Source organism: Photobacterium profundum, from assembly GCF_003026285.1.
Taxonomy (GTDB): Bacteria; Pseudomonadota; Gammaproteobacteria; order Enterobacterales; family Vibrionaceae; genus Photobacterium; species Photobacterium profundum.
On the sequence record NZ_PYOD01000026.1, the window covers coordinates 1 to 44,513 of the forward strand.

Sequence of the window (44,513 nt, forward strand, 5' to 3'; positions counted from 1 at the left end):
TTTCGCTGCTTCTGCTATAATGCCACCAGCCATCGAATGTCCAACCAAGATGACAGAGTCAAGTTGTTCTTTCTCGATTACCGCTTTAATGTCATTAGCGAAAGCGACCATGGTGTATTCTTTTCGGTTGAAGGACGAGTTCCCATGTCCTGCTAAGTCCATGGTGATCACTTGGTACTGCTGTGAAAAGTAACCAAGCTGGTTCTGCCAAAGCCTACTGTCTAAGCTCCAGCCGTGAATGAAGATAAGCGCAGTCTCTCCGCCCCCACTGATACCATAAGCGATTAGTTCACCATCGCCGGATATCGCAACACCGTATTTAGAAGATGTGTTATTCGCCAAAGCACCCACGCTGTTTAATGACATGAATACTAAGAATGTCATCGTCAAAATTAAACGTTTCATAGTTTCTCTCTATTTACTTTTGAGGGAGCACAGGAAATACCCCTCTCAATCAATATAGGCACTATAAACTATGAAGCTTTAGACAGGTCAAGGTTAGCTTTGAGAAAAATAGGATAAAGGTAGAAGCTCAAATGAAGTGGCACTTTTGGTTCTGCTAAATTGTTTCTGTTCATTTCCTTCCAACTACAATCGTGATGACTAATTAAAGAGGAAGGCCATCATGGTGGTTTTCAACAAAACGAAACGGGGTGGCGTCAAAAAGCCTTTTCGGCTTGAGGAAATTTGGCGGATCAGAACCAGATTAGAAATCGAAAATAGTTTGATGTAGCTTGCGCTGCTCAACTTAGCTATTGATAGCAAACTTAGAGCGAGTGATTTGCTCCTGCTCAGGGTTTGCGATGTATCTTCGCAAGATAGGATATTTAATCGTGTTAAGCATATCCAGCGAAAACAGATATTGAAGTTCAATTTGAGATAACGACAAGAACTTAACAAATTCTAATAAAATGGATTTTGATTGCTTCGCTAAGTAGCAGCGATTTTCTTTTTCCAAGCCAAGGGCGCAAGCATAAGCCGATTAGCTATTCGTACTATCGCAATCTAGTCAGAAAGTGGGCGTCAAATCTTGGGTTGGACCCTAACCTGTATGGCACTCACTCGATGAGACGAACCAAAGTAACATTAGTCTATGCAAAAACGAAAAATATTCGAGCGGTGCAGCTTTTACTCGGGCATACAAAGGTAGATAACACCCTCCGCTACCTTGGTGTTGAATTAGAAGACGCATTGTTACTTTCAGAAGGCACTGATTGTTAGTCGAAAGGAACCCTAGTTCTTTGGGTTCCCATTAACCAACATTCTGACAAGTTGTTGCCCCTATCCATGTTCGCGAACAGATTGCGATTTACGACATAATTTCAACGATAGGTTTTTCCTATCAGAATTATAAGTTTAATCTATTATCTTTCATCCTTAGTTCTGTTTATTGTATGTCTATTGCCTTGTGAGGAAATTGTTCTTTGGTGTCAGTTTTTCTATGGCCTAACACCTATCGCGACAGCTTATAAGCTGTATTTTCAATAGAACTTACGCCAGAAAGATAGGTAAATGTATAAAATCTACAGCATGTGAATGTAGAATTATCTTTAATGTGCTCAACAAAGCCAAACTAAATAATCAAAAGAGTTATTAATGGAAAATGAAATCTTACAAGATCAATTAATACACCTGAAAGCAAATTATTGGATTCTTACAATATTAAGCGGGATATTTTTATCTTTACTTCTTTTTATGGTGACTAAAGGCCATTTTAATTATCTGACCCTAGTGTATGGGATCATATTCGGAGGCGTAGGATATTATTCGTTAATCGTATCAAAGCATGTTGATAAAATTAAGCGTAAAATAATAAAATCGTAATGATTCAAATGTAATTAACGCCATCCCATAAGGCTTTGTTATATTGAGATAAAAATCATTTATCAATCGAAAGAACGTTTTTATTCTGTAATTTTTTCACAAATAGTGAAAACCTCAACCTGTAGTGGTACGGTGAATTTGACCATCTAGTTAGAGGTGATATCATAAATTGATAGGTGACTAGCGAATTTAGCCACACATTTATAGTTAATTATCATATTTTGGCATATTAGATGTTATCTGAAATGTCAGTATTCCCCAAACTTCTTAACAAGGAAATGTCCAAAAGCGTGTTAATGGAAGTCTAGTTCTATTGTGATCACCAAAGGCTTCTTCGAAGCCGTTTTCGGGGAGTTATTACAGAATTATCGAATATAATTATTTTATTGTTGATTAGAATTAAAACAACCAAGAACATAAAATAATAATAAAAGAAACTTCAAAGATAATTAAGTTTTTATAATCAAAAATATCCAGGTTTTCACTTGAAAAATAGATGTCGATATCGTTAATGAAATATTGATAATCATTGGGAGGCACTTGTCCATGGACCATACTTAAGCCTTTTTTGTTGATGATGAAATATATTTAATTGTAAATTTGGTAATTAATGTGATTGTTAAATCAGAGCTAATATAGGTTTCTTCTTTTATTAAACTTGTCAAAAATACGTTTATATGGTGAGTTTGACAAGTCTAATTGGTGGATAAGCATTTCAGACATAAACTCGGCTGTAGAGCTTAGAGTTTATCTGAATGCATAAAATAGAAAGGGGCCGCTTCTACCGATGATGAATGTTAACCAGTGGTTAATTAAAACGACTGACGACCTATGGCTTTAATCAAATAATGTTACTTGAAGACCTTGTCCATATTTTTCATCGGCTTTGGTTGCATTGGCAATGTGGCGCTCCTTGATAAAGGCAGGTACACCGTTCATAGCACGTGCCGTGTTTTCAAATAAAACCTGCTGTTGTTCTTTAGTCATTAGACGGAATAAGTCACCAGCTTGGCTGAAGTAGTCATCATCATCTTCTCGGAAATCATAATGTCCGGCTGAGCCGAATACATCTAGCATAGGTTCTTCAAATTCAGGCTGCTCTGCCCACTCACCAAATGAATTTGGTTCATATCCAATTGTTTCACCATGATTATCATCAACACGCATTGGGCCATCGCGGTGTGAAGCATTAATAGGACAGCGAGGAGCATTTACGGGGATCTGATGATGATTAACCCCTAAACGATAACGCTGTGCATCTGAATAAGCGAATAATCTACCTTGAAGCATTTTATCTGGCGAGAAACTAATACCCGGTACGACAGCTGCTGGATTGAAAGCCACTTGTTCTACATCTGAGAAGAAGTTATTCGGATTGCGGTTTAATTCCATGATGCCCACTTCGATAAGTGGGAAGTCATTTTTTGGCCAGACCTTAGTTAAATCAAATGGATTAAACGGGCTTATTTCAGCTTGTTGCTCTGTCATAACTTGGATTGACATTGTCCACTTAGGAAAGTTTCCATCGTCAATTGAATTGAATAAGTCACGTTGGTTACTCTCAGTATCACCGCTAATAACATCTGCAGCTTCACTATCAGTGAGATTTTTTATTCCTTGTTGAGAAACAAAATGAAATTTAACCCACACACGTTCTTTATCAGCGTTAATCATACTAAATGTATGGCTACCAAAACCATGCATATGACGATAAGACGCTGGAATGCCACGGTCACTCATTACAATGGTTACCTGGTGCAAAGCTTCAGGTAATAATGTCCAAAAATCCCAGTTACTTGTTGGGTTGTGCATATTTGTTTTTGGATCGCGTTTAACTACACGATTCAAGTCAGGGAATTTTAATGGGTCACGCAGGAAGAATACTGGCGTGTTATTACCAACTAAATCCCAGTTACCCTCCTCAGTGTAGAATTTCAAAGCAAAACCACGAATATCACGAACAGCATCCGGTGCACCACGTTCACCTGCTACAGAAGTAAAACGAGCAAACATTTCCGTTTCTTTACCCACATCTGAAAAGATTTTAGCACGAGTGTATTTTGTAATATCATTTGTGACTGTAAATTTCCCAAATGCACCTGAGCCTTTAGCATGCATACGACGCTCTGGAATAACTTCCCGGTTAAAATGAGCTAATTTCTCTTGATACCAAATATCCTGTAGAAGCATAGGACCACGAGGGCCTGCTGTCATTACATTGTTGTTATTAGCAACTGGGCAACCTGCTGCTGTCGTTAGTTTTTTAGTCATGATTTTATCCCTTTTACTTCGAGTATGATGTTCCAGTAATGGTGCATATTTTAGTATTCACAATTGATGGTTGAGTCATCAATATGAACACCTTGTTCAGCAATAATTTGTTTGATCTCATACAAACAAGATAGTAACTATGGCATCGCCATTAGTGCAATTCCCGATGCGGCAATACCTACACCAAGCCATTTACTTGCGACTAAATATGAAACTCGCTCACCAACAAACATAATTGCAACTGCAGTAATTAGCATGCCAATACCAAAGCCAGATAAACGTCCAGTAGCTTCAACACCGTGAGCAAACCCATGGAAAAATAATAAACTAATTGACGTAATTAATAAGCGTCTTGTGAAGGGTTCTCTATGGTTAAAAGTATTCCAAACACCTAAAGCTACAACAAAAATTGAAGCTGCAATTATTTGTTCAATACCGGTTATGGCACCAATAACATTACCTGCTATTAAGCCTATCGCTAAGCTAGCAAGTGCTGCTATAAATAAGCTTAATTTTATTTTGATTGATGAATTGCTGTTCGCGACTGAATCATTGTTTACTAAAGAACGGGTAACACGGCTGATCAATATACCCAGACCAAGTAACATAATTAAGTGATCAAGCCCTGTTAGTGGATGTAACATACCACTAACAATTGAGTCATGTGCCATATGTCCAGGGTGAGCCAAGGCCGCCGGAGCGGCGAATAAAGTTGGAAGTATGAGTAAACGTGAAAAATTCATTGATAACATCCTTAGTCTTACTTCGTTAAGCTTTTGATTTTAATTTGATATTTGTGAGTTACCAGAGCGTCCACAATGTGTACTATCGTCTAGTCAAAAGATATTTAATATTTTTCAGTATGTTAGGCATTGTTCATCAAGGCATATACAGCGCTAGTAACGCTAATGTGTGTTCCATCTTTGCTATTCACAATAAAAGGTACACCGGTTAATCCTACCGAATGAGCATCAGCAATATCATCATTAATAGTCTTATCAAGATCTTTGTTATTGAGTTGTTCTTCTGTCAACGTAATATCTAATTCTGCACCCAGTTTTATGAGTATTTGGGTATCTCCAATATCTTGACCTTTAGTGAAATAAGCGGAAAAAATTTTGTCATACAGCGCTGATGAATCTCTTTTTTGTGCTTCAACTATCTTTATTGCACGATGAGCACGGCGTGTGTTGGGAGTGAGCGAAATATTATCAAAATTAATTTTTAGACCTTCATTTCTTGCGATATTTAAGACAATGGTGTCCCGTCGGCGTGATTCTTCCATTGAACCAAATTTTCTTTCTCTGTAGGTCGTACGTGGAATGCCAGCTTCTGGCAAATTTGGATTTAATTGGAATGCGCGATATTGTATATTTTGGGGAGCTATTGCATTTAAGCGAACGGCTTCTGCTATACGGTGATATCCGATATAAGAATATGGGCAGGTAAAATCCAAGTAAATATCAAGGATATTCATACGATAAGTCCTCTGCGGTAACATAATATGATTGTTAATCATGGTGATGGTGATGGTGATGGTGATGGTGACTTTTGACGTAGTGCTGCGCTAGTAAATCGGTACTGAAATCCCCTTTGGGGTCACGCCATACACTATGAATATGGTTTGCATCACGCTGGGTATTATCAAATTCGATAACCAAACTTTCTCCTTGAATTCGATAATAACTCGGCTCTCCAGGTCGGACTGCACCCGCCCAAGCAAAGTGCAACCCATCAAATCGCTCACCTGTGACTTTTCTTAATTCAAGATCTGCAATCTCATCTGGCAAACGTCCAACATAAAGATTGATTAGTTCTGTTAGGATATCTCGCTGATGTTTATTCATATCAGCAGCGGCTAACCCTTTAGGTATTGAGGAAAAACTAACGGCTTTGCGATGTTTACTGGTGAGCCCTATCTGTTGTTCGAGTAAATCTTGAACTCGCTCAAAGTGATCTTGTTGTCGGCCGTGAAATTTTTGTCGCCAAACATCAGCAAGTCGTCTAGGTTCGATAGGATGTTGTCCCACATCAATCGAACTGCGATTACCTCCTACAGTGTCGATGGGGGGAATGGGAGATATCACAACGCGGGATTGCTGCTGATCACTAAAATTTGTAAGTAAATCAAATGCCGTATCTTGTAAGGAGCCGAGGGGACGTAGCATATGCGCTCCCAAGAGTGGCGTTGTTGCTGGATCTGCACCTAAGAAACTGGGGGTTCCTGACGCTAGTTGACCACCTACAATAGTATTATTGATTGAAATATGATGGCCACCAAAACGCCAGCCCCAATTCATACCATTAGGATTACCAAAAATACGAAGGTAATAGCGACTGGGATCCCTAAAGCGTCCTTGACCAGCATTTAAGCTATGTCCTTCAATACGATCGAGGACATTTTCTAGTCCTATTATTGTCGAAACGGTGGCATAACCGGCTTCTGAAAGCCCTGTAGCCAAAAGATTAAAGGCCAGTGCTTGCTGGTGATCATTCATTTGGGCAAGCGTCAACCCGCCGTGATCACTGGGTGTATAAAACCACATTGTACGTTCAGTATTTGAAGGAAAGTCCCACACGGCTGTTGATAATTGGTTTGAACGAAGAGAAGAAATAAATAAATCTGCCGCGTTACTCATTTTCGCTGCAATGTTGGTTCTCACTGTTTCTTCAATTGATGCCATAACTTCATTCTCTATTCTTGATGTATAAAACTAACCTTTTTATAAATCAATATTCACATTGATATATGCGTCAATTAAGATATTTGAATTTAATTCTCAAATAAATACCTTCTGACTAGAAGGTGTTTTAAATATTATTTGAAGTGGGGTTTGTTGCAAAAAAAAATCAGCTTCAGCTCAAACCCCCATCGTTACCGACCCCTCTGAGCGCCCACTAATTAAAGTGCATCGAGTGCTGGATAATCAATGTAACCAATCTCATTACCACCAAACAACGTAGCGCCATCTAAATCGGCCAGTTCATTATTATTTTTTAAACGTGAAACTAAGTCGGGGTTTGATACGAACGGACGACCAAAGGCTACCAGGTCAGCATATCCTTTTTCGATAATTTCATTCGCGCGATCTTGCGTGTAATTGCCAGCAACGATAATCGTGTTGGTGAAGACTTTACGAAGCTTAACGCGGAAGCTTTCAGGTATTACGGGGGCATCATCCCAGTCAGCCTCAGACAAATGCATATATGCGATACCTCGTGTTTGAAGTTCTTTTGAGGCATCGATGATAGTTGGAACGATGTCAGGGCAGTCCATGTCTTTGAATGTGACGAATGGTGCTAGGCGAACCCCTACTTTATCTGCGCCAATTGATTCGATGACAGCATCAATAACTTCAAGTAGGAATCGAGTGCGATTCTCACGTGAACCGCCATATTTATCTGTGCGTTTGTTTGAGTTGGTACGTAAGAACTGATCGATTAGGTATCCATTACCACCGTGTATTTCAACCCCATTAAAACCAGCATCAATCGCCATTTTAGCTGAGGTCGCGAAGTCTTTTATAACGCGGTCAATATCAGACTGGTCCATTTCGCGTGGTTGAATGCAGTCATACATTGCACCATTACCTTCATTGTCAGAAATCCATACCTTAGTTTCGATAGGCGCTAAAGCTGAAGGACCGATAGGAAGTCCACCTTTTTGGAATGTCGGGTGTGATACGCGGCCAACATGCCACAGCTGACAAAACATAGCAGCACCGCTACCTTTAACCTCTTTAGTGACAGCCTTCCAACCTTCAACTTGTTCGTTTGTGTATACGCCAGGAGTGAATGAATAGCCTTGTGAGTCATCAGAAATTTGAGTTGCTTCAGAGATGATAAGTCCAGCAGTAGAGCGCTGCTTGTAGTACTGGGCCATCATAGAGTTTGGAATGTTTCCTGGCTGATCTGTGCGAGCACGTGTCATTGGGGCCATGACGACACGGTTTTGCAACTCTAAACCTACTTAATTAGTTTAACGTTTGATTTTTTACTGGCAGATTCCATCCAGTCTTTAACTGTTGGATCCCAATTGATCTCTTTCATGCTGAAGAATCCGCGAAGTATAGAAAACACGACTGCTTCATCAACAACATTCATTTGATGGTGAGAATCGAGGTCAAGAACAGACCATGCTTTATCAATTAATGCTTCAGCTTCTTTCGCTATTTCAGCTGAGTTAGCAACTAGCTGGTCAAAGTTAAGTACTTCAGTTTCTTTGTTTGTACGCCATAGTGCCTTAGCAGAATCAGAGCCAAACTCTTCAATACCCATTTGATGCCAGCGTGGGTACCCAATCTTTTGAAGAACACCGAATGATTGCTTTTGCCATTCCGTAATTGAATCTGAAGGTACACTTTTGTTTGTTGAATCAGAAAGGTTAAGGAAGTACTCAATAATATCTAGGCTTTCTGATATGACATCGCCATCACCTTTAACCAGGATTGGAACTTGTTTTTTACCAATAATATCAACAGTCGTTTTTTCATCATCATATCCAACAACAACAATATCTGGATTGATGTTTAGCATGCCTGCTACGTAACGTACTCGTGCGCAAAATGGGCAGTGTTCATAGATGTATAGTTTCATGGTTTAAATCCTATTAGTTATTTCGTCGAATTAAGCGATTAACGTTTTAAGCTTGCTTGAGTTATATCGATATCTTTCTTTTAGCCAACTATCGGCTGATGATTTTCCGCCTCCCGCTAACATGAATATGCCAGAAACAAATATCCACATTGCTGGGAATTCCCAACCGCCAGTAGGTAGTACCCATACATATCCGACAGCATAGTGACCACCAAGGCCTACCGACACGAAGAGATATATTGCAGACCCAAAACCAGCTAATCGAGTCATAAACCCAAATGAAAGCATGATTGCAAGAGATAGCTCGATAACACCCGCTAACACTACAAATGCTTGAGGGAATGGAAGCCCAATACCACCGAAGTAATCGGTGAAGACAGCAAATGGAGCGCCTCCAGCCAAGATGTGACCAGTGAAATGAGCAACGAACATCATGCCAACGTAAATTCTTACTAACGTCATTCCCCATTCGTAAGCGTTTGGATTGCCAATTGTTCGACTTTGAATTGACATCCTTTTTAGCCAAGGAAGTCTTACTATCTGAATGGCCAATAAAGCGACAAGTAATGTACTTGTGAATTCAATGCTTTGTATGCCAGGCCCCGTTTCAGCAACCATGAGTGGGTCAAGTGATGACAGCGTTGAAAGATCTATCGTTTCAAGGTGCATTGTTGAGAACAGTCTTCCAAGAGTTAACCCTCCAAGCATTGAAGCAATTAACCCAAAAAATTCAACGTTACCTTTTTTGTACGTCTCAATGAGTGAAACAACAAGAACCGTTATAAATGCACCTGTTGAAATAAATACCCAGGAACTTAGCCCGTTTTCTAGCAATGAGTGTACTGAAAAGAAGATAGTGACAACGGCAGTAATGATGGTTAGTAGTCGTAATGACTTATCAAAAGTGTTCATTTAATTCACCTTTAATTAACGGCCCAGTAGATGGGCCTTAACTGGATTAGTTGACTATTGTCGCTGGTTTACCATTTCCTGCTTCGTCATTGCGGTTGGCTTTAGCGATGAAGAACAGGCCGATAATAGGCACTACAATTGCTGCGTATGGGATCATTCCAGCGCCAAGGTTACTATCTAATACCATTCCACCAAGGAGCCCACCAAATGCGTTAGCCAAGTTGAACGCTGAGATGTTAGCTGTAGCAGCGAGTTCTTGACCATCACCACCATGCTTCATCACTCGAAGTTGCATCGCTGGAACATTGGCGAATGATGCAATACCAAAGATGAATGCAGCGATTACGAATAAGATCTTGTTATCAACAACTAGACCAACAACAACAAGTGATACGATCATCGCAATGGCCCAGAACATAGAAGCTTTATTTAGGTCTTTGTCTGAAGAGTGACCGCCAAGAGTGTTACCAATGATTAGACCTGCACCAACGATGACAAGAATCCAAGTAACAGCGTCCTCACCGTAACCTGTTATGTGCATAGCGATGGGTGCTAAGTAACCGTAAAGTGTCATGAATCCAGACCAAGCAAAGACTGTGATAGCTAAGCTGATAAGTAGGGCAGGGTTTTTGAATGCGCGTAGCTGAGACTTAACATCTTTAGCTTCACCGTGACCCGTTGATTTGATGAATGCAATAATAGAAAGCATTGCTAAAGCACCTAATGCAGCAACAACGAGAAACGTTGAATGCCAGCCATAAGTAAGACCAATCCAAGTACCTGCTGGAACACCAAGAACGTTAGCCAAGGTGAGGCCAGCGAACATCTGACCAACGGCACGACCTGCCATTTTTTCAGATACAAGGTTAGTTGCAACAACAGCACCGATCCCATAGAACGGACCTTGAACAAGACCAGTAATGATGCGACTTATAAAGAGAATATTATAATTAGGCGCATAAGCAGAAAGCACATTACCGATGATGAATATGATCATCAAACCCGATAGAACTGCCTTCTTATTAAAACGTGATAGATAAATAGTAAGAATAGGACCGCCAATTACAATTGCTAACGCATAGGCACTGATTAGATAACCTGCTTGGCCCTCGGTAATGGTTAATGATGTGGCTATTTGAGGAAGAATACCTGCAATAACAAACTCAGCTGTACCAATTGCAAATGCCGCGAGTGTTAATATCCAAACCTGGAATGGTATAGATTCTTTTTTCATTTTATTTTCCTAGGGTATTGGCTGCTGATCAGAGTTACTTCAGCAGCTTGTTTGGATTTTTTAGTTAACTAACGCGCCGCCATCAACATCGATGATCGAGCCTGTCATGTACTTATTGTTGATTGCCAATGAGTAAGCCATCGCAATGTCAGATGCTTCCCCCACTTTGCCTGCTGGAAGGTTAGAGGCTGCATTGGCAAACATTGCATCACGATTAGTTTCATCCATGCTCTTGTATGCGGCAGTCATCGTTAGGCCTGGGCTAATTGCGTTTACTCGAACAGGTGAAAGCTCTTTAGCGAGCACTTTAGTGACAGCTTCAAGGGCCGCATTAATGGCTGTTTTGGTGTAAGTATTTGCGACAACTTTTCTTGATAACATGCCAGTCGTTATGGTGATTGACCCCGTTGGCTTGATGAATCTTGCTGCATGTTTAGCTGCGTTAATTGTTCCCCAGAACTTGGTATCAAACGCTGCTTTAGCGTCAGCTATATCAACATCTATTACTTTTCCTGCAGGAGCGTATGAACCTGCAGTAATAATTAGATGATCAAAAGCACCAATTGACTCGAAGTAAGCACAGACTTGTTTCTCGTCACTAATATCCAGTCCAGTGCTACGGCTAGCAACATGAACGATGTTGTCATCACCTAGAAAGTTATTGGCAACAGCTTCACCAATACCGGAGGTTCCACCTATGATTACGAATGTTTGCTTTTCTTTTAACATGATTATTTCCACCTTTTCCGTTGATGGTTGCCATTATATTCATAAACATAAAATTGATAATTGTGCGAAATGTGAAATCATTATTCGGTTAAACTGAATAATGGGTATGTGCAAGTGTAGCGTTATAGATATGAGTAATGAAAAGGGCATACAACGAACTTCTTTAAAGAATTAAGTGTTATCTGAGCTATTCAGCAAAGTTTTAAAGGGAAGGGGCAATGAATAATATAAGTTAGAAAAATGTGAAGTGATGAGCCTTAATTAAATATCAAATAAAAATTGAAAGTGATTCAAGTTTTAAGTGGTTATTTTACTCATTCCATGGGTGTAGCGTATACCTTACTTAATATTAAGGTGTTGATATGAAATATAAATATATAGCGACAATTTCATTATTGTTTTCATTTTCTTCAATGGCTCAAAACTTAATGCTGTCAAGTAATTCAGTAAGAGATGGAGGCACTCTCGAGGCTAAGTTTTTTGCGAATAGTTTTGGATGTGATGGCCAGAATATGATGCCTGATTTCAGTTTTAAGAATATCCCAGCAGGAACGAAAAGCTTTGCATTAACTTACTTTGATAAAGATGCCCCGATAGATGGTGGATTTGTTCATTTCGTTATCTATGACATCCCAGCAGGTACAGTGCACTTAAATGGTGGTGTTAATGGTGGTGTATTACCTGCCACATCAATCGTAGGTGTTAATGACACTGGCAGCGCTGGGTTTATTGGTTCATGCCCACAGATTGGTGAGATTCATCATTACCAATGGCGTTTAACGGCTTTAGACATTGATAAGCTTCCAATAGACGCTAATGCGACCCCTGCAATTACTTCGTTAAATATTCTTGGTCATAAACTTGAAACAACAACGCTAACAGTTACTGCCAAGCAGAATAAAAAGGATTAGTCATGTTAAATAAAAATAAGTATTTCCCACTGATGATGATTACATCATTCCTTTCATTAGTTGCCATTTTCTTACGGATGGATACCTATAATGATACTTGGTTGTCTACGTCATTATTTTTCTTTGGTATTATCACCCCATTTTTAGTGTTGAAGCTAAGGCATAATAACTATTTAAGTTTTCTTGTTACTATTGTTCCTACGATCATTATTATTCGTATTGGTGACCAAAATGACATCTCGCTTGTCGCTTGGATTACAACATTTTCTTTAATCCCTCTTCTGCTTCAATTAATCACAATAGGTAAAGAGATTTACAAACGTGATCCACAAGAATTGTCGTTAACGCTTATTCGCTTGTTCGTTGGTTTTAACTTCCTTACTCACGGAACAGAAAAATTATTTGCTGGAACAATCATTCATGATGGTATGCGAGGCTACTTTGGACAGGTCGCAGGGTTTGATGCTGTAGGACCATGGTTTACCAACCTAATGATTTATACTGGTGGTATTACAGAAATCGCTGTCGCTATCTTGATAGGTTGCGGATTGTTTACTCGACTTGGCGTAGTCTGGGCGATTATCTATCTCGCAGCAGCAGAAATATTTTCTGGCCACTTCTTAATTGGTTATACCTGGGCTATGCCTGGTGGTGGTTGGGAATTTCCATTCTTCTGGGCAATGGTTCTATATCCATTCTTGCTAATTAAAAAACAAGGGGCACTATCAATCGATTCAATGATTAGCTCCCACTTAAACAAGAAATTAATAACGGCTAAATAAAAGCCCAACCAGAGAGTTATCTCTCAATATACAAACCTTCAGTTTAATCATTGAGGGTTTACACTTCATATCCAATTTGATTGGGTATTTGCTATGGAATGAAATAATGAAAACAAGTGCATTAATTGTAGAGGGGGGGGCAATGAGAGGTATCTTTGCCAGTGGCGTGTTAGATGCTTTTATGAGTGATAATTACCAACCCTATGATTTCGCTATTGGTGTTTCAGCTGGGGCGTCTAACTTAGTGGGTTATCTTTCCAATGCACCGCTTCGCAGCTTCAATGTCATCACTACAATGGCAACAGATAAAACTTTTTTTAATCCAATCCGTTTTGCTAAAGGAGGAAACCTTGTTGATGTCAAATGGCTTTTGGATGAATCAAATCAACGTTATCCTTTGAATTGTAATCATCTTTTTTCCAATATTCCTTTGTATGCGGCAGTGACAAATATTGATACTGGGAGTGCTGATTATTATCAAATTAAGCCAGGTACATTATCAACGATTATTGAAGCTACCACAGCCTTGCCTATCGCTTATCGTGAAACACCGTGTTTTTCTGGTGGCTGTTATACTGATGGTGGTGTCGCTGACTCAATACCAATAAAAGAAGCATATAGACGTGGGGCTCGTGATATCACTGTAATTTTATCGCATCCTCTAAGTTATCAAATGAAAGCCACTAAATACCCATGGCTGATGAAAAGATTATTATCTCAATATCCTAATATTGCCGAATCTATGTTGGTAAGAGCAAAAAATTATAATCAATCTTTAGATTTCATTAGAAATCCACCTAATGATGCAACGGTTCGAGTTATTGCACCACCAGAAAGTTTTGCAGTTAAAAGGCTCACCATGAATAAAGCTGTATTGCGTGAGGGGTATAATATGGGGAAAACAGCAGGAGAAGAACACCTATCAATAATAAGTGGAACATATGGACTAAATGCAGAAAATTGTCACTTTTGCTTTTAAGGGGGTTAATGGTTACATGTAAACGAAGAGGTGAGTGGTGTTTCGTCTGCCACAGATTTTTGAATTATAACTACAATAGCTACTGGAATGTAGACATAGGGAGGATGGCTCATTATATTAAGCTCTGCTGATGTGTGTATTAGAACGCTGTAATTATGCAACGTGAGTTTTAGTTTTTGAGGGTGTTACATAAGTGTGTCGAGATGTAGAGTGGTTGCGAATACTTTGAAATGTTTTTAGTATTGGTCTTGTTCATTTTAGCTATGTTTTTTGGTTCCTTCTAGATGTTTTAAGAACCAACTGTGTATTTATCCACCAATTACAGAAGAATAAAGATGTATATTTTAGTTAGGATTTTAGAAAGTGACAGCTATAAAGATATGCCTCCTTGGGATAAGGAAATTCAACTGACTGTTGGTCAAGAAGTAATATTTTCACCGTCTTACTCTGCAAAATTAATTGAAAAAGGGAAAGTGAAATACATTCGAAATGTAACCGAAAAAATCAATAGAATATAAATAAAAATTATTAAAGGAAGTCAAATCATGTTTCCAGAGTACCGAAAATTGATTACATCACTAAAAGGCAATGATGCACATTTTGATAAGCTATTTGCTAAACATAATAAGCTAGATAATGACATTAAAAACCTTGAATTAAAAATAGCACCACACTCAGAAGTTCTCATATTGAAAAAAGAAAAGTTGCTAATAAAAGATGAACTTTGGTCATATTTGAGTGAAAAATGAATCTAGTGAATAACGAGGAAAAAGTATTGCAGTCGCTACTAGGCCGGGGTTGTTGCAACTAACCAGGTAATGCAGTTCTACCTCAGTGATTACTGATAAAGGAGCTTGAAGTCCAATGGAATGGAAATGTACGGTAAGCTGATACCGCTACACGATATTGTGGTTTGGCTTACTGCCTTTTTCCCTTAAAATTTGAGAGATACTTCTTCTAGCTCACCGGTGCCAACGTTAAGGAAATCGTGTCAAAATTGTTTTCTGTTTGAATATTGATGTTTCTCTTTGCATTGCGATGAGCTTAAGTATTCACTGTTTGGTGTTAGAGTAGTGATATACGAGATGCATCCATTACTTTGACTATTTCCCCTTGCGGTGACTTTGGTCGACGATATTATCAGATACTTAATTGAAAGGATTTCAATTAGATTCAGCCGCTGTCTGCTTCCAAGCTATTGAGTATAATAAAGGGTTATTATCCCTCACATTGTTATCAGCGAAAATATATAGCTAAAACCTTAAACTCTCGAAAAAATAGAATTGTCATAATGTTATTCCATCCATTGGTTAATGATAATTATCAAATTTATAGTAGTGAGGCCATTTATGTATATCTAATGAGAAGTTGAAATAATCATGCTAGAATTAACTTAAATAAAGTTAATAAGAAATTAATAGCAGTAACCTTCAGCTATCATAGGCGCGTTCAAATACTTATCAATAATTTTATTAGCATTGAGTTCAGTTATCATAATCCGCTTTTAATTCCGGTTAGCTGTTTAACACTTGCGTACAAGCACAGTGATGCCAAACGCAATCACTTTAAGAAATAGTATGGTAAAATTATGTATTTTAAAACCCCCTTTGAGTGATGTGGGTATAGCTATCTAGATTACTCAATGTCAAGAATATAGATTTTCGCTGAAAGTAATTATCAATCTTGTTTATTATTTGGTTGTAGTGGAAGTAATACTTGTGACTTATAAGTTATATAAGGGGACTGGTGAAAAAACATTATAATCCCATATCATTTTTCTTTTAACATAACTCTATGTTTCATCTCATAAAAGAAAATAAAAAATGAGAACTTAATTTGTAACAAATTTGTTTTTAATATCATTAAAGAATATATAAGCTTTAATGATTGATGAGCATGCCAGTTCATACTTTTCCACAACACCTTATGAAAATTCAGCAAAAAGAAATGGAGCAATCTTTATTTTTACTATCAGTAAACAAGATGAAATGCTGTTTTTTTGTGTTTAGCTAGAAAAATAAGGGCCGTTGTGAGATGTGGCTGGATTAAGGCTGAAAAATATTAAGTCTGAACATGTATTGATTAAGAAGCTTGTTGTGGCCGCAGGTTGATTAAAAATACGAAAATTAGTCTAAAGTCCTTCATGGATTTAAGTTATTACAGATGATAAGCAAGGCGAACGTTTATCTATGGTGACGTAATGATAAGTGTGAATTTTTATCGTAGAGAGGTCCACATCCGTTAGTTGTCTCTTTAACATTGAAGCTGTTTATCCATAATAATTACAATACCACCGGGTAGAACTGCCTTAGTTAATCATTTGCAACATGCCAAAGTTTGTATACAAGCAACATGATTTTTGCAAAGAAACATAATATCGAGTTTGTGTAATACTCTGACTACATAAGAGGTAACTTATGGACAATGCAATCAGTAATAGCGTACAGCTATCCATCCCTAGCATTAGGCGGTCAAAATTAAAAGAAGCAATAAACTTATATGGTTGTATTAGAGTACTAGAAACTCATAATCCCATATCTGCACTTATAGCTGAAAATGTTAACGCGAATGACGTTGATTCTGGAATGAATGTAGAGTATCAAGGCTTTTGGTCGAGTTCTTTAACTGACTCTGTAAGTAGAGGAAAGCCAGATATTGAGTTCCTTGACATTAAGAGCAGAATGTTAAATATAAGCGATATATTTGAAGTCACTTCAAAACCTCTAATCATCGATGGCGACACTGGAGGGAAAGTTGATCATTTTTTATTAAATATACGATCACTTGAACGGCTTGGTGTGTCGGCAATTATCGTTGAAGATAAAACAGGATTAAAGAAAAACTCCTTGTTTGGTAATGAAGTTGAGCAGGATCAAGCCACTATAGGGTCATTCTGTACAAAAATTAAAAGAGGAAAAGACTCTCAATTAACTCAAGAGTTTATGATTATCGCAAGAGTGGAAAGCTTAATCCTAGAAGCAGGTATGAATGATGCTCTAGAAAGAGCTTTTGCTTATAGCGAAAGTGGAGCTGATGGGGTAATGATCCACAGTCGCTCGCCAGATGGCCAAGAAATATTTGAGTTCGCTAAAGAGTATAGAGCCAAGTATCCAAATAAAATCTTGGTTTGTGTGCCAACTAGCTATAACGAAGTGAAATTCAATGAGCTAAAAAATGCTGGTTTCAATGTTGTAATTTATGCAAATCACATGTTAAGGGCTGCATACAAAGCAATGGAATACTCTTCAAAGAAAATACTTAAAAACGGTAGAACATTTGAAACAGAGCCTGATTTATTGTCAATAAGAAAAATATTAGATTTAGTGCCAGGTACTCGATAATGCAGTACTGTCAGTTCAGTTATGATTGAACTGGCAATATAATATCATAATTAGTATGGATTATTTTATGTCTGTTTTGTTATTAGTATTAATGTTTTTTTCTTTGATGTATAAAAGAAAATTCATTCCTTTTATTTTTATATTATCAGGGGTTACTGTTTCATTATTAAATGGTAATGGATTACAACAAACTGCTTTGGAATTCTCTAGTTCTTTTTGGAATGTTATTTTAACTATTGGCTTGAATATTGTAACTATTGTAGCATTTTCAGAGTATGTAAATAAAAACGGTTCAACAAAAGAATTGGTCTCACTTGTTTACAAGCCGGTTGGTAAGATAAAGGATAGATATTTAATCCTAGCTGTGTTTTATTTGATTGGGCTGCTTTTAAGTGTTGTAATCACATCGGCCTCTGCATTATCTATGATATTTATGTCAACAGTATTTCCTATATTAGTGTCTAAGGGTATAAGTAAAGATGGTGCTGCCGCAATGATTACTTCTATTGGGGTAATAGAGTTTGGTCCATTAAAATCAAGTACTATTTATATGGCTGAAGAGCAAAATAAGCATATTTACGACTATGTTATGAATGAACAGGTCATTTTGTTTATTGGTATTGCTGTTGTTGGTGCTATTAGCCACTATTTTTGGCAGTGTTATTTGGATAAACGCCTAGGGTTTATAGAGGATAAATCAAACAAAGGTGATGACTTTGATAGTAAACACAAAGTCAATATGCTTGTAGCCTTACTACCATTACTTCCACTTTTTCTTATTTTATTTGAACGTTTTTTTACTGATTTTAACTTACCGCTTTGGGGGGTTGGGGTAGTGTGTATATCAGTATCACTCATTATTGACCTGAGGATGAGGAAGTTTAGTATTAAAGAACAAGTTTTATTTTTTTATAATAGTGTAAGTAATTCATTTTTCTTTATTGTTTCTATAATTATTGGGGGGAAGTTTCTAGTAAGCACGTTACCTATAGAGAATGTTGTTAATATTTATAGCAATATGCATTTAAGTACGATTAATCCAATTGTTTTCTCGTCAGTTTTAGTATTAATTATAGTGCTGTCTTGTACCTTATTAGGGTCAGGAACCGTTTCATTTATTACAATAGTAGCAATTATGTCTAAGCTGAAATTAACGTCGATGACACAATTTAGCTCAACTTTTTCTTCAGTACAAATGATATCTGGTGTTGGGAGATCTATATCTCCTATATCTCCAACAGTTTTACTATGTTCCAATATCTCCCAGGTTTCGCTTTTTAGTATTATTATAAGAAATATCGTCCCAGCTATGAGTGTTACATTTTTTTCAATCATATACAGTAATATTTAAGGTTAATTATGAAGAAGATTGTGATTGTGTTGGAAGCTAATGAAGACAAAAATAAAGACGAAACTGGGTTTAGAAAGGATACTTCACCAATAATAAAAGCAGTGAAAAAAATTGGCTTAGATTGTAAAGCTATACACTTTACAGTTAGTGATAAAGATAATATCTTTGAATTTATGAAAAATAATTGTTCTGCTTATATCTCTAGAATAAATCCTGGTAAATTGGTAACAGGAGAGGAAAGCTATTTTCATTTCTTAGATGCTCTTATTGCCGAAGGTGTTGTTGGTATCGAACCGCCGAGCACTTTACTGGCGCTTGGTTCTAAATCTTCACTATGTAAACTAGTAGGAACAGGCTTGGTTCCAGATGATATGAGGACTTATAAAGATAAAGCTGAGCTCATTGAAGATTTTAATATTGAAAACCTATATTCTGATAGGGTTTTTAAACAAAATAGAGGTTCTAGTGGAAAAGGTATTTGGAGAGTAGGACTTGTTGATAACGCTACATCAGAAATCAGAGTGACAGATGCTCAAAATAATCATACCCAAAATATATCGGTAAATGACTTCATCAATAATTACATTAGCTTTGAATCTGGTGATGTTATTGACATGCCTTTTTTACCAGGGATTAACGAGGGTGAGTATCGTGTTCTTTTAGTCGGTAATACACCGTGTTATGTTATTCATAAAAAATCAACAAGTGGGAAGTTTAACTTTTCTACTACATTACACTCAGGGTCGGAATATATTTATGAAGATATATCAAAGCATCCTGATTTAATTGATCTTGTCATAGTTAATATTAATATAATCCTCGATAAATTAAACGATTCTAGACCTGCACCTTTGCTTTGGAGCATAGATTTTATAAGAAATACGGTAAATGGTGAATATTTTATCTCGGAGATTAACTGTAACTGTCTTGGGTTTACATCTTTGTTAGATTCTGAAATCCCAGGCATGATGGCAGATATGATTTTGGATCGAATTTCTGATGCTTACCATGGTGATTTTAAATGAAGGTGACATATAGGGAAGCAAAAGAATTACTAATAAAAAAATTTATGTCTTCTGGATTAGATTGGCATGATGCAAATTGGGTAACAGATGTTTTAGTTGCTTCAGAGCAACGAGGAGATAAATCTCACGGGATAAAGTATGCAAAAAACATTATCGAAATAGCTAACAGTAAATCATATGTGAAACTTGCCCCTGTTATTCATAATGATGCTTCAATAGCGGTATTGGATGGAAAAAATGTTATAGGTCCAGTGGCTGCCAAGCAGGCCATTGAGATTGCAATAAAAAAAGCAAAAAAATATGGAACGGCTGCAGTTTCTTTACGCTCTTCAAATCATTTATTTTCTTTAAGTCATTATGCAAGATACATCGCCAGTAAGAATATGATTGGGTTTATATGCAGTAGCAGTTCCCCTGCGATGGCGGCACCAAACTCATCGAAGGTTACTATAGGGACTAATCCATTTTCCTTCGGTGCGCCCTCAACGTCAGCACCTATAGTGATGGATATGAGTTCCACACAAGTTGCGAGGGGAAGGATTAAAGAATACCAAGATGCTGGATTGCAAATTCCTTTATCGTGGGCAATGGACGAGGTAGGTCGGCCAACTACTTGTGCAATAGAGGCTCTTAAAGGGTCTTTGCAACCATTGGGTGGTTACAAAGGTTTTGCTATAGGATGTATGGTCGATATATTTAGTTCAGTATTATCTGGTTCTGCCTTTTCTACACATATTCACGGTACGAGTCTTCACAAAAAAGAAAGAAAAGGTGAAATAAACAGAAAAGGGGATTTTTTCTTTGTTGTAGATATAAGTAAATTTATTCCATTAAACGAATTTAATGTTCGAATGGATGAATTTATAAAGATAATCGATAGCTCTGGAGGATATGTTCCAGGAGCCAACTTCATAGAGAATCAGTTTGCTGATATAGAGATAAGTGAGGAAATTTTAACTCTGCCGTAAACCTAAGCGGTGTGTAGTGGGATGATGTTTTGGCCATAAAACTAGAGCTTAGCCATACCTGAGGTAATTCATGGCTTGCTAATTGAGTAATATGTCTAACGCATTCTGTCCAGAGGTGTGTCAGAGTTGATCTCTGCCAACTGAGCTCTTCGCTGGCCGACTTTGATAAGTCTCTTTACTTAAGTTGTAAGTAAAGAGGGAGGGGTTATGTAAGCTCTTCACATTTAGTATCAAAAATTAAAAAATCCGCTTTTCTCCGTCCAGTTTTTCGCAAAACGAATGATAATTAACACTCCTTTTACGTACCTAATAACAATCAGTTTTTTCAAGTTTTTGTTTTAAATGGATTTCTCTGACGTAAAATTGACTGTATAGCCCTTTAGACGTCTTTCCGCTCTTATGCCTTCCTAGCCAAAATCATGGTATTTACATAACTTTACGAATGTAAATATTGTAAATTAAATGCAAATGCTAACAATTATCACTTATATTCCACTCCGAATTTAGCAGTGGTCGCCGGTAACGGCAGCAATGGGTCATTCATTTAGTTTCTCAATAAATATAACGAACTTAAGTTCACTAAGAGAAATTGAATACCTCATTGAAATATTTGGAGATAACGGAATATGTTTTTTAAAAGTCATCTGACTTTATTAATTGGTGCAATTTTAGCTGCGCCAGTTGTTCAAGCACAAAACGAAGTTCAAAACACAGCCTCAGAAACAGATGAACATATGGTTGTTACTGGTCGAGATTACGGCTTTAAAGTTGATACCAACTCGACAGCGATGCGTGTAGAAGCGACACAACTAGAAACTCCGGGGCAAGTTACTGTTATCGATGAGCAGCTTATCGATGAACAACGTGCAAGCACATTAGGTGACGTACTGAAGAATGATTCCAGTATTTCAGCTGGCGGTGTAAGTCGAAATCGCGAGAGCTTCTCGCTACGTGGTTTCTCTCTCGACAGTGGCAGTAGCTTCTTACGAGACGGTAAACAGCATTGGTCTCATTACCGCCAACCAATTGAATTATTAGAACGTGTTGAAGTATTAAAAGGCCCAGCCGGTTTGCTTTACGGTAAATCTGCACCAGGCGGCCTTGTGAACATGGTGTCTAAAAAGCCGACGTATGAGACACAAGTACATGTAAGCCAAGATATTGGTTCAAATAATGAATCTCGTACCATTGCTGATGTGAGTGGTTCATTAAATGATGCGCAAACATTACGTGCACGTGCCATTGTTTCTAAGCAAAGTTATGACTCATGGCGTTCATACAGCGATGGCAGCACGCCTTCGACTGAACGTTTTGTAGGTGGTCTATTTGTTGATTACGATGTAAACGACGATGTGACTGTGTCTTTCCATTACGATAAAACGAATGATAACGGTAGCGTTGATTCTGGTGCTTACATCGTTGATGGCAAGCCAGTGCTTGGCCGTGATTTTATTTGGGATGCACAATGGTCAAACATTGAAAATGACGTAGAAAACGTTGGCTTCGATGTGGCAGCAACACTATCAAGCGTATGGAGCATTAAAGGTGGTTACAACCATCAAGACTTCGAACGTCATGATACCGAAAGCTTCTCTAAACCCGATACGTATAACGCGGCAACAGGTACTTATGAGTACCAAGGCTACGATCGTTGGGATAATTGGCAGTTTGATACCGCTTACATCGATTTAGTGGGTGAGTTTGATGCATTGGGTGTAAGCCACCAAATGCTGGTTGGTGCAAACTGGTTGGGCTATTACTACTCGACACAAAGTCAATCCATTAAAGGCCAAACGGCGACAGTAGGGCAACCACTAGAGAAGCCTTCTGGTCTTGATTACCGCAATGGTAAAAAAGGCGATGCGACCGAGCGTGATTCATACGGTATTTACGTACAAGATATGATTACGTTCAACGACCAATGGCAAGTGCTTGCTGGTTTACGTTTCGACCGTGAAGAAAATGATACAGACACGTACAACAACATCTTGCCTAAAGCTGGTGTGATTTATCACCCAGCCTCGAATGGTTCGATATACCTAACGTACTCTGAAAGCTTTGAACCAAAAGATCCGATTAATGATGATCAAGACATCAATAACGGTAAAGCGTTAGACCCTGTTAAAGGCCGTTTATACGAGTTAGGTTCTAAGTGGGAATTAATGGACAACCAGCTGTTCGTATCGGGCGCTGTGTTTGAAATTACTCAAGAAAACAAAGTGATTTCTCAAGATATTAATGGGAATCCTGACTTCGAAAGTGAGACAACACAAGCTGGTAAACAAGTTCACCGTGGTGCTGAATTAAGCACTATGGGTTACGTAACAGAAGCCTTCTCGTTAAGCGGTTCGATGATGTACTTAGATGCTGAAATTCAAGACGAATTTGATTCTTCTATCGATGGTAACCGTCCCGCTGATGTTCCTGAGTTCTCTGCTAACGTGTGGACACGTTACTCGTTTGAAAATAACACCGATGTGAACTTAGGTGCTATCTATGTAGGTGAGCGCTTTGGTGATGAGAAGAACACATACAAAAAAGATGCTTATACACGCTTCGATGCGGGTGTTGCACATACCGTTAAGTATGATGAGAATCTAGACATTATTGCTCGATTCAATGTTGAAAACATATTTGACAAAGAATACCTAGCGGGTGGTAGTCAAACAAAGACCGTGCTTGGCGAAGGTCGTAACTACATGGCAACGCTTCAGTTCCGTTACTAGTTAAATGACATAAGGGGAAAGTTAACGCTTTCCCCTTTTTCAATTTTTTCTTTTTAATACTCACTCGACTTAGAGTGCTTTTTTATTTTTATTCTTTATACAATTATTGATGAACGCTATGAACATAATGAAACCTACTTTGGCATTCTTAGCACTCAGCATTACTGCGGGTGTTCATGCTAATAACCTTGATGCTGCTCGTGCAATTGAAAAAAAAACGAATTTAACCTCTTCTTATAGCCAGCAAAAAGTTGATCGTAGTGCTGAAGCTGCACTCACGATGAAAGCTGAAATAGAGCAGTTACAGGAAGAGGTCAAAAATCTGGCTGTTTATCATGATCATTTAGCGCGCTTGGTTGATAACCAAAAACAAGAATCTGCAAGCTTAAACCAGCAAATTCAAGGTATAAAAGAAACCCGCCAAGGTGTTGTACCGCTGATGTATAACATGATCGAAGGGTTAAAGACGATTGTTGCCCAAGATAAACCCATTAAACATCAGCAACGTTTAGCGCGTATCGCCAAGTTAGAATTGATGATGGGTAAAGCTGATATTAGTGATGCTGAAAAGTATCGCCGTATTTTGGAAGCGTATCAAATCGAGATGGATTACGGCACTAAGCTGGGTGTGTATCAAGGTCAAATTGCTTTGTCGGATCAGCAAAGCATTGAAGCTGATTTACTTCACTTAGGTCGGGTTTCATTAGTGGCGCGTAGCCTTGATGGTACACACTACTGGGCATGGAATGAACAGCAACGCCAGTGGCAGGAACTCAGTAACAGTGATTCCTCTTCAATAGATAAAGCCTTCGCTATCGCAAGTAAACAAACATCACCAAGCCTTATTACTTTACCTGTATCTGTAAAACTGGCCGCATCAACTAACGAAGAGAGTAAGTAACAATGAATATGAAAACGTTAGTTGCCGCATTATGTTTGTTCAGCTTGCCTTTTACAGCATCAGCCACTTCAACATTAGTGGATAGCACGCAAGAAGCTCAACGGATTCAAGGTGCGCATAATGTGCAACGGGAATCGGGTTTTAAGCAAACAGAACAATCTATTCGCGCCCAGCGTGATGCTTTGATCAAACAGCGTGTTCAGTTGCAAACTGAAACCGACCAACTAAGTCAAACATTCAGTAAGAATGAAAATAATCTAGCGACGCTAGAAGAACAATTGCGTTTAGAAACGGGCAGTTTAGGCGAGTTGTTTGGTGTGGTTCGACAAGCGGCTAAAGATTTAAGTCAAGAGCTTGAGACATCGGTAACCGTGGTTGATCGTGCTAAATATGCGCCTGTTGTTGATCAAATAGTCGATGCTAAAGCACTGCCATCGATGGTTCAGCTTAACGGTTTATGGTTAGGTATGGTTGAGCAAATTGAGGCAAGTGCACAGTTGGCATCCGTTTCTGTACCGTTCATTAATGCTGATGGCCATCAAGCTAACATCAATGCCTATCGTCTAGGTAGCATGGGTCTGATTGGTGAACAAGGTTATTTAGCATGGAATGGTGATCGCATTGTCGCTAAGCCGTATTTGAAACAGCCTGCAAATGGTCCGGTTTTATCGGGTTTAGCGTCGATATCGCAAGTAGGTATTATGTCAGTTGTGGTCGATCCCTCACGTGGCATGATGCTTGAACAGTTAGCGAATGCACCAGAATTGAAAGATCGCCTAGAACACGGTGGAGTTGTGGGTAAAGTAATTTTAGGGTTACTGGTGATTGGTGCCATTATCACTTTATTCCGTGGGTCGAAACTTTTCATTATTCGCCAGCAAATAAAAGCGCAGTTAAAAAGACCCAATGAACCGGGTAATAACCCATTAGGTCGCATATTAAAAGTGTATAGCCTTGGCGTAAATAAAAAAGAACAGCCACGCAGTGTCGAAGCATTGGAATTACGCCTTCTTGAAGCCATAGTCGATGAACAACAAGAGATCGAAAAAGGGTTGTCTATGTTGAAGCTATTGGCGGCATTAGCACCAATGTTAGGTTTGTTAGGTACAGTTACCGGCATGATTGAAACGTTCCAAGTAATTACTCAATTTGGTAATGGTGACCCGAAAGTGATGGCTGGTGGTATTTCAACGGCATTGGTGACAACGGTGCTTGGTCTTATATCTGCTATGCCATTGTTACTTGCACACAATATTCTGAGCACTCAAGCTGATGCTGTACGTAATATCCTTGAAAAGCAGGGTATTAGTTTAGTTGCAGAGCAAGCTGAAAAAGTAGGAAGCGCAGCGTAATGGAATCAAGTCTTTTTGAAGCGTGGTGGTTTTCGCTATCACACTTCATGGATCAAGGTGGCCCTATTTTATTATGGTTAGCTGCCGTAGTAGTACTGTGCTGGTTGTTAGTCGTCGAGCGAGTCATATTCCTATATTGTTATTATCCTAAACAGAAAAGGGTGTGGCTAGAAAAATGGCAGCTGCGTGATGATCAAACCTCTTGGTATGCTCATGCTATTCGTAGTGGTTGGTTGAATGAAGCCCATACTGCACTGAACCAAAATTTGAACTTGATAAAAGTGCTGGTGGCGATTTGCCCAATGCTTGGTTTGTTAGGCACGGTAACAGGTATGATTTCAGTCTTTGATGTAATGGCAACACAGGGCAGCAGCCAACCACGTTTAATGGCATCGGGTATTTCATTGGCTACCTTGCCAACAATGGCGGGAATGGTAGCAGCGTTAGCGGGGATGTTTGTTCATGCGCGTTTGGCAAAAGCCTGTTATTGGCGTGAATTGAAGTTAGAAAAATTATTAAGGAGTCAGCAATGAGATTAAGCCGCCCATCTTCAGCCCGTGAAGAAGCACAAATTGATATGACTTCAATGCTCGATATTGTTTTCATCATGCTTATATTCTTTATTGTAACGAGTTCATTTGTGCGCGAATCAGGCGTAGAAGTGAACCGTCCGCAAGCTAGTAATGTGGTAAGCCAGAAAGATGCGGGTATTTTTGTTGCGGTTACATCAGCGAATGACATTTTTATTGATAAGCGTGTTGTTGATGCCGAACGCGTACAAGCAGTATTAGAGCATCTATTGCTTGAGCAACCAGAAGCATCATTGGTGATTCAAGCCGATGAACATGCGTATAACGGTACTGTGGTTAAGGTGATGGATGCCGCAAAAGGGGCAGGTGTGAAAAATATCGCACTGGCAGCGGAGAAACGTTAATGGCCGTCGTATCAGCACCAACTAAGGCATCATTTTCGGCATTTCAAACTGGATTTTTTCAAACATCAATCTTTCGCTTAGTATTAGCATTGCCTATTTCGATGTTTGTTGCCTTAGGTTTATTTACGTTTATGGCGTGGATGGTCGATAACGGGCATCAACGATCACCAGAGCAAAGCCAAAGCCTCGCATTTGATATGGTGATGGTTGAACAGGAACAAGATGCGCAGCGCCGTCATCGAACAATGCCAGAAAAACCTGAAACCCCAGAGCCGCCACCTGAGGCTGTACCTAAAAGTGCGCAATCAGCTGCATCAACGCCCACGCCTTCAATGCCTAATTTAGGGCTAGACACTGCGGTTACGGGGTTATCCATTAATTTGCCAACGTTTTCTGATTTTGGTGCTAATCAACAAGCGATGCCTTTATACCGTGTTGAGCCACGTTACCCTGCACGGGCAATGAAGCAAAAAGCAGAAGGTTATGTTGTTTTGTCGTTTACGATTGATCCACAAGGGCGTCCGATATCGATTGATGTACTTGATGCTAAACCGCGAAGGTTGTTTGAAAAAGAAGCTGTTCGAGCCCTGCGTAAATGGAAGTATCAACCAAAAGTCGTTGATGGTAAATCAATCGCACAAGTCGGACAGACGGTCAGATTGGAGTTTAAGATAAGCCAATGATCAAGATGAAGAAAGTCGTTATTGCCCTCACCTTAATGCTGTGCATGCCAGTTAATGCCAGTGCTGAAGAGCTGTCTCAATTTACAGCCGGCAAGGTACAACGTGCTCATAATTTACAGCAAGAAGAAAAACTGAATGAAGCCATCGCTGTATTGGCTGATTTAAACCCTAGCCGAGCTTATGATAAGGCGTTTGTTAATCGAATGCTGGGTATTTTCTATTGGCAGAAAGGTAATACAAACAAAGCTATTCAGAATCTTACATTGGCAGTTAACAGTAAACTATTAGCCGATGAGCAAGCATGGGTAACTCAACGCATGCTTGCCGATATTTTGTTATCTGAAGAGGCGTTTAAAACCGCTTTACCGCATTACTACGCGCTCACTCATGCAATACCTGAATCCCAAAAGGCGGATGAACTATGGCTTCGTATTGCGCAAACACATTATCAAATTGAGCAATGGCCTAAAGTACTATCTGCATTGAAACGCTACGATGTATTTAGCAAAAAAGCTGAAGTGCAGCCTCTGACTATTAAACTTGGGGCTCAATTACAACTCAAAAAATGGAAAGCGTCGATTCCGACTTTAAATGCTTTGATTTTACTTGAGCCCAATAAAACAGTTTGGTGGCAGCAGTTAGCGGGAATTCAATTGCGTATTGGGCGCTCTAACGATGCATTAGATACATTGACATTAGCCAAACATCAAGGCGTGGCGTTACGTCAGCAAGATTTGAAAACATTGGCTCAGCTTTATGCTCAACGAGGTATTCCAGAACGTGCTGCGCTGATCATCAATGAACTAGAAAATGCAGACAGTGATGCCAAATTACTGTCTGATCAAGCAATGTATTGGCAGGTGGCAAAAGAGTGGGATAAGGCAATAGCGGTGTGGTCGAAAGCAGCACAGCTAAACGCTAAATATCGCTGGGAGCTCGCGCAGTTATTGTTACAAGAAGGGCATTACCATAAAGCCTTAACAGAATTAGAACGGGTTAAACGTAAAGATAAACAAGCAGATGTTGAATTGGCAAAAGTTCGGGCTTATTACAAGTTAGATAACTTTGATAAGGCGATTATTCATGCGAAACAAGCGAATAACATCACTCCATCTTCGGCATCGAAAAGTTGGGTTAAATACCTGAGTCAGATTCGTAACATGCAAAGCTAAAGCGTTACCATTCTACTGAGTAATATGAAAATAAAACGGCAGCCTTATGGTTGCCGTTTTAGTTTTAAGCTATCTGATTACTTTTTTTATTTGTTATTAATCGGTAGATAACGCCACTAATGGCAATAAGCATAAGAGAGAAAGTGGCAACGACAAACCCTTTCGATAATGTCTCTTGGTAGTCACTAAAGATAGGGCTAAGCATAATCCACTTACCTGTAAGTAATAGTACTAAACACCAAATAAAAGAACTACTGGCACTAATGATGGCTGTTCGCCAAACGCTTAATTTTGCAATGCCCATTAACATTGGTGTTAAGACTCTGACGAAAGGAATGAAACGAGATATAAAGAGTGACAAAAAACCATAACGATTGAGTAAATGCCTTGCTTTGGGGAGTGAGTTATCGGGAAGAATACGCTCTAAATATAAAATGAAAGGGGTTTTGTGTAATATTCGCCCTTGTAAATAAGCACAAAAACTTCCGGTAGAAGCGGCGATACACAGTATGGTTGCGGTAGAGTAAAAATCGAGAATTCCCAGCCCAATCATTCCCCCAGCAAAGAGCATGAGGCTGTCTCCTGGCAGTGGCAAGAAAACAAAACTGGATTCGAGATACAACACTAAAGCGAGCAGTAAGACAAACCATTTTAAAGAACTTACTTGCTGTAATGTTTCAAAGTCGTGATGCCAAATGGCTAATAAAATTTCCTGCATGTACAAATCCACCCTCTGTTATTAAGTTAATAGCTGGCTCAGTGTCTGCTAAGAGAAATTGAGCCAACTGAATGTGTTTAAGAGCGATGCTTTATTCAAAGATCAAAATGATGTAGGCGACAAACAAGATAAGGTGCGTGACGCCATTTAAGGAGTTGGTTCGACCGCTACTAAAGCTAATACTGGACATAAGTAATGTGGCGCAGAGCAGCACCATCTCTGCTGGCTCTAAACCTAGGTGCAGGGGCTCAGCAATAATACTCGAGATCAGAAGTACCGCTGGTACCGTTAGTGCAATGGTTGCGAGCACTGAACCAAAGTAAAGGTTCATTGCGCGCTGCAGCTGATTGTTCAGTGCGGCCTTTAGCGCCCCTACGGCTTCAGGTGCCAATATAAGTAGCGCGACAACAAGTCCTCCTAAAGCTTGCGGAGCCTTAAATTCATTAATGGTACTGTCGATCGGAATTGCCAAGCTTTTTGCTAATAGGATCACAATCAGCAAGTAGCCTATCAGTAGGAATACGTGGAAGAAGGTACTGCCGAGTGGCCCGTGGTGGTCGTGATCATCAAGGTTTTCTTCATCAAGGAAGAAATGGGTATGGCTTCTTGTTTGAATAAAAAGAAATACGCCATACAGTACTATTGAAGCTAAGACTAATGTCCATGTCATTGCGGAAGACATTGAACCAACGTTGTCTGATGAAGTGAAGTTGGGCAGAACAAGACATAACAAAGAAAGCGGAACGATCGCGACGAGATAAGATTTAAGGCCCTCTACATTGTATTTTTGGGTGTGGTATCTCAGGCCGCCAATAAGAAGGGTTATCCCAACTAATCCGTTTAGAACTGTCATGACAACAGCAAGCATGGTGTCTCTTGCCAAAACGGGGTTCGATTCTCCAGTTAGCATGACAGAAGAAATCATCACTACTTCTAGGGATATGACGGATAGCGTAAGAATGAGTGTTCCATACGGGTCGCCCAATTTTATTGCTAGCGCATCTGAGTGTCTAACCACTGCAAAAATTGCCGTAATCACCACGAAGAAGAGGGCGATAGTGGCAAATATTCCCTGTAGCGAGGCAATATTCGTCTTTAGAACGTGGTCACCCCCGAGCTTAAAAATAGCCACAGAAATAAAACCTAAAATTAGTAAAAATTCACCTTTTAAGAACGTTGTCATCGGCGTGCCTCTTCTTTAGCGAAGGCTCTTAATGTCATTTCTGTGGCATTGTGTTTTAGCACTGCGCATTGCCATTTAGCGTTGTGATTGATGAGGTGGTGCTTTGTTAATTTTTTCACTTGAACTGTCTCTCTAATAAAGAATGAGAAGTTATGGCGTGCGATCCTAACATCTAGAAGGCAAGCTTCAGACGTAATAGAAAAATGACGCAATAAGTTTCATGCCCTGATAATGGGGCGTAGAGAGTTAGGACAAACGTGAATGATTGTGGGCGTAGAGTACGTTCCCTTCCTTCCAACCTGCTAAACGGGAAGAGGGATAAAAGGTATGGCTTGTCCAGTGATTGATTGCATCTGGAACAGAGATCGCCTTAACCGCTAATTGAAGTAGTGGAGGGGGAAAAAATGCGACCAGCAGGTGATATTCGGGCTTAACACCAAGGGTTGCGCGATGGTCGTGGCTAATTACGCGCCTTAACGCATTTAGAATAAAGGCATTGTTGCCATCATTAGAAATAGAACGTTCGTCTTCCTGAGTGATGATATTACTTTGTGCGTAATGGCAAGGTTGATCGTCGGACTTAAGAATGAACATTTGTTGCTGTTGCGATAAGTCTAATACTCGATTGCCGGATGTTGGATACTCCTGCGCTATCACTATGTAGGAACATAGCGACACAGTAAGCGCAAATAGGAACGTAAAGCAACGACTCAACAAGTATTGGTACCATTTATGTGTAAATGTCGAATCAGTATAAACACTCACTCTATTATAGAGAATACTGCGACAGGGCTTATGTGTTACAGGATATTGCATTGATAGGTCATGGATGGGCAGAACACAATGACGTTTGACCGATATTTCCCGCCAAAGTAAATAATGTAAATTGAATGCCAATGAAAACGATTATCAATTAAGCTGTGTGCACTCAATATACAACGTCACGATACAGCTGTTTACATGTCATCAAATAATAAAACGATGTTAAAAAATAAAGCCGTTCAGGTTTGGGCTCGTCGCCTACATATTTACATTTCGATGGCTTTGCTATTAGTTGTGCTGTTTTTCTCTGTGACAGGAATAACGCTAAATCGTCCTGAAATTTTCGTGAAAAGTGAACCTGATAGTAGTGAACAGGTACTTTCAATACCTGCTGATTTATTCCAGTCCGCAAAAGGTCCATTTGTACCTAATGAATCTGCGATTGTTGACTACCTAACTAAGCATGCTCAGCTATCTGGTAAGCCCTCTGCGCTGCAAGTTTTCACTGAAATAGAAGATGGAGAGCTGATCGAAGGTGAGATCTCTATGGACTATAAAGGGCCAGGTTATAACGTTGCTGTATTTATCGACATGTTAGCAAGAGAGGCGGTTGTCGAGAAATCACATTATGGATTGGTTGCCGTTCTTAACGACCTTCATAAGGGGCGAAATAGCGGTGATGTGTGGAAGTGGTTTATCGATATTACTGCGTTATTGATGGTGCTTTTTGTGCTTACAGGCGTGTGCTTACTTGTGCCAAAGAAGAAGACGTTCAATACCGCCATTAAATGGACGTTGTTTGGCTCAATTATATCGTTGCTGATTTTCTTTGTTGCTGTTCCTTAATATCAAAAAACGTAATTTGGTAATGATTTTAAAAGGTTTGTTATGTCATCTGTTTTTTCTCAAAGAATTAAAAAAAGTCGGCTTATAGCAGCATTTGCTTTGGTATTCCCCCTTGTTATACAAGCTGCCCCTATTCCTGAAAATGCAAAGATAGAGGTTGAGTTTGAGCTTCCTAAAATAGATACCGCCATGTACGCCCGACCATACGTTGCGATATGGATTGAAGATGCGAACCGTAAATCAGTACGAACCGTTGAGTTATGGGTGGGTAAAGACGAGTGGCTAAAGGATTTACGCAGCTGGTGGCGAAAAGTGGGTCGTTATGATCGTGAACTGGTTGATGCAGTTACATCGGCAACCCGTCCTGCTGGTGAATATCGCTTTGTATGGGATGGTTTAGATGACCAAGGTAACCGTGTAGAGCAGGGTGACTATACCTTTTATGCTGAAGTTGTTCGTGAACATGGTGGTCGAAACTATTTACGTCAGAAGCTGCAATTAAGCGATACCGCATTTGTTCATAAGATTACGCCAACAGAAGAAACTGGCGATATCTCGATTAGTTATAAAGTGCGTTAACTCATTTTTTATTTACCGTACTCAAATTTTCCGTAACAAGCAATTTAAGTAAGGGACTCGATAAAAGTTGCTTACGTGATTATCAAATTAATGAATTAGAGAAAACATAATGCTTACTAATAAAAAGCTTAAAGCGTTAACCATGGCTTGTACTGTTGTTGCTGGTTTAGCGGCTACTGCAACTGCGAATGCACACCCTCGCTGGGTATTACCTTCACACTTTACAGTGTCGAAAGAAGGTGGTGATTGGCTAACGTTTGACGTTACAGCGTCACACGGTACGTTTGTGTTTGATAAGCCTGCAGGTAGTGAATCGGCGCAAGTAGTAATGCCTGATGGTCGTAAAGAGCGTCCTAACTTTGTTATTCGCGGAAAACGTCGCTCAATCTTTGATTTCTATTTTGAAGAAGAAGGCACACACAAAGTTCAAATTAACAATGTGCCAAGCTACTACACACAATACAAAGCAGGCCGCCGCGATACCGTGAAATGGGCACCAGCTAATAAAGCAGAACGCGATACATTATTGCCAGAAAAATCACGTGATGTGGTTACTCAACTTAGCTTTACGCGTGCAGAAAGTTACATAACCGTAGGTAAACCAACTGACAAAGCATTAGAAATGGATGGTAAGTACCTTGAATTACTGCCTATTACACACCCTTCAGATATTGTTGAAGGTGAAGATGTTAGCTTCCAGTTTTACTTTAATGGTGAACCTCAGCAGGGTGTAACAGCAGAAATCACACGCGAAGGTACGTTATACCGTAATCAACAAGAACAGATCGATGTGATCAGCGATAGCAAAGGCAAAGTAACCTTTACACCAGATGTTGCAGGTCGCTATTTGATGAAAGCGAACTATAAAGGTGAGTTGAAGAATAACCCATTAGCAGATACTGCAAGCGTGAATGTTCACTTTACGTTTGAAGCCATGCTGAAGTAATTCTGTTTATTTATAACCTAGCTAGCGTACAGGTGCGCCAAGCTAGGTTGTATATTTTGTATCAATGCTATATCCAAGTTACCTCAAGATGCTCGTTTCAGCGAGAATTTGTTGGGCTCTAGGCAAGGCACTTATTTATAGACCTAGTAGTTCTACGTTGAAAATAAGTAACACCGCATAGAGCCCAACAAAACTCGCCCTTCGGGAGTGATTCAGCGTATCTATTTCTGTGTCAAATGTGTTTGAAAGGGAATGCCATTCCTACACACATTTTCCTTGAATTAAATACGCTGAGAGCACTCTGAATCCTGCATCTTGAGGTAGTTTGGGTAGATATATAAAACGTATTTATAACAATCGTTATAGCGATTAATAGATTGTTTATAACGTTGTTGAGGTTTACATGAAAAAACACATCGGTCTGTCACTTTTATCTTTCTCTGCACTGTCTTTATCTGTCCTTTTTTCGTCTACGGCAAGTGCCCATTTCCCTTTAATGACATGTTGGTTTGAAGGCGACAAAGTCGCTTGTGAAGCGGGCTATAGTGACGGGAGTAAAGCAATCGATTATGACGTCAACATGTATGATTACGATGATAACTTGGTGGCGAAAGTGACGACGGATAAGCGTTCTATTGCTGAATTTACCAAGCCAGAGTCAGATTTCTATTTAGTTTTTGATGCTGGGCACGAAAACCCTGTTGAAGTGGATGTTGTCGAGATTTCAGAAAAATGATCATTCAAACGGTACGCAGTGATGATGGCGGTCGAGAGGGTAAATGGATAGCGTTATCCATTGCATTGATCCTCGCTGTTGCGACCTTATTGTTACCTTATCACCAGGCGGCAATAGCTCAGCAAGCTGTAAAAAGTTATCAAATTTCGATTAAAGATCTCGATACCGAATCATTAGCGATGATCGCTGAACTACGGTTAGCGCATGAAGAAATTCGCAACATTTATCAAGATGGTATTGATTTTGAAAATCGTGAAATATGGGCTGACATTTCAGAGCTTGAAGCCTTGTGGATTGCGCCTTTTATTAAAGATAAAAGCTGGGAACGAAAAGGCAAACATGCCTGGATCAAAGTAGCACCTGCATTTTATCAAGGCATTCCTGAACTGGATTCTGGCACGGTATCGACCATTTTACATACGGCTCAGGCAGAGCCTGATATTTGGCTGAATCTTTCAAGAACAGCGAAGCCTTTCATGTCTGATGATAGTCAATTAGACAAAGCGTGGTTAATGAATGCTGGTTGGAAGCAGGTTGTTTTTGCAAATGCAGATACAGCGAACCATCAAGGTGAAAAAGCGCATTAACAACATGCCTTTTGTTTTCAGTGAATCACATATGTTCTTTTATTTTTAAGAAATACGGTAGTTACTCATGATCTCCAAATTTATTAAAGCGGCAACGACCGTTATTTTAGTTGTAGGTGCAAGCCTTGTACATGCGCAAGATTCTACTCAGAATGCCATTACGGATTCTTCGAATAACCAAGGCAACGATAAGCTGACCATTGGTATTACACTTCAACCTTACTATAGCTACGTTAAAGCGGTGGTGGGTGATAAAGCGAATGTGCTGCCATTAGTTGATGCTGGTTTTAACCCTCATAACTATTTACCACAGCCGAATGACTTGCGCCGTTTAAAGCAGATGGATGTGATTGTCGTTAACGGCATTGGTCATGATGATTTTGCTCTTAAAGTGATAAAAGCAGCCAATCGTGATGATCTTATCGTAATCGAAGCCAATAAAGATGTACCGCTATTGCCTGCACTGGGTGAATCGGTGGGAGACGGCGCTGTAAATCCCCATACGTTTGTTGGCCTTTCGACAACCATTCAAAAGGTTTACACCATTGCCAGTGAACTGGCGAAAATTGACCCAGATAATGCACGTACATATCGTAAAAATGCCCGCACTTATGCAACGCAGTTTCGCATGATGAAACGTGAAGCGATGTTGACCTTGGGTGATCTTGATACTGCAGGTATGAAAGTAGCCACAACACATAATGCCTATGGTTATATTCTGCAAGAGTTTGGTGTCGATGTCGCGACAGTGATTGAGCCTGCACATGGTGTCGAGCCGAGTGCAAGCCAGCTACAAGGCACCATTGAGAAAATTCGTGCATCCGGTATCGATGTTCTTTTCTACGAATTGAATATGCCTAATCGATACGTAGAAACCATTGAAGAGGCAACGGGTGTTCAACTATATCGTTTTTCTCACATGACGCATGGAGAATATGAAAACGATAAAGTTGCCATTGAAATGAAAGAGAATTTAACAACATTGGTTGAAGCAATGAAATTTGCCGCAACGAAGCAAGGAAACTGATTGTGGGTCCAAGTATTCGTTTAAACAATGTTGGTCTGAAATATGGCGACAATGTGATTTTGCAGGGAATTACCCATCAGCTTCAAGCGGGTCAGTGCCATGTTGTAATGGGGCCTAATGGTGGTGGTAAAACATCATTGTTACGCTCTATTCTTGGTCTAACCCCGTTTAGTGGTGATATTCAAATTGAATGGCCAAAACAAAAAGGCACGATTGGGTATGTTCCGCAGAAAGCGACGTTTGAATCAAGTTTACCTTTTACGGTAATGGATTTTATTCTGCTTAACCAAAGTCGTAACCCTCTGTTTTGGCGTAAACGCAAGAAAGAACAAGATTATGCCTTAGTGCAACTTGATCGCGTGGGCATGGCAAGCCGTGCCGAACGTCGCATGGGGCAACTTTCGGGTGGTGAGCAACAACGTGTGCTATTTGCCCAAGCATTATTAGATAACCCTGATTTACTGGTTTTAGATGAACCAACAACTGGTATGGATGAACAAGGTGTGCGTTACCTTGAAGGTTTGATCCATGAATTAGTGAAAGAGAACAAAACAATTCTAGCAGTGCATCATGATGTAAGCGCTGTTCGTCGCTTAGATGGACATGTGCATGTTGTGAATCGCCACCTAGTTGATAGCGGTTCGGTTGCTGAAGTATTAGTACCAGAGAAAATCGAGCGTTTGTTCAATCACTACAGTATTCAGCCTGCACCAATGGCTGAATCCGAATCAGTTAAAGAAAACCAGAAGGAGGTCGCGTAATGGAATATATCCGTTTATGGGCTCAACTGGGTGTTGATGCGGGCTGGCTTAGCGACAGCTTTTCCTATTCATTCATGGTGAATGCTGTTGTTGCTGCTTTATTGTTGGGCCCGCTGCTTGGTGGGTTAGGCACGCTTGTTATCGCCAAGCGTTTAGCCTTCTTTTCAGAAGCAGTAGGGCATGCTGCATTAACTGGTATTGCATTGGGTGTATTACTGGGTGAACCACCAGAAAATCCTATTATTGGCTTGTTTTGCTTTTGTATGATCTTCGCTCTGTTACTGCATTTCGTACGAAACCGTACCAATGTGCCATACGATACTCTGGTTGGTGTATTTTTGGCATTGGCATTGGCGGTTGGTGCCGCACTACTGATGTATGTAGCACGCAAGATTAATATCCACATGCTTGAGAATGTACTGTTTGGCTCAATACTTACTGTGACTGACTATGACTTGCTGATATTGGCGGTAAGTTGTGCGCTAATCGTCTTGGTATTAATTCCAACGTTTAACCGCATTTTACTGACTTGTATTAGCCCTGATATTGCCCGAGTACGTGGATATGCCACTAACTTTTATGACTATCTGTTTGTGATGATGATTACATTAGTAACCATTGCGTCAGTAAAAATTGTGGGTGCTGTATTAGTGGGGGCTCTGTTATTGATCCCCGGAGCAACAGCACGATTGTTAACGAAAAATATGGGCAGTTTCGTATTGATGTCTGCCTTATTGGCCACGATAAGTTGCTTAATCGGTACTGTATTACCAATGGAATTAAAACTACCTGTTCCTTCTGGTGCGGCAATTATTATTGTGTCGGCTTTCTTCTTTTTAATTGCAACCTGTTACCGCATCGTTCGCAAGGGATAACTTAACGTGTTTAACATTCCAATAAAAAATCACTTAATCAAAACAACTGTCTCGCTTTTTGCTGTAGGTACTCTTTTGACCTCTACGATTGTGAAAGCAGACGATATATTAACGGCAACGCCCGTTACGTATATGTTGGCGACTGAATTAACCAAAGGCACAGAAATAACCACGCGTTATTTACCGCCAAAACGTTATGGTGTTTCTCGCTTACCTAATTGGTTTAATGGCAAAGGTGCTGCATCAACAGTGAAAGCTGGTGAGAAAGCAACAGTAGCAATTACGCTTGGGGCTATTTGGCCACAAGATGCATTGTTTGTTCATGCAAGGCAAGGCAACATCGGCTTAATTGAAATCGATGCATCGCAGGCAATTTCGCCAAGGGCGCAGGGTGTTGCTGCATTACGTTTTGATGATGGGCGTATGTCATTATTTGTATGGTTGAACCCAGCTAACCTAACGAGAATGACCGCGATCGTAAGCCAAGACTTACAACGTGTTTGGCCACAGCAAGCTAAAATTATCGAGAAAAATCAGCAGCAGTTAATGATTGCTGTTCGTCAGTTAATCAACAAGCAGCAGCAAGTACTTATCGAAAAAGAAATCGATTCTGTTGTTTTATTATCTGAAGAGCTAGAAGATTTCGCATCGGGTAATCAGTTGTTTGTTGTTGAGCGGCTTACAAAGCCAGAGCTTGAATGGACTGAAAATGATAAGCAAACACTTATCACACTAATGAATGAAGATGAAACTCTATGGCTGTTAACCTCTAAAAAAGTGAGTAAGCAGCTGCAAAAAATCGTCTCTAATCCAGAGCGAATCATGGTGATTGATAGCGTAGATCGTTGGGGAGGAAAGGGCATTACACCTAGTAACCCACTTGAGCGCTGGGAACTAAAGCTGTAGCTCATTAATCTAAACAGTGCGTATTTAAAGCCCATTATCAATGTTAATGCATTAAGATAATGGGTTTTTTAGTTTATACCCCATCAAAAATATTCGTTGTTATAACCAATACCTTGATCTACTTAATGATTTTTGTTCTTTATCATAATGTTTTATAGGTCGTTGCATAGATATTTGTTATGGTATGTGAAGTTATACAACAAAACGTGATGAGTCTGGTTTTCTATACTTTATGGGCGGTAGCATGGAAAATTATCGGTCTAATGGGCTGATCACACCACTATGATGTAGACCCAGGGCTAGATTACGAAGCTCCTTGCCCCATAAGGACTCCAGATAGGTAGCTATTATTTCTACCTGCCCGTGTTCGCTTTCTTTTTAAACCCGCTTTAAAGGTTTTATCTGCATTTAATAGATTTAATGCAATATGACGAATTGCAGCAAAGTTTTCACCCGCTTCATCTCGCCTTATTCTGCATGCATCTTCATTCATGCCAACATCCAGTTTCCAATGCAATTGAACTTCAATCGACCAATGTGAGCGGCTGGATTCAAGCAACGTTTTTGCATCTAGTTTCTTAGAGCTAATGTAATATCGAATCGATATGTCCTCTGCGGGAATATCTCCAACTTGCCTAATAGATGCAACGATACCCATTACTTTTAATTCTGGCCAATCATAAGCAATATCACCCAGTACCGATAAATCTTCATTAATTAACGCTACGCGGGTTTCTTTACGACCATGCCCTTCTTCCTGAGTACTGTATGAGCTTCCTTCGAAGTTTTGCAGCATCTCCATCCTAAAGTAGTCATTAAAGGCTTTCTCTAAGCGCTTTTGATTACCTTTTACCGCCAATAAATAATCTGCACCTTTGCCAACTATGGCCTTAGCTATATCACGCTGACAGCCCATCGCATCAATAGTGACAAGGCATCCACGTATGTCGAGTAGCTTCAGAAGCTCAGGTATAGCAGTGATTTCATTCGATTTCTCTGATGTTTTGACCTGCCCAATAACCACTTGATTTGCAGCACTAAAAGCACTCACCATGTGGATTGCGCCTTGACGCCTTCCTTTGTCATAAGTGCCACGCAGAGTTTTACCATCAATCGCAATGACATCACCGTCAGTCGCTTGGTGACAGTCATCCATCCACAGAGCAAAGCACTTTTGCATCTGTTTGGCTGATATCATCCCCATCACTCTAGCAATAGTGTCATGGACGGGAATGCCACTCTCAAAATCACCATATTGCTTGAGCCAACCAAGGTGGTCTTCACCAAAATCTTGTATTTCTTCCCAACCATCAGCACCACCAATAACAGCGACAATCGACAAAAATATAATGTCTGTCAATTTGTGTTCTATTTTCCACTGTTGCCGTGGGTCTTTGATTATTGAAATATGATCCAAAAGGCTAAGTCCGTTCATGAATGATATCCATATACCGAAAGATAAGTATATGATCACAGCTGGTATAGATCGTCAAATTGATCCTAATTGGGATTGCAGTTTTGTGCAGTAAACGGTAGTTTTAATTAAATTTCAACAGCGGCTGAGCCCTTTCATAATAAGGGTTCTTCATGATCTTGCCCTGTCATATATTTTGGGCGTCTTGTCAGGTGTATCGTTAGTTCTAATATTGAGTGGTTTGTTTCTAGGTGGTTTTAGCAAAGAATCTGAAATAGAACTAATGGATAAAACTTCAAACCCAATAGAAGATAAGCCAATATATCACGGTGCTAGCAGTTATTATCGAAGCATAGGAACAATTTATCTTGGTGATAGAGGAAAGGGGGCTGCGACGATTATGGGCGGCACTGGGCGTATATCTGGGATTGCATTGCTTGATGGTCGGCCTTTGAGTGGCCTGAAGCTAAGACTATTTTTGAATATGGAAGCTTTTTCTCAGTGGGTTGAAACTGATGAAAATGGTTTATATACAGTAAATGTTCCATTTGGGAGTTATTCAATAAATGGCTACGAGTTTGATATCGCCGTGGCAAATGATGTATTAAGTGGAAAAGTCTTATCAGCCAATTCAACTCAGTATATTGAAAAAATATTTGTTAACGAGACAGATAATAGGGAAGGGTTAGAGTTTGAATTTTTGACCCCTATAGAGAAGTATACAACTAATGCTATATTTGATGCTGAAGGTGAAGTTTTACTTAAATGGGCGTCAGTAGATAACGCTGAATATTATGGCTTGCATATAACAGCGAAGAAACAAGATATCGATGAAGATGAACGTTACATCATAGGTTGGCCTGATATCCCAAAATTGAAGACTAATCAAATAAATATATCAAAGTATATAAATAAATTCCCAACTGGCTATGTATTTGACTACCATGTTTTTGCTTATACTGGTGAAGATAATTATATAAACTCAACCGCACGAAATTATGAGAATTTTGATTTCAAATTATATGGTCTAACAAGGCCATCAAGTTGACCCTTTACACGCGGCATTTTTGGTATGAATTGGCTTGTGTGTTTACGGTGGTCTGCTTGGATTATGGGGCGGGCAACTTATGGCTAGCGTTAGCTGTCCTAATTTAATTCTGGAGTAACAATAGCCATGGAAAGAATTGAATGTTTACTTAAGAAGTACGCAACGGGGAAAGTGGTGTTGGTATTATTTATACTAACAACCTTGGTATATTTGACAATGCTTCTTTACACCATTCCAGTTGTCGTTTCTTTTGCGCCCGATATGGTGCTCTTTGACTTATCCCCTGGAGGATATTCGCTGGATTACGCGGTTTCATTACTTGAAGCACTAGGTTCTGATGGTAGAGCTGAATATCTGAAAACTCAACTACCATTGGACTTTATATATCCAGGGTTATTTGCTGTCACTTGTTCACTGTTGTTAACTTGGCTATATCAAAAAGTACCCACTGACGTACCTAAGGTTCAGAACCTTTCGATTGTTCCTATATCTGTGGGGCTATTTGACTATAGTGAAAATATTTTAATTATATCAATGATTAAATCATTTCCAGATGTGTCAGAAATAGTGGTTATGTTATCAAGTATATTTACGATATTGAAAAGCGGCTTTACTATTGTTTTCATTATTCTTTTTTTTGGAGGTGTAGTTCGATTCTTGATAGCAAAGCACTACGAAGTATGAACAAAATCAGCTTTATCATAATCGGGCCAGCTAACAAGGCAATCAAGGTGACCCGTTACACTCGGCGGTTTTGGTATCGAGTTCTGTGCGCTTTGCTGGTTTAGCTAAGGGCACCTTATTGCAGGCGTTATGTTTATAAAGGGAAGTATGGAAATTCAATATAGGGCATTGATGCCTGAAGATAGTTTTCAATATCGTCAGGTACGTCTAGAAAGTCTCAAGTTGCATCCAGAATGTTTTGGTTCAGGCTACACAGAACAGGTTAAGCTTCCTAAGCTCTACTTTGAAAGGTTAATTGAAGATAGTAGTCAAGAAAACATCATGTTAGGTGCATTTCATGGAAGCAAGTTAGTCGGTTTATGTGGTGTTGTAACTCAATCGACTAAAACCGCCGAAATTATCCAAATGTACGTTGATTCAGATTATCGTGGTATAGGCCTTGGTGTGAATTTACTTTCACTCGCTAAAAAGTACGCTTCTACACGACTTAAAGTAGCCGCACTTAATCTTATTGTTTATAGAAATAATGAAAGTGCTATTAGAGCTTATGAGAAGTCAGGCTTCCAAGTCGTCGAGTCAATGTCAGACTTCAATGAAAACGAGTACTACTTGGCTTTTACGATCTAAACATAACAAAACATCAAGTTGACACGTTTTACTTCGCAGTTTTGGTGTGGAGTTCAGTGTGCTTGGTGAGTTAGCCGTAGTGCAACTTATGTTAGACGTTAGCTCTAATAAATTTAACATGGAGGTATATAAATGAGAGCAATAAGAATTATTTATGTTGTGATTGCCGCTCTTGTTGCTTTGTCATCGGCATTTGCTATTTGGATTTACTATATAAAAGAAGGCAAGGATTTACTCAATTTTACGATATCTATAGTTGGGTTCTGTATCGCTGTATTAGCTCTTTTTATTGCGGTTAGAACTTATACATCGATAGATAGTGTAAATAACATAAGTAAAATGGACGGAAATATACTAGATAATGAAAATTATGTAATTTCAGTTCCTGAATTAGTTAGACGCTTTCAGTGTCATGATGAAAAAACTTTAGAAAAAGAGTTATTCAAGTCCATAGAACTTAAGCTAAAGAGAGAATCTGATACGGCTGTTTTATTTGCCGATACTCTTCAATATATGGTTGACCTTATCGTGTTCTTTCCGGCAGTGTTTAATGCTAGTGATATTGATAAAGAAGCATATAGAAAACGTATGGGCTCTATTCTGTCAGAGATGGAACGTCGTCGTGGAATTTTACATGCAGTTAGTAAGGGAAATTCAATACAAATTACTGAAACGATAAAGTTATTTAAATCAGTAATTTCATATCAAAGCTTTGTCGCTGATAAAAGCTTCAATATTCACGCAGATTTACTTCATGTAAAAGGGCCAATACTTCGTAACCCAGTTACTAAGACCATATACCATAATTATCTAGGTTTATATTACAATAAGAAAGGAATGTTCTTAATTAATGAGTCTCTAGGTCTAAAGGGTATTGATGCTCTTTCTATCGAAGGTGTGAAATTAGTACGTAAAAAAATAGGTTTGATGTCACCATCAAATAAAGAAGATGCAATTATGTACTTTAAGTCAGCATGTGAGCAATTTGAACGGGCACACTTAGCTTGTGGAGATGACATAATGTGGCCTGGATTTATTGATTATAATAAGGCACGTACTCTGTTCTTTTTACTTTTATTGACTAATGAAGAGAATGAATGGCTAGAAGTCATGAATAATGCAATTGAGGCTAGAAGTCGATTAAATCGAATGATTGATGAAGTACTGACTGTTCATAGCTCTGAAAAACAGCAAGTAAACAATACACATTTACGTAAGTTTTTTATGTATCAAGAAGAGTTAGCACGCATGGTTAAGCTAAATATTTTACTTGGTACAGCATCATCATATTCAGACGTTTCCTCATTAGTTGTCTATCGAGGTTCATATCTTACTGGTAGGTCAACTGAAGAGCTTAAAAGTTTGCTTCAGCCTATTCATGGTTTCTCTGTTGCAAAGAAATATCAAAATGAGTTAGCTTTACATTTTGGGAGCAATCGGTACTGCACTGAGCTAACAAAAACATCAAGTTGACGCATTTTACTCCGCGGTTTTGGTCTGGAGTTTAGTGTATTTGGTGGTTTTACCGTGGCGCAACTTATGTTCGGCGTTATATTTTTAAGGAGCAGTATTATGGATATCATTCTTTATAGTGCAGTTGGATCAAATAGTTCGGAGCGAGTGGAATGAGCTCTCAATTATAAATCACTTCCATATAAACGAATGGAAGTTCCGAGTAATGAACTATCAACGACTTACCTTAAAATTAATCCATTTGGTTATGTTCCTACTATTTCAATTGATGGCATTTTAATAAGTGAATCAATGGCAATAATTGAGTGTTTAGAAGAACTTTACCCTAAAAGAGCGCTTTTTGGGCAAACTTGGGCAGAAAGGGCTGCTATACGTGAAGTATGTGAATATGTAAATTCGAGTATTCACGCTCCTCAAAATAGAACTGTATTAAAAGCCTTTCGTCCTGAGTTAACTGAAAATGAAAAACGGGAATTTCGAGGTTCTTGGATCGTACAATGCTTAACTAAATTGTCCCCTAAACTGTGGAATACCTCGAACTTTGCTATTGGTAGCAGTTTCTCAGTCGCTGATATTTTTGTTGCTTCAATTTATAAGAAATCATGTCAACACGGCGCGGTTAGACTAGAAGATTACGATAAATATTTAAA

The 44,513-nt window shown here is 39.2% G+C and carries 43 protein-coding genes and 2 pseudogenes; 31 read left to right on the forward strand and 14 right to left on the reverse strand.

What is annotated here, in order from left to right; translation table 11 throughout:
• Window positions 1–405: alpha/beta fold hydrolase (locus C9J48_RS26490; RefSeq protein ID WP_146151662.1), on the reverse strand; the 405-nt coding region annotated here is incomplete at its 3' end.
• A 220-nt stretch (window positions 406–625) separates the two neighbouring features.
• On the opposite strand from C9J48_RS26490, the pseudogene C9J48_RS26495 reads away from it, so the two are divergent.
• Window positions 626–1,221: pseudogene (locus C9J48_RS26495) on the forward strand (tyrosine-type recombinase/integrase).
• 1,440 nt (window positions 1,222–2,661) lie between these two features.
• On the opposite strand, the gene C9J48_RS26505 reads toward C9J48_RS26495, so the two are convergent.
• From C9J48_RS26505 to C9J48_RS26545, 9 genes are all read right to left on the reverse strand, one after another.
• On the reverse strand, window positions 2,662–4,095 hold the full coding sequence (locus tag C9J48_RS26505; protein ID WP_006229433.1) for a catalase: 1,434 nt from the start codon (window positions 4,093–4,095) through the stop codon (window positions 2,662–2,664).
• Between the two features lie 137 nt (window positions 4,096–4,232).
• Window positions 4,233–4,838 carry a HupE/UreJ family protein gene (locus C9J48_RS26510; protein WP_006229432.1) on the reverse strand — a complete coding sequence of 202 codons (606 nt, stop codon included), beginning with the start codon at window positions 4,836–4,838 and terminating at the stop codon, window positions 4,233–4,235.
• Between the two features lie 122 nt (window positions 4,839–4,960).
• Window positions 4,961–5,572 carry a DsbA family oxidoreductase gene (locus C9J48_RS26515; protein ID WP_006229431.1) on the reverse strand — a complete coding sequence of 204 codons (612 nt, stop codon included), beginning with the start codon at window positions 5,570–5,572 and terminating at the stop codon, window positions 4,961–4,963.
• Window positions 5,573–5,606: 34 nt separating this feature from the next.
• Window positions 5,607–6,779 (reverse strand): DUF3500 domain-containing protein, encoded by a 1,173-nt coding sequence (locus tag C9J48_RS26520; RefSeq protein ID WP_006229430.1) that lies wholly within the window; start codon window positions 6,777–6,779, stop codon window positions 5,607–5,609.
• Between the two features lie 218 nt (window positions 6,780–6,997).
• Window positions 6,998–8,053: an alkene reductase gene (locus tag C9J48_RS26525; protein ID WP_006229429.1), complete on the reverse strand. Its 1,056-nt coding sequence runs from the start codon at window positions 8,051–8,053 to the stop codon at window positions 6,998–7,000.
• Window positions 8,054–8,061: 8 nt separating this feature from the next.
• Complete coding sequence (locus C9J48_RS26530) at window positions 8,062–8,691, reverse strand: GrxB family glutaredoxin (RefSeq protein ID WP_006229428.1); 630 nt, start codon at window positions 8,689–8,691, stop codon at window positions 8,062–8,064.
• 30 nt (window positions 8,692–8,721) lie between these two features.
• A complete protein-coding gene (locus C9J48_RS26535) occupies window positions 8,722–9,603 on the reverse strand; it encodes a DoxX family protein (protein WP_006229427.1) in 882 nt (293 codons plus the stop codon).
• A 46-nt stretch (window positions 9,604–9,649) separates the two neighbouring features.
• Window positions 9,650–10,837 carry an MFS transporter gene (locus tag C9J48_RS26540; RefSeq protein ID WP_006229426.1) on the reverse strand — a complete coding sequence of 396 codons (1,188 nt, stop codon included), beginning with the start codon at window positions 10,835–10,837 and terminating at the stop codon, window positions 9,650–9,652.
• Window positions 10,838–10,897: 60 nt separating this feature from the next.
• Window positions 10,898–11,566, reverse strand: coding sequence for an SDR family oxidoreductase (locus C9J48_RS26545; protein ID WP_006229425.1), 669 nt, complete (start codon window positions 11,564–11,566; stop codon window positions 10,898–10,900).
• Window positions 11,567–11,928: 362 nt separating this feature from the next.
• Between C9J48_RS26545 and C9J48_RS26550 the strand changes: the two genes are divergently transcribed.
• The 16 genes from C9J48_RS26550 to C9J48_RS26625 all read left to right on the forward strand — a co-directional run bounded on the left by C9J48_RS26550 (window position 11,929) and on the right by C9J48_RS26625 (window position 28,691).
• Entirely contained in the window at window positions 11,929–12,477 is a 549-nt protein-coding gene (locus C9J48_RS26550) for a YbhB/YbcL family Raf kinase inhibitor-like protein (RefSeq protein WP_006229424.1), read from the forward strand.
• A gap of 2 nt (window positions 12,478–12,479) precedes the next feature.
• Window positions 12,480–13,259 carry a DoxX family protein gene (locus C9J48_RS26555; RefSeq protein ID WP_006229423.1) on the forward strand — a complete coding sequence of 260 codons (780 nt, stop codon included), beginning with the start codon at window positions 12,480–12,482 and terminating at the stop codon, window positions 13,257–13,259.
• Between the two features lie 106 nt (window positions 13,260–13,365).
• Window positions 13,366–14,238, forward strand: a complete 873-nt coding sequence (locus C9J48_RS26560; protein ID WP_107281296.1) for a patatin-like phospholipase family protein — start codon at window positions 13,366–13,368, stop codon at window positions 14,236–14,238.
• A gap of 335 nt (window positions 14,239–14,573) precedes the next feature.
• Entirely contained in the window at window positions 14,574–14,756 is a 183-nt protein-coding gene (locus C9J48_RS26565; protein WP_006229473.1) for a hypothetical protein, read from the forward strand.
• A 27-nt stretch (window positions 14,757–14,783) separates the two neighbouring features.
• On the forward strand, window positions 14,784–14,987 hold the full coding sequence (locus C9J48_RS26570) for an HP1242/YdcH family protein (protein WP_006229474.1): 204 nt from the start codon (window positions 14,784–14,786) through the stop codon (window positions 14,985–14,987).
• Window positions 14,988–16,655: 1,668 nt separating this feature from the next.
• On the forward strand, window positions 16,656–17,579 hold the full coding sequence (aepX, locus tag C9J48_RS26575) for a phosphoenolpyruvate mutase (RefSeq protein WP_006229475.1): 924 nt from the start codon (window positions 16,656–16,658) through the stop codon (window positions 17,577–17,579).
• 67 nt (window positions 17,580–17,646) lie between these two features.
• Complete coding sequence (dcuC, locus tag C9J48_RS26580) at window positions 17,647–18,930, forward strand: C4-dicarboxylate transporter DcuC (RefSeq protein ID WP_006229476.1); 1,284 nt, start codon at window positions 17,647–17,649, stop codon at window positions 18,928–18,930.
• An 8-nt stretch (window positions 18,931–18,938) separates the two neighbouring features.
• Window positions 18,939–19,955, forward strand: a complete 1,017-nt coding sequence (locus tag C9J48_RS26585; RefSeq protein ID WP_006229477.1) for a Cj0069 family protein — start codon at window positions 18,939–18,941, stop codon at window positions 19,953–19,955.
• Window positions 19,952–20,923: an Ldh family oxidoreductase gene (locus C9J48_RS26590; RefSeq protein WP_006229478.1), complete on the forward strand. Its 972-nt coding sequence runs from the start codon at window positions 19,952–19,954 to the stop codon at window positions 20,921–20,923. Before C9J48_RS26585 ends, C9J48_RS26590 begins: the two co-directional genes overlap by 4 nt.
• Window positions 20,924–21,549: 626 nt before the next feature.
• A complete protein-coding gene (locus C9J48_RS26595) occupies window positions 21,550–23,649 on the forward strand; it encodes a TonB-dependent siderophore receptor (protein ID WP_006229479.1) in 2,100 nt (699 codons plus the stop codon).
• A gap of 118 nt (window positions 23,650–23,767) precedes the next feature.
• Complete coding sequence (locus C9J48_RS26600; protein ID WP_036802647.1) at window positions 23,768–24,550, forward strand: DUF3450 domain-containing protein; 783 nt, start codon at window positions 23,768–23,770, stop codon at window positions 24,548–24,550.
• Between the two features lie 2 nt (window positions 24,551–24,552).
• Window positions 24,553–25,902, forward strand: a complete 1,350-nt coding sequence (locus C9J48_RS26605) for a MotA/TolQ/ExbB proton channel family protein (protein ID WP_006229481.1) — start codon at window positions 24,553–24,555, stop codon at window positions 25,900–25,902.
• Complete coding sequence (locus C9J48_RS26610; protein ID WP_006229482.1) at window positions 25,902–26,435, forward strand: MotA/TolQ/ExbB proton channel family protein; 534 nt, start codon at window positions 25,902–25,904, stop codon at window positions 26,433–26,435. The genes C9J48_RS26605 and C9J48_RS26610 overlap by 1 nt, the downstream gene beginning before the upstream one ends.
• Window positions 26,432–26,836, forward strand: coding sequence for an ExbD/TolR family protein (locus C9J48_RS26615; protein ID WP_006229483.1), 405 nt, complete (start codon window positions 26,432–26,434; stop codon window positions 26,834–26,836). Before C9J48_RS26610 ends, C9J48_RS26615 begins: the two co-directional genes overlap by 4 nt.
• 68 nt (window positions 26,837–26,904) lie before the next feature.
• The gene (locus tag C9J48_RS26620) at window positions 26,905–27,519 is read left to right on the forward strand and encodes an energy transducer TonB (RefSeq protein WP_036802977.1); all 615 of its coding nucleotides are present in this window, start codon (window positions 26,905–26,907) and stop codon (window positions 27,517–27,519) included.
• 5 nt (window positions 27,520–27,524) lie between these two features.
• The gene (locus C9J48_RS26625) at window positions 27,525–28,691 is read left to right on the forward strand and encodes a tetratricopeptide repeat protein (protein WP_036802979.1); all 1,167 of its coding nucleotides are present in this window, start codon (window positions 27,525–27,527) and stop codon (window positions 28,689–28,691) included.
• Between the two features lie 64 nt (window positions 28,692–28,755).
• Here the strand turns inward: C9J48_RS26625 and C9J48_RS26630 are convergent, their stop codons facing one another.
• The 3 genes from C9J48_RS26630 to C9J48_RS27750 all read right to left on the reverse strand — a co-directional run bounded on the left by C9J48_RS26630 (window position 28,756) and on the right by C9J48_RS27750 (window position 31,249).
• Window positions 28,756–29,409, reverse strand: a complete 654-nt coding sequence (locus C9J48_RS26630) for a DedA family protein (protein WP_006229487.1) — start codon at window positions 29,407–29,409, stop codon at window positions 28,756–28,758.
• 91 nt (window positions 29,410–29,500) lie between these two features.
• Window positions 29,501–30,592: a calcium:cation antiporter gene (locus C9J48_RS26635; protein ID WP_006229488.1), complete on the reverse strand. Its 1,092-nt coding sequence runs from the start codon at window positions 30,590–30,592 to the stop codon at window positions 29,501–29,503.
• Between the two features lie 246 nt (window positions 30,593–30,838).
• Complete coding sequence (locus C9J48_RS27750) at window positions 30,839–31,249, reverse strand: hypothetical protein (protein ID WP_131541631.1); 411 nt, start codon at window positions 31,247–31,249, stop codon at window positions 30,839–30,841.
• Between the two features lie 324 nt (window positions 31,250–31,573).
• Between C9J48_RS27750 and C9J48_RS26640 the strand changes: the two genes are divergently transcribed.
• The 9 genes from C9J48_RS26640 (at window position 31,574) to C9J48_RS26680 (ending at window position 38,617) form a co-directional block, all read left to right on the forward strand.
• A complete protein-coding gene (locus C9J48_RS26640; protein ID WP_036802981.1) occupies window positions 31,574–32,200 on the forward strand; it encodes a PepSY-associated TM helix domain-containing protein in 627 nt (208 codons plus the stop codon).
• A gap of 42 nt (window positions 32,201–32,242) precedes the next feature.
• The gene (locus C9J48_RS26645) at window positions 32,243–32,779 is read left to right on the forward strand and encodes a DUF2271 domain-containing protein (protein WP_006229491.1); all 537 of its coding nucleotides are present in this window, start codon (window positions 32,243–32,245) and stop codon (window positions 32,777–32,779) included.
• Between the two features lie 109 nt (window positions 32,780–32,888).
• Complete coding sequence (locus C9J48_RS26650) at window positions 32,889–33,725, forward strand: DUF4198 domain-containing protein (RefSeq protein WP_006229492.1); 837 nt, start codon at window positions 32,889–32,891, stop codon at window positions 33,723–33,725.
• A gap of 403 nt (window positions 33,726–34,128) precedes the next feature.
• Window positions 34,129–34,461, forward strand: a complete 333-nt coding sequence (locus C9J48_RS26655; RefSeq protein WP_006229493.1) for a hypothetical protein — start codon at window positions 34,129–34,131, stop codon at window positions 34,459–34,461.
• A complete protein-coding gene (locus C9J48_RS26660; RefSeq protein ID WP_006229494.1) occupies window positions 34,458–35,048 on the forward strand; it encodes a DUF6162 family protein in 591 nt (196 codons plus the stop codon). Before C9J48_RS26655 ends, C9J48_RS26660 begins: the two co-directional genes overlap by 4 nt.
• Window positions 35,049–35,115: 67 nt before the next feature.
• A complete protein-coding gene (locus C9J48_RS26665) occupies window positions 35,116–36,075 on the forward strand; it encodes a metal ABC transporter solute-binding protein, Zn/Mn family (protein ID WP_006229495.1) in 960 nt (319 codons plus the stop codon).
• Window positions 36,075–36,836, forward strand: a complete 762-nt coding sequence (locus C9J48_RS26670; RefSeq protein ID WP_181320843.1) for a metal ABC transporter ATP-binding protein — start codon at window positions 36,075–36,077, stop codon at window positions 36,834–36,836. The genes C9J48_RS26665 and C9J48_RS26670 overlap by 1 nt, the downstream gene beginning before the upstream one ends.
• A complete protein-coding gene (locus tag C9J48_RS26675) occupies window positions 36,836–37,711 on the forward strand; it encodes a metal ABC transporter permease (protein ID WP_006229498.1) in 876 nt (291 codons plus the stop codon). Before C9J48_RS26670 ends, C9J48_RS26675 begins: the two co-directional genes overlap by 1 nt.
• Before the next feature lie 6 nt (window positions 37,712–37,717).
• Window positions 37,718–38,617 carry a metal ABC transporter substrate-binding protein gene (locus C9J48_RS26680; protein WP_006229499.1) on the forward strand — a complete coding sequence of 300 codons (900 nt, stop codon included), beginning with the start codon at window positions 37,718–37,720 and terminating at the stop codon, window positions 38,615–38,617.
• 304 nt (window positions 38,618–38,921) lie between these two features.
• Here the strand turns inward: C9J48_RS26680 and C9J48_RS26685 are convergent, their stop codons facing one another.
• Window positions 38,922–40,052 (reverse strand): ISAs1-like element ISPpr10 family transposase, encoded by a 1,131-nt coding sequence (locus tag C9J48_RS26685; protein WP_006229500.1) that lies wholly within the window; start codon window positions 40,050–40,052, stop codon window positions 38,922–38,924.
• Between the two features lie 211 nt (window positions 40,053–40,263).
• Between C9J48_RS26685 and C9J48_RS26690 the strand changes: the two genes are divergently transcribed.
• The 5 genes and pseudogenes from C9J48_RS26690 to C9J48_RS26710 form a co-directional block, all read left to right on the forward strand.
• Window positions 40,264–41,079, forward strand: a complete 816-nt coding sequence (locus tag C9J48_RS26690; protein ID WP_131541632.1) for a hypothetical protein — start codon at window positions 40,264–40,266, stop codon at window positions 41,077–41,079.
• 126 nt (window positions 41,080–41,205) lie between these two features.
• Window positions 41,206–41,763 carry a hypothetical protein gene (locus C9J48_RS26695; protein WP_006229503.1) on the forward strand — a complete coding sequence of 186 codons (558 nt, stop codon included), beginning with the start codon at window positions 41,206–41,208 and terminating at the stop codon, window positions 41,761–41,763.
• A 147-nt stretch (window positions 41,764–41,910) separates the two neighbouring features.
• Window positions 41,911–42,390 carry a GNAT family N-acetyltransferase gene (locus C9J48_RS26700; RefSeq protein ID WP_006229504.1) on the forward strand — a complete coding sequence of 160 codons (480 nt, stop codon included), beginning with the start codon at window positions 41,911–41,913 and terminating at the stop codon, window positions 42,388–42,390.
• A 132-nt stretch (window positions 42,391–42,522) separates the two neighbouring features.
• Complete coding sequence (locus tag C9J48_RS26705) at window positions 42,523–43,863, forward strand: hypothetical protein (RefSeq protein ID WP_006229505.1); 1,341 nt, start codon at window positions 42,523–42,525, stop codon at window positions 43,861–43,863.
• Between the two features lie 99 nt (window positions 43,864–43,962).
• Window positions 43,963–44,513, forward strand: a pseudogene (locus tag C9J48_RS26710) (glutathione S-transferase family protein); the annotation flags it as partial.

Coding starts and splice junctions, on each gene's coding strand:
- C9J48_RS26630 (WP_006229487.1), bottom strand. CDS start 29,409: ATGCAGGAAATTTTATTAGCCATTTGGCATCACGACTTTGAAACATTA.
- C9J48_RS26650 (WP_006229492.1), top strand. CDS start 32,889: ATGCTTACTAATAAAAAGCTTAAAGCGTTAACCATGGCTTGTACTGTT.
- C9J48_RS26610 (WP_006229482.1), top strand. CDS start 25,902: ATGGAATCAAGTCTTTTTGAAGCGTGGTGGTTTTCGCTATCACACTTC.
- aepX (WP_006229475.1), top strand. CDS start 16,656: ATGGACAATGCAATCAGTAATAGCGTACAGCTATCCATCCCTAGCATT.
- C9J48_RS26555 (WP_006229423.1), top strand. CDS start 12,480: ATGTTAAATAAAAATAAGTATTTCCCACTGATGATGATTACATCATTC.
- C9J48_RS26600 (WP_036802647.1), top strand. CDS start 23,768: ATGAACATAATGAAACCTACTTTGGCATTCTTAGCACTCAGCATTACT.
- C9J48_RS26660 (WP_006229494.1), top strand. CDS start 34,458: ATGATCATTCAAACGGTACGCAGTGATGATGGCGGTCGAGAGGGTAAA.
- C9J48_RS26640 (WP_036802981.1), top strand. CDS start 31,574: ATGTTAAAAAATAAAGCCGTTCAGGTTTGGGCTCGTCGCCTACATATT.
- C9J48_RS26685 (WP_006229500.1), bottom strand. CDS start 40,052: ATGAACGGACTTAGCCTTTTGGATCATATTTCAATAATCAAAGACCCA.
- C9J48_RS26515 (WP_006229431.1), bottom strand. CDS start 5,572: ATGAATATCCTTGATATTTACTTGGATTTTACCTGCCCATATTCTTAT.
- C9J48_RS26505 (WP_006229433.1), bottom strand. CDS start 4,095: ATGACTAAAAAACTAACGACAGCAGCAGGTTGCCCAGTTGCTAATAAC.
- C9J48_RS26675 (WP_006229498.1), top strand. CDS start 36,836: ATGGAATATATCCGTTTATGGGCTCAACTGGGTGTTGATGCGGGCTGG.
- C9J48_RS26560 (WP_107281296.1), top strand. CDS start 13,366: ATGAAAACAAGTGCATTAATTGTAGAGGGGGGGGCAATGAGAGGTATC.
- C9J48_RS26510 (WP_006229432.1), bottom strand. CDS start 4,838: ATGAATTTTTCACGTTTACTCATACTTCCAACTTTATTCGCCGCTCCG.
- C9J48_RS26570 (WP_006229474.1), top strand. CDS start 14,784: ATGTTTCCAGAGTACCGAAAATTGATTACATCACTAAAAGGCAATGAT.
- C9J48_RS26540 (WP_006229426.1), bottom strand. CDS start 10,837: ATGAAAAAAGAATCTATACCATTCCAGGTTTGGATATTAACACTCGCG.
- C9J48_RS26595 (WP_006229479.1), top strand. CDS start 21,550: ATGTTTTTTAAAAGTCATCTGACTTTATTAATTGGTGCAATTTTAGCT.
- C9J48_RS26705 (WP_006229505.1), top strand. CDS start 42,523: ATGAGAGCAATAAGAATTATTTATGTTGTGATTGCCGCTCTTGTTGCT.
- C9J48_RS26530 (WP_006229428.1), bottom strand. CDS start 8,691: ATGAAACTATACATCTATGAACACTGCCCATTTTGCGCACGAGTACGT.
- C9J48_RS26655 (WP_006229493.1), top strand. CDS start 34,129: ATGAAAAAACACATCGGTCTGTCACTTTTATCTTTCTCTGCACTGTCT.
- C9J48_RS26520 (WP_006229430.1), bottom strand. CDS start 6,779: ATGGCATCAATTGAAGAAACAGTGAGAACCAACATTGCAGCGAAAATG.
- C9J48_RS26545 (WP_006229425.1), bottom strand. CDS start 11,566: ATGTTAAAAGAAAAGCAAACATTCGTAATCATAGGTGGAACCTCCGGT.
- C9J48_RS26550 (WP_006229424.1), top strand. CDS start 11,929: ATGAAATATAAATATATAGCGACAATTTCATTATTGTTTTCATTTTCT.
- dcuC (WP_006229476.1), top strand. CDS start 17,647: ATGTCTGTTTTGTTATTAGTATTAATGTTTTTTTCTTTGATGTATAAA.
- C9J48_RS26695 (WP_006229503.1), top strand. CDS start 41,206: ATGGAAAGAATTGAATGTTTACTTAAGAAGTACGCAACGGGGAAAGTG.
- C9J48_RS26665 (WP_006229495.1), top strand. CDS start 35,116: ATGATCTCCAAATTTATTAAAGCGGCAACGACCGTTATTTTAGTTGTA.
- C9J48_RS26625 (WP_036802979.1), top strand. CDS start 27,525: ATGAAGAAAGTCGTTATTGCCCTCACCTTAATGCTGTGCATGCCAGTT.
- C9J48_RS26585 (WP_006229477.1), top strand. CDS start 18,939: ATGAAGAAGATTGTGATTGTGTTGGAAGCTAATGAAGACAAAAATAAA.
- C9J48_RS26590 (WP_006229478.1), top strand. CDS start 19,952: ATGAAGGTGACATATAGGGAAGCAAAAGAATTACTAATAAAAAAATTT.
- C9J48_RS26565 (WP_006229473.1), top strand. CDS start 14,574: ATGTATATTTTAGTTAGGATTTTAGAAAGTGACAGCTATAAAGATATG.
- C9J48_RS26605 (WP_006229481.1), top strand. CDS start 24,553: ATGAATATGAAAACGTTAGTTGCCGCATTATGTTTGTTCAGCTTGCCT.
- C9J48_RS26645 (WP_006229491.1), top strand. CDS start 32,243: ATGTCATCTGTTTTTTCTCAAAGAATTAAAAAAAGTCGGCTTATAGCA.
- C9J48_RS26700 (WP_006229504.1), top strand. CDS start 41,911: ATGGAAATTCAATATAGGGCATTGATGCCTGAAGATAGTTTTCAATAT.
- C9J48_RS26535 (WP_006229427.1), bottom strand. CDS start 9,603: ATGAACACTTTTGATAAGTCATTACGACTACTAACCATCATTACTGCC.
- C9J48_RS26635 (WP_006229488.1), bottom strand. CDS start 30,592: ATGACAACGTTCTTAAAAGGTGAATTTTTACTAATTTTAGGTTTTATT.
- C9J48_RS26615 (WP_006229483.1), top strand. CDS start 26,432: ATGAGATTAAGCCGCCCATCTTCAGCCCGTGAAGAAGCACAAATTGAT.